Genomic DNA, 57,064 nt, shown 5'->3' with positions numbered 1-57,064 from the left:
GTTTCTGTTTATCTTCTTCCCGCTGATCCTCGCCGCGCTGAACCTGCTGCTGCTGTGGTTCTACCGGCTGGATGAGATCTACCCGCAGGTGGCGGCGGACCTCTCCGCAGGGCGCTACCAGCAGGGCGTCAGCGGCACAGCGGTATCGACCGGAGAGCAGTTGCCCGGTCAACCGTGAGCGATAGCACAAAAGTAACCTGCGGCCTCCGGTGAGACGGGGGCCGCGGCTATACTAGCCGCACTTACTTCCGCCGGATGCCGCCGATGACCGCGTCAGACAACGCCGAGCTGTTAAACTTCTCCCCGCTGATGAAGCGCTTTACCTTTAACGCCTTTATGGTTTCCGGCTTTACGCCTATCACGCCCGGCAGCAAGCTTGACTGGTTTATTCACCGGCCCAGCGGCATGAAGGGTTATATGCTTAATCTGACCCTGAAAGGCCGTGGCGTTATCCATCACGCCGACGGGCAGTTTTACTGCAGTGAGGATGAGATGCTGCTCTTTCCACCCGGCGTGATCCACCATTACGGCCGCGCCAAGGAGAGCCCGGCGTGGGATCATCTGTGGATCTATTTTATCCCGCGCCCCGGCTGGAGCGACTGGCTGCGCTGGGATCGATACCAGGGCCAGATTGGACGCACGGCGCTTGATGCGACCGCCAGCCGGCAGATGGCGCTGCTGTTTAAAGAGGTGATCCGCTGGAACGCGGCGGCGGAGCCGCTGGCCGAGGCGCTGGCGATGAACACGCTGGAGCGGCTGATACTGCAGACTTTTCAGCTGCAGCCCGCCAGCAACCGGCAAAACCGCGACCCGCGCATCCAGACGGTGTGCCACTACATCAATGAACACCTGGCCGAGGAGACCCGGGTAGAGCAACTGGCGCGCATGGCCTTTATCTCCACCTCGCGGCTGGCGCATCTGTTCCGCAAAGAGATGGGCACCACCCTTTCCGCCTGGCGCGAGCAGCAGCGCGTCTCCCGCGCCTGCGATCTGCTGCAGCAGACGCAGCTGTCAATTGCCCAGGTGGCGCGCGCGGTCGGCTATGAAGACCCGCTCTACTTCTCGCGCATCTTCAGCCAGCACCGCACGCTAAGTCCACGCGAATACCGTAAAAAGTTCGATCAGGCACCGCTGTTTTGACCGGTGAGGGTGATCCGGAAGCGTGGCATTACAGAAAAGGAGGCGCCAGGCTTAAAGATCACTGGACAGCGAAGTATAAAGACGCTGAGACAGAAAAGCGGAGAGCGGAGAGAATGGCTAATGGCTAATGGCTAATGGCTAATGGCTGCCGGGTGGCGGGTGGCAGGATAAACCTGACGGAAAAAGGGCCCTGAGTTCCCTCAGAGCCCTTTGTAAAAGCGCTTGCGCTGCCCGCCACATCAGTGACCGAAAGGCGGGGTTACCCCCGCCAGTGGTTCGCTACTTACCCGGTTCGCAGGTCATCATCGCCGCCACCTCCCTGAACGGATCCCGGTAGCGGATCTCACACAGCGATTTCCGCATCAGAAACGTGAATATTAACAGCGTTAAACACAGCGTTAATACGCACCAGAACAGGGTGCTTTGCGGCAGTTTCATGACCGTCTTCTCCTTGCCTTGCGGCAGGTAAGAGGATACTCTGATGTTGCTATGCATACAGAGGCCTCGGGGTTAATGAGAATTAACTTCGGGGCTTTTCTGCATCTGCATCACGCACATCAGCAATGCTGCCGACAACCTGAAGCAGAAGCCTCAAGCGCCGGGGTCATTATACTGCCGTCTTTCCGTTCCCGCCTGACGATTACGCCAGGAATACATCCAAAATCAGTGTGTTACGCTAACCCGTTAGTGGCAGTTTCATGACCTTCTTCTCCTTGCCTTGCGGCAGGTAAGAGGATACCCTGATGTTTCTGGGCATACAGGGGCCTCGGGGTTAATGGAAATTAACTTCGGGGCTTTTCTGCATCTGCCTCACGCACATCAGCACTGCTGCCGACGACCTGAAGCAGAAGCCTCAAGCGCCGGGGTCATTATACTGCCATCTGCCTGTTCATACCTGACGATAAAGCCAGGAATCTGTCCAAAAACATAGTGTTACGGCAACCCGTTAATCGCCCCGCCCACGGATTATCGGCCCTCTCCGCCCTGGCGGAACTGCCGTTTCGTCAGAGATATCAGTGGTGCAGCATCTCGTCAACCACCTGCGCATCGTTCAGCTGATAAGGATAGTAAGTCGGCCAGTTGTCCATCTCTTTCAGCAGCGCTTCCTGAGAGGTATTTCCGGTGAAGATATGGAAATGGGCAGACTTGCGCGGACCGATGGTGTGGTCACTGAACTGCACATACTTTGGCGCGCTGCTGTTGGCCTCTTTGCACTCGAACAGGTAGCGCACGCCTTTTTTACCGGAGGCGTAGGTCAGAATTTTGTAGCCGGCGTAGTCGTAGCGGCAGGCGCTGCTTTTGTCGCCGCGATGGAACTCCATCACGCCGTTTTCGATACCCAGCATATCCACATCGGTGGCGTAGCCTTTGCGATAGTACTCTTTGAATTCTGCCGCCGTTTTACTGCCGTCCTGCTTAGCCTTTTTCTCAAACACCGGATCCAGCGCCCCCTTCTGCAGCAGCGGATAAACCGACTGCCAGACGCCTTCCCAGTCGGTCAGCGCACGGTCTTTCACGTCTTTATCCGCAAATACGCCTGCCGCCGCCTGGGTTTCAGCCGCGGTCAGCGGCTTGCCGTGATCGTGATGGCCATGGGCCAGCGCCTGATAGCTGAAGCATAATGTTCCCAGAACCACTGCCAGTTTTGTTACCTGTACCAAGGGGGGATCCTCTCTCTCTGTTATTTTGTGTTACGTTATAACATATTGTGACGCATTTCAATGAAAGTTCCTCGATCGTCTCTAAAGTTCAGTACCGCAACGTCCTGCTGTGAAGCCGTGCGGAATGCCAGCATTGCCTGCGTGCATTAAGCCCAACCGATACCCCTGTGGTTATGCCTGACTTCCTGTTTGCACTTAAAATAAAAAATGCACATATGTGCAAACGCATCGCAAAACTGTCATACGGCGTCGCTATAGTCCGCTTACTCTTTCACTGACCGAGGTCAGAGCGTGTCTTATCAAGCTGAACGCCCGACAACGATTTCCCCGTGGCAGCGGTTACGTCACGGTTTCGCCATCGCCAGCCATGAGCCGGCCAACCTGCTGGGCATGCTGCTGGTGCTGCTCTTCAGCGGATTAATTCTGGCACCGGTACTCTCGGTACTGGTGAACGCCGTGCTGGTGCAGAGCGGCGACGAGAACCGCACCGCCGCCGCAGAAGGCAGCCTCACCGCTTACTACCTGCTGCGCACCCTCACCTCACGGATGTCCGAGCTGCTGCTGTGGACGCCGCTGCTCAACACGCTGACGGTGGCACTGTTTACCGTGGCCGGTGCGCTGCTGATCGGCGTGGAGCTGGCCTGGCTGGTTAACCGCACCGATCTCGCCGGGCGCAAAAGCTTCGCCACGCTGCTAATCGTGCCCTTTATGCTGCCCTCCTGGACCTTCGCGCTGGCGTGGAGCACCCTGTTTAAAAACCAGGCGATCGGCGGCCAGCCCGGCTGGCTGGAAGCAATGGGCATTCAGACGCCAGACTGGCTGGCCTACGGCGCGTTTCCGATGGTGGTAATTATGGTGCTGCACTATGCGCCGCTGGTGATCCTGATGGTCGGTAACGCGCTGCGCAGGATGGACAGCCAGATGGAGGAGTCCGCACGCGTGCTGGGCGCATCGCGCCGCACTATTGCCCTGCGCATTGTCCTGCCGCTGCTGCGCCCGGCGCTGCTCTCAGGCGCGCTGCTGATCTTCGCCGACTGCATCGGCGAGTTCGCCCTGCCCTATATTCTCGGCCTGCCGGTCCACTTCGATACGCTGTCTACCGGCCTGTATCGCGCCATCGGCACCCGTCAGTCTGGCGTGGCGGCGGTGCTGGCCTCGGTGATTATGCTGATGGGGATGGTCACCCTGCTGCTGGATATGAAGATGCTGCGTGAGGCGAAACGCTTTGTCACCGTCGGCGGCAAAGGGGTAATGGAGCGCCGCCGCGGGCTGGGCAGCTGGCGCATCCTCGCCGCCGCCGCGCCGCTGGCGTTTGTGCTGCTGGGGGTGGCGATCCCGCTGCTGACCCTGTTCCTCTCTACCATCATGATCCTGCCCGGGCGCTTTAACAGCGAGAACTTCACCTTTGCTTACTGGATCGGCCACAACCTCGATACCGTGGCGCTGCACAGCGGCATTCTGTTGACCGGCGAGTTCTGGCGCGCTGCGGGCAATACGCTGGTGATTGTCGGTTCGGCCTCGCTGACCTGCGGCGTACTGGGGCTGCTGGTGGGCTATGCGGTGATGCGCTGCCACCTGCGCTGGGTCGGCACCTTCCTGCGTCAGGTGACCTTTGTGCCTTACCTGGTACCCGGCATCGCCTTCGCCGCCGCGTTTTTATCGTTGTTTGCGGTCAGCCACGGTCCACTGCCCGCGCTGTACGGCACGCCGCTGATTCTGGTGCTGGCGCTGATCGCCGAAAAGATGCCCTACGCCAGCCGCTCCGGCATCGCGGCGATGACCCAGCTGGGCAAGGAGGCGGAAGAGGCCGCACGCGTGGCCGGTGCAGGCTGGTTGTCGCGTATCTGCCGCATCGTTATCCCGATTCAGGCCGGGCCGCTGGCCACAGCGATCCTGCTGCCGTTTATCTCCGGCATTAAGGGCGTCAGCCTGTTTATTATCCTGGCCATCCCCGCGACCGACGTGTTGACCACGTACTCACTGCGCCTGATTGATTACAACTACCAGCAGGCGGCCAATGCCGTGGTGCTGATGATCGCCCTGATTTCATGGGCCGGTACCCTGCTGATCCAGAGGATCACCGGCAGCGGGCTGGCCAGCGGACTGGAGAACTGACATGCCCTCAATTCAGCTAAGCAATCTGAGCAAACGCTATCCCGGCAGCGAGACGCCGGCGGTGAACAACGTCAGCCTGACGGTAAAAGACGGCGAGTTTTTGTGCCTGCTGGGCCCGTCCGGCTGCGGCAAAACCACCATCCTGCGGATGATTGCCGGTATAGAGCACGCCAGCGGCGGTGAAATCACCATTGGCGACCGGCTGGTCGATTCCGTGGCGCGCGGCACATATCTGCCGCCGGAAAAACGCGGTATCGGGCTGGTATTTCAGAGCTACGCGCTGTGGCCGCATATGACCGTCGAACAGAACGTCGATTTCGGCCTGCGCCTGCAGAAGCTGCCTGCACGCGAGCGCAGCGCCCGCTGTCAGGACGTAATGGAGAAGCTGCGCATCGCCGACTATGCACGCCGCTATCCGGCGCAGCTCTCCGGTGGCCAGCAGCAGCGGGTGGCGCTGGCGCGGATGCTGGCGGTTAATCCCGGCGTGCTGCTGCTCGATGAGCCACTATCCAACCTCGACGCCACGCTGCGGCTGGAGATGCGCGCCGAGCTGAAGCGCCTGCATGCCACCTTTGGCACCACCATCGTGTTTGTCAGCCACGACCAGTGGGAAGCGATGACGCTGGCCACCACCATTGCGGTGATGAGCGCCGGTGAGATGCAGCAGGTCGGCACGCCGGATGCGATCTACGCACGCCCCGCCAACCGCTTTGTGGCGGAGTTTATCGGCACGCCGAAGCTGAATATGATCCCGCTGCATCAGCCTGTAAGCCTGCTCTCGGAACATCTGCAGCAGCGCTACCCGAGCGTTAACGGGGAGGCCTGCGTGTGCGGCATCCGTCCGGAAGAGATCGTGCTGCATGAGCGACCATACCCGCACAGCGTCGCGATGACCCTCGACAATATTATGCCCACCGGCGGCAGCTGGGTGATTGAGCTGGTCAACGGCCACGACCGGCTGTTCCACTCCACCCAGCTGCGCCCGCGCTGGCAGGCCGGCCAGCAGGTTTACTGCCAGCTGCCGGCCGATGCGCTGCACTTCTTTACCCCCGCAGGCCAGCGCCACGAGCCGGCCGCCGCCGCCGATTTTTCACTTTTCACTCAGGAAGCAGGATGAAACAGACTCTGACCGCCCTCGCCGTTTTTGCCGCACTGACCGCCAGCCCGCTGACCCACGCACAGGACAGCCAGCTACAGGCGCTGATCGACGCCGCCCGTCAGGAGCAGCCGATTACCGTCTACGCCTCCACCGGCAAAATTGTTCAGCAGGCCAAATCCTTCAGCGCGCAGTACGGCCTGCAGGCGGTGGGCGTGAAGGCAGATGCGCCGCAGATCATTGAAATTATGAGCCGCGAAGCGCAGGCCAAAAACGTGCGCACCGACGTGGCGATCGTGGAAGACGCGCCGGCGGGGATCACCCAGCTGCTGGATAAAGGCTACGTACAGAGCTGGGTGCCCGACGACCTGAAGGGCAGCATCGGCGACCGCTATCAGCAGCCGCTTACCCTGGTACTGGCCCCTAACGTGTTTGCCTATAACATCGCTCATCACGCCACCTGCCCGGTGAACAACATCTGGCAGCTGACCCAGCCGGCGTGGCGCGGCCGGGTGGCGATGCAGGATCCGGGCAGCAAGCCGGCCTACACCGACTGGTTCAGCCAGCTGGAGACCCATTATGACGCACAGATCCGCGCGGCCTATCAGCAGGCGTTTGGCAAACCGCTGCAGACGACTGAAGCTTCGGCCACCGCCGCCTGGGTCAAGGCGCTGGCGGCCAACGGAGTGCTGCTGACCCATTCCGATAACGATGCTGCCGCCGCCATCGGCGCGCCGGACGCCAAATCCGATTTTGTCGGGCTGGTCTCTACCGCCAAGTTTCGCGATAACAAACAGGGCATGACGCTGGGGCTGTGCAGTGGCATGCAGCCGTTTATCGGCTGGAACTACCCGAGTCTCGGGGTGATCGCCACCGGCAGCCGCAGCCCGAACAGCGCGAAGCTGTTTATCCGCTATCTGCTGAGCGCCGAAGGCATCGCGCCGCAGGGGGTGGATGGCAAGATGTCGACCAACCCGGCGGTCAGCCTGCCGGCGGATGAGGCCTCCGGCATTGGTGCGCACCGCGGCGAGCTGATGGAGTACCTGACCGCCACGGCGAAAGAGGACTGGCGCAGCCGTCAGGACTGGCAGGACCTCTGGAGCCTGAGCGTTAAAAAATAACCGACCGCCGCGCCGGGCGCGGCGGTTTGCTTCTTTGCAACAGGGAGTACATTTTGACTCATTTTGAGACAGAGCCGCGTGAAGCGGCGTTAAAACAGCTGATCCTGCAGGCCGGCACGACCGCACTTGCCGGTTTTAACGCGCGCCAGCCGGGCGAATACCAGCTGAAGGGCCATCAGGATATCCTTACCGAAACCGATACGCTGGTGGAGGCGCAGCTGATGCAGGCCCTGCGCGAGCGGTTCCCACAGGATCTGATCCTCGGGGAAGAGTCCGCGCAGCCGCCCGCCGACGCGCACAGCCTGTGGGTGATTGATCCGATTGACGGCACCGCCAACTTTGCCCGCGGCATCGCCCATTTCTGTATCTGTATCGCCTGGGTGCGCCACGGCGTCACCGAGCTGGGGGCGATTTATAACCCGGTCAGCGAGGAATTGTATCTGGCACGGCGCGGCCACTACGCGCTGAAAAACGATCGCCCGCTGCGCTGCGCCGGCACCGACGACAGCCGCCGTGCCGCCTTTGAGCTGGGCTGGTCATCACGCCACAGCCAGCGCCGTTACCTCGACGTGATGGCAGCACTGCTGAACGGCGGCGCCACCGTGCGGCGTGGCGGTTCCGGCGCGCTGGCGCTGGCCTGGGTGGCCGAAGGGCGCAGCGATGGTTACGTTGAGGCCCATATGAACGCCTGGGACTGCCTTGCCGGGCTGCTGCTGGTGGCGGAAGCCGGCGGCCGCATCGGAGTCGTGCCCGAGGATGCCGCCGGGATTTACGCCGGGCTACCGGTGCTGGCTGCGGCACCCGGCGTGGCTGCGGCGCTGGCGCAGGCCAGTGCGATCCCGCTGGCAGAGCATTCAACAAAGGATCTGAAGGCTGAACGGCATAACGTCAACGCGGCGGGCAGCGAAACAGCCCTCTTCACCGATACGCTGCCGACTGACTCTGCCAACACCGGCGGATCACCCGCCAGCCAGCGGACGGCTGCTGGCCACGCTTCCGCAGAGGGGGAGGATGCGCTGAATAACGCCGCCCGGCATTATCCTCGACCGCCGGTCAGCCTGATTGCCGCCGACCTTCCCTGCTGGGGAATGGATATTTATATCGGCGGCTCCGACGGCGTCACCGATCTGGCCCTGCTGGACCAGCACCATATCCGCACGGTGATCAACTGCGCGGTCAATCTCGATATTGACTGGGTCAACCTTGCGGAGCCGGGCAGCGCGCCGCACCTGTTGCGCCACGGTAGCGGCAGCGTGCGCTACTACAAGCTGGGGCTGATCGACGGCGAGGGTAACGCGCCGGAGATGCTGCACGCCGGCTATCTGCTGATGCGCGCCGCGCTGCTGCAGCAGATCCCGGACAAAGCCTCCTACCGCAACCGCGAACGCGGCAATATTCTGGTCAACTGCCGCGGCGGGCGCAGCCGCTCGGTGGCGCTGGTGGCGCTGTTTCTGCATCTTGAATGCCCGCAGCAGTTTCCGACGCTGGACGCGGCGATTGCGCTGATCCGCGATAAACGTGAGCTGCACCCCGACGAGTGGTTTGAAACGCCGAAGCCATCGCTGACCCGGCTGGCCGAGTGGGCGATCGTCCGTGAACGGGCGCTGCGGGCCACGGAGCACCGCGATGACCGGGCGTGACGACGGTGGAAAGGGCCAGCCCCAGGCTGGTGGATTAGCCAGTCTGGCCAATGTTGACCACGGCGACACCGGCCTGGCTCGCGCCGGTGAAACGACAGAGCAGGCCGCCCATGACGCTGGCAATAAAGGCCTGCACCACGCCGGCGCAGCGGCAGCCTGGGCCGAGGGTGTCAACGCCACAAAAGGCTTTGCCAGCGCCAGCGAGGTCGCGCGGCTGGCGGGCGTGTCGCGTTCGGCGGTGTCGCGCACCTTTACCACCGGCGGCAGCGTCTCGGCGGAAACCCGCCGCAGGGTGCTGGCCGCCGCCGAAACGCTGAACTACCACGTTAATCACCTGGCGCGCGGCCTGTCGAAGGAGGCAAGTCGCCCGGTGTGTATCCTCGGCGGCAACCTCAGTTCGCCGTACCAGGCCAGCCTGCTGGAGCACCTGACCCGCCGTCTGCACCAGGCGCAGCGGGCGGTGATGGTGATCAACACCGATGAGGGCGCGGAGAGCGCACGCGACGCGCTGGCGCAGACGCTGAACTACCGCTCTACCGCCACCATCGTACTTTCCGGCAAGCCGGACCGCTCGCTGATTGAGACCTGCCTGCAGAGCGGGCAGCAGGTGATCCTGATTAACCGCATGGGGGAGTTCAGCGGCGCTGACCATATTGAAATTGACTACCGGTCCACCATGAGCGAGGCCTTTGCCCTGCTGCGCGAGGCCGGGCGGCGCCGGCTGGCGCTGGTCTCCTCTACCGCGCGCTCACCCAGTATGGTGACGCGGGAAGCGGGTTTTCTCACCGCCGCACGGCAGGCAGCCATTGACTGCCGGGTCGTACGGGCCGGGCCGGCCAGCTATCAGAGCGGGGTGGCCGCCGCGCGTGAACTGTTCGGCGGCGGCCAGCCGCCGGACGGCATCTTCTGCGTGACCGACCTGCTGGCCTGCGGCGTGCTGGACGTGGCACGGCACGAATATGGCCTGCGCGTGCCGGAGGATCTCAGCGTGCTGGGGTTTGATGATATTGAACAGGCGGGCTGGATTGGCTATCAGCTGACCACCTTCGCCCAGCCGCTGGCGGAGATGGCCCAGGCCGCCTGCGAGATGCTGCTGTCACCGGCAGCGTGGCCGCCGGGCAAACGGCTGTTTCAGGCGGCAGCCGTGCGTCGCAGGACGCTGTAAGCGCGCTGGATGAGAAACGCCATCCCTGGGGATGGCGTGGACGGCAGAGCAAAGGCAACCCCGGCCGGGTGTGAACCCGCCCGGCAACTACACCGCTTCGCGCGGGCGTGATTTCATCCATGAGAGCGGCCCCGGGCCGCTGAGGGTGAAGACGGAAATCAGCGTAAAGGCCAGCGCCACCAGACCCATCACCAGGTACGCGCCCTGGAAACCGATGCTGTCATACATGTTACCGGCAAACACCGACATAAAGATCATCGCCAGCTGCTTGAAGAAGCAGAAGCACACCAGGTAGATGGTGGCCGAGAAACGCACCTCAAACTGGCTGGTGATGTATTTGAAGCAGCCGACGATCAGGAACGGAATTTCAAACATGTGCAGCGTCTTCAGCACCACCACCTCCACCGCGGTGGTGGCAAACGAGGAGCCGATAATGCGCACCGACATGATCATCCCGGCCAGCAGCAGCGCGTTCTTACCGCCGATGCGGTTAACGATCAGCGGGGCGAAGAACATCACGCTGGCGTTAAGCAGCTCGCCCAGGGTGGTGACGTAACCGAACACCCGCGTGCCCTGATCGGTGGTGGCGAAGAAGCCGGTAAAGAAGTTGGCGAACTGCTGGTCAAACACGTCATAGGTGCAGGAGACGCCGACCACGTACAGCGACAGGAACCACAGCTTTGGCTGTTTAAACAGCTCCAGCGCCAGCCTGACGTTAAACGTCGGCTGATTGGCCCCGACCGCATCCGCCACGCCGGCGGTGGAGTTTTTATCCGTACGCGAGAAGTACAGCAGGATAGCGAGGATCACTGCACAGCCGGATCCGAGCCAGAAGACAAACTGGTTGTTGATGGTGAACATAATGCCGACGATCGAGGCGCACAGCGCCCAGCCCACACAGCCGAACATGCGCGCGCGGCCAAATTCAAACTGGCTGCGGCGGCTGGCTTTCTCGATATAGGCTTCGATCGCCGGCGCGCCGGCGTTGTAGATAAAGCCCAGGTAGATGCCGCCGACGATCGAGCCCAGCAGAATGTTGGTCTGCAGCAGCGGGCCAAACACGTAAATAAAGAACGGCGCAAACATCACCAGCATGCCGGTGATCACCCACAGCAGGTGCTTACGCAGCCCTAACTTGTCGGAGAGCAGGCCAAAAATCGGCTGAAACAGCAGAGCAAACAGCGAAATACAGGAGAAGATAATGCCGGTGTCGCTTTTGCTGATGTGGTTAATGTCGTGCAGCCAGATCGGGAAGAACGGGAAATAGGCTCCCATAATGAAGAAGTAGAAAAAGAAGAAGAAACCAAACATCCAGAAATTGGTGTTCTTTAAATAGTTCATGCTGAAGATCCTTACGCCAGTGACGGGCAGGGTTAACTTCCCTGCCCGCTGAGGATGCCGTTAATTATTCTGTGACCAGCACAGCTGATAGTGATAACGCTGCGCGCTGAGCAGATACTCCGGCGACACCGACGGGCTCCAGGAGTCATCGCCGCCGACCCCCATATGGAAGCCGTCAATATTCAGCCAGGTGCCCTCTTCCGGCAGCAGCAGGTGGCGATGGCTGGTGGCCATCAGCTGCTGCTGGCCGTAGCGGCCGATGCTGAACTGGAAGTCGCCGCGCCACTGGTGTGCGCCGTACCGCAGTTCGCGGGTGCCGCAGCGCAGGCCGTTCTCACACGGATGCACGTAAGGGGTGTGCATCTCCTCCAGCGTCAGCTCCCAGCGGTCGAAGCAGGCGGAGGCCAGACGATCCGGGTAGTTTTCATGCGGGCCAAGGCCCAGCCAGCTGACCCGCGGCTGCACGGTCGCCAGCTGGCAGCTGAGGCCGATGCGCGCCGGGTGCGGCGTATTGCGCGACACCTCCACGCCCACGTCAATCTGCACGCTGCTGCCGCTGAAGCGGTAAGTTTTGCGGCTGATAAACTGCGTCTGGCCCTGGTGCTGCCAGGCGTGCACGGTGGTCACCAGCACGGCGGCGGCAAGCGCTTCTGCCTCGCACTGCAGCAGCTGCGCTTCGCCCTGATAGTGGCCGGCGGCCTTCCAGCGCTCAACCCAGGCATTGGGATCGATGCGGCTGGCTTCGCTGACGCCGATATCGTTATCCAGCGGCGCGCGGGTAAACTGGTCGGTGAGCGGGCTGAGCAGCTGCGCCTGTCCGTTGACCCACTGCTGCACCAGCAGCCCCTGCTGGCGGCAGATCTCCCAGCGGGTGCTGCCGCTGTCAATCGTAAAGCTCTGCTCACTGACGCTCAGCTCTGGCGCCTGACCGGCAGGCTGCTCCGGCGTGGCGCTCAGCACCTCCGCCAGCGGCCACTGCTGCCAGGCGCTGATATGCCCGGCATCGGACCAGGCGGTGGCCTGCGGCTGTTGCACACGTACGGTGAGCCACAGATCGCCTGCGCTGGCGGGCAGGGTAAAGGCCGGCAGCGTAACAACCTGCGTCCCTTCCGGGCCGATATCCAGCGGCCACTCGCCGCTGGCGAGCTGATGGCCGTTCTGCGCCAGCGTCCAGTGCAGGACCTCGTTATCGCTGTGGCGGAACAGGTATTCGCTGGTGACTTCAATTTTCGGCGTTTCACCGTTCAGCAGGCGGAACTGGAAGAACTGCTGGGCGTGTTTCGCCTCGTACAGCGACGGGTGCGGCGTGCGGTCGGCAAACACCAGCCCGTTCATGCAGAACTGACGGTCGTTCGGCGTGTCGCCAAAGTCGCCGCCGTAGGCCGACCACGGCTGACCCTGGTCGTCGTATCTGATCAGCGACTGGTCGACCCAGTCCCAGACAAAGCCGCCCTGCAGGCGCGGGTAAGCGCGGAACGCCTGCCAGTATTTGTCATAGCCGCCGAGGCTGTTGCCCATCGCGTGGGCGTATTCGCAGAGGATCAGCGGACGCTGCTCGCCCGGCATCGACAGCCATTTTTTGATCGACCATTTCGGCACCGCGGGGAACGGCTGGTCCTGGTCGACGCGCGCGTACATCGGGCAAATAATATCGGTGGCCGCGCTGTTGGCCCCACCGCCTTCATACTGCACCGGGCGCGACGGATCTTCCGACTTCAGCCAGCGGTAGAGCGCGTCGTGGTTTGCGCCGTGGCCGGATTCATTGCCCAGCGACCAGATGATGATGCTCGGGTGGTTACGGTCGCGCTGCACCATGCGGGTAACGCGCTCGCTCATCGCCGGCAGCCACGTTGGATCGTCGCTCAGGCGGTTCATCGGCACCATGCCGTGGGTTTCGATATTGGCTTCATCCACCACGTACAGGCCATACTGGTCGCACAGGCTGTACCACAGCGGATGATTCGGGTAGTGCGAACAGCGCACGGCGTTAAAGTTATTCTGCTTCATCAGCAGGATATCTTTAATCATCGTCTCGCGATCCATCACCTGACCGTGTTCCGGGTGGTGTTCGTGGCGGTTGGTGCCGCGGATCAGCAGCGGTTTGCCGTTCAGCCGCAGCAGCCCGTCCTCAATGCTTACCTGACGGAAACCGACGTCGCTGGCTTCCGCTTCAATCAGCTCGCCGTCAGCACGCTGTAGCAGCACCACCGCGCGGTAGAGGTTCGGCGTTTCAGCGTTCCACAGCGCCGGATTTTCAACCTTAAGCGACAGCGTGGTGCGGTCCGCGTACGCGCCGCGTTCGTCAATAATGTCGCTGCCCAGCGCGGAGGTGGCGCTGCCGACCTGGGTTTCCCCCTGCCACAGCTGCAGGCAGATGCGCAGATCGTCCGATAAGGTCCCCTGCACTCTCACCTGCGCGTTCAGCACCGAACGGCTGAAATCATCGTTAAAGCGGGTGGTGATACGCAGGTCGCGCAGCCGCGTGGCCGGCTTGTGCAGCAGCGACACGTCGCGGAAGATGCCGCTCATGCGCCACATATCCTGGTCTTCCAGGTAGCTGCCGTCGCTCCAGCGCAGCACCAGCACAGCCAGCCGGTTTTCGCCCGGCTGTAAAAACGCGCTGAGATCAAACTCAGACGGCAGGCGGCTGTCCTGGCCGTAGCCGACCCAGCGACCGTTGCACCACAGGTGAAACGCCGAGTTGACGCCGTCAAACACGATGCGGGTCTGTCCGTCGCGCAGCGCGTCGTCATCCAGAGTAAAGGTGTGCGAGTAACAGCCGGTCGGGTTATCGGCGGGAACAAACGGCGGATTGACCGGGATCGGATAGGTGACGTTGGTGTAGATCGGCGCGTCATAGCCGTCCATCTGCCAGTTTGAGGGCACCCGCACTGAATCGGCATCGGCCAGATCGCCGTTTACCCAGCTTTCCGGCACCGCTTCCGGCTGTGAAAAATACGAGAACTTCCAGCTGCCGTTCAGGCTGCGGCGCTGGTCCGAATGGCGGTTGTCACGCGCATCCGCGGCGTTACGCCAGCTAAAGAACGGCGGGTGCGCCTCAAGGCGGTTAATCTGCGTTACGCCGGGGTTTTCCCAGTCGCGGCGGGCCAGTACGGCGTTCAGTGAATCAGTGTTCAGGGTCATCGCGCGATCCTCAGTAAAATTGTTACTCGCTCACAATTTTTTCAACATAGGTTGCGGAAATGATGCTGTAAAGCAAACGATGCCCAATGAGTGAGGTGCCTCACAGATATCGTTATCTGAACGGATGATATGCGTGGAAAACTGCGCCCTGCGGCGGGAAATTAACCTTCCGGTTTCATCTGCGCCAGCTGGCGGGAGATCTGCAGCAGCGTATCCGCCAGCGCCTGCGGTGAGGCGGCATGGGTACCGGGAGCGCTCACGGTCTGTCGCTCCACCAGCGTCACTGATAACAGCTGGTTGCCGGTGATCGTTTCACCCTGGGTCATGCGCAGCAACCGGTCAACGCTGCTCTGCCCCAGTAGCGGGAAATCCTGCTTGACGGTGGTCAGCGGCGGAATATAGCAGGAGCTGTCTTCGGTATCGTCATAGCCAATCACCGAAATATCCGCCGGCACCCGCAGGCCATACTCGCTGATTGCCCGCATCGCCCCCAGCGCCATCTGGTCATTGGCCACCAGCAGCGCCTGCGGCACCGTGCCGCCGTTGAGCAGGCGGCTGGTTTGCTCAAAACCGGAGATGGCGCTCCAGTCTCCTTCCAGCTGCGCCAGCGGCTGCAGCTGATGCTGCGCCAGCCAGCGATGCCAGCCGGCCAGGCGCTGGCGTGCGGCCACCGAACTCTGCGGGCCAGCCAGCAGCGCGATACGCCGGTGTCCGCACGCGACCAGGCGCTCCACCCCCAGCCGCGCCCCGGCCTCATGGGAGAAACTGACGCTGTTGATCGGCGAACTGTCGGAGACGTCCAGAAACAGCACCGGCACGCCGCCGCAGGCGGCGGCTACCGTGGCGGCATCGTCATCTTCCAGCGGGAAATTGACGATCAGGCCGCTGACCCGCTGCCCGAGCAGGTTGTTGACCGCCGCCACGCAGGCCTGCACGCCGCTGCGCTCGACCATCGCGATCACCACGCTGGCACCGGCGCGGTCGGCGCGGGATTTGATCGCCGCCACGATCTGTGACGGGGCGTGCAGCGCCAGGTTGACGGTGGCCACGCCGATCAGCGCCGTCTGCTTGCCCGCCAGCTGCTGCGCCACCCGGTTAGGAATGTAGTTCAGCTCCGCCATCGCCGCTTCCACCCGTTCACGGGTGCGATCCGAGACGTGCTTTGCCTGGTTCACCACCCGGGAAACGGTCTGATAAGAGACCCCGGCGTGGTCGGCGACGTCGTACAGCGTAACGGGTTTCATAAGAGGTTCCTGATGGCGGTGGGGGTTGGCGGGTATCATGCCACAGCGAGGCGGGGGTGGCACAGCAAAAGGGACGCTGTGCGTTCCTTCAGACAGTCGAATGGGTTGCCCGCTCAACCGCTTCCACCAACCCGACGGCCCTCGGCGACGGTGCTTTGAACAAAACAGCGCAAGCCATCGCCAGGATATCCCCTAATATCATTATTTCTGATGTCTGACATAAAAGATCACGATTGGCCTTATGTCTTAACCTCCGCCACTATCCTGCCCATGCCAGCCGCTAAGCGCCGGATCATTTCCGCCGCCGGTGCGCGCAGCATCATCCTGTACTGGCTTGAGACACACAGAGGAGCTTTACCATGAAAATGAACGCGATTATCTGGCCGGAAAACTACCTTCCCGGCTTTACGGAGAATTTTGCTTCAAACGAAGTGATTGTCGCTGGCCTGAGCGCTGCCGATATCTGGCCACTGCTGAGCGTCCCGGCTGAATGGCCGGGCTACTATGCCAATTCGGCCAGTATCCGCTTTTACGACCACGCTGGTCCGACTCTGGCCGACGGCAGCCGCTTTTACTTTGAAACTTTCGGTTTTCCGGTGGAGGCGCGCTGCAGTGAGTATGTACCACCGGCGGCGGGCCAGCCCGGGCGCGTGGCCTGGCACGGCTGGGTGGGAGAAGAAGGCACTGACCAGCGGCTGGACGTGCATCACGCCTGGCTGGTGGAAGATCTCGAGGGCGGCCGGGTGCGTATTCTGACGCAGGAAACCCAGAAGGGGAAACCGGCGGAAGCGCTGCACGCCGCTAAACCTAATGCGATGATCAACGGCCACCAGGAATGGCTGGACGGGCTGGTGGCGGCGGCACGGGCACGCGTGCCCCGCGAATAAACACCGCCTGTCACATCTACCCCCACCTGCCGCCAGACACGGCGGCGACCCGTGGCCCCGGCTGACTGTTGCCCCCCCGTCGGGCATGTATACCGATCGCTGACCTGTTGCGACAGCAGGGATTCGACGTCGCCTGGCAGGGTTTAACGCCTTTGCGTCCAACGGCCAGGCACGGCGGTCAACCCTCGCCAACGCCACCTGTTACACAACTGCTGAACAGCAGCTGCCGTAGCCAGCGCTGCGCCACGTCGTGATGGCTGCGCGGGTGCCAGGCGGCGACTTTGACAAAGCCGGGGATCGCCAGCGGCGGTTCACACACGGCCAGCCCCACCATCCCGGCCACCAGTCGGGCGGGCAGCACGGCCACCATATCACTGGCACGCAGCACCTCCGGCAGGATCAGGAAGCTGTTCACCGACAGCGTCACCCGGCGCTGCCTGCCCTGCTGCGCCAGCGCGGCGTCGGTCACGCCGTGGAATCCGCCGCCGGTATAAGAGACCAGCGCCTGATCGAGCTGGCAGAAACGGTCGAGGCTCAGCGCACCGCCCCCCGCCACCAGCGCCGGATTCCCCTCCCGCAGCACACAGACATAGTGCTCGGTAAACAGATCGCGCGCGTGCAGATCCGCTAGCGTACTGTCCCGCGTGACCAGCGCTACGTCAATCTCCCCGCGCTCCAGCTGCCCCTGAATCTGCCGGTCGTCCAGCGCCACCTGAATCTGCGGTGCCAGCGTCTTCAGCGCGGCAAGAAACGGCAGCGCCACCGCCCGCAGCGCATAGTCGGTTGCCGCCAGAGTAAAGGTCAGCCGGGCGGAAGACGGGTCAAATCCGGGAGGCTGCAGCAGGCCATCGATCTCCCCCAGCAGCTGTTTCAGCGGCAGCTTCAGCGCCTGCGCGCGCGGCGTCGGCACCATGCCGTGCCGGGCACGCACAAACAGCGGATCGCCAAAATTATCCCGTAGCCGGGTCAGCATGCCGCTCATCGCCGGCTGGGTGACACCGATACGTGCAGCAGCGCGGGTGACGTTGCACTCCTCCAGCAGCACGTCCAGCGCCTTTAGCAGGTTGAGATCGAGGGTTCTGATAGTGGTCATGGTGATGAGCACGGTTTATGGTAATCCTACAGATTATATCATGTAGTGATAAAGGGTTAACCTTTATTTACCCTGAATCTTTCTCTGCCCGTCGGTAAATACGCACTGAACATAAACGACCTTAATTTTTTAATAAAGAATTAATTACCTCAAGGATTTTCGGCAATTCCATGATTGCCCTTACCCGGCACATTGATAAAGTGGCTTTTAAACTCAAGGAGGAATGTATGGATTACTACAAAAACCCCGGTGAGGACGACGTAACAAAACCAGGCGGCCTGCGGTTGTTAAAACCCGGTGAAATTGTGCTGGCTGTTACGCTTTTCGGTTACAGCATTCACTATAATAAAGTGTGGGTACACAGAGGAAGCTATTTACCGTTCAATCTTCAGGGTAATTTCACGGCGATGACGCCTAATGGCGAAATGTGGTTTCAGGAAGGCGTATATGAGGAGGATTTTTCTAAAACTTCAATAAAGATGCAACATATGTTTCTCCATGAAATGATGCATGTATGGCAGCATCAGCGAGGTATGTGGGTCAGAACACGAGGTGCTTTTTCGTGGGCTGCTGATTACAGCTACAGCCTGGACAAAGAAAATCTACTTGATTACAGTCTGGAACAACAGGCCAGCTTAGTAAGTGATTATTGGGTATTACTACACGGTGGTTTTTATCATACTAAAGCAAACATTAACTACAGGCACTACCCCTCATCTGAATCAGTAGAAAATCTGATAGAAAAATACAGGGATATTTTAGGGAGCTTTCCACAATGAAACTATCGCTGTTCACTGTCACCCCGCTGATCTTTTTATTGACAGGTTGCCCAGGCGAGGGCGACAGACTAATTTACAATCACTGGAGATCGATTTATCTTTCGCCAGAAAAAGTTTGTTTTAGTGTTGACAAAAAAGACGTTCTTAAAAAATATTCACTTGAGTACATCAAAAAAATATCGAGTGAATCAGTTCTTGAATCCGGTTATGGAAACCCAGGATTATCATATCCTGAAACCTGCTTTGATATAAAATTAAAGACGGGATACAAATACTACGCCTACTACATTTTGAATGACACTAAGTATCGTTATGTTTTTTTCATAGATAACAACTGGAATGTATTCAGCATGCAAAGGAGTCTCTAATGTCTTTACCCGCTTATCTGTTCTTATACAATGAAAATGGTGTACTTATCAAAGGAGACTGTCTGTTAGCAGGCAGGGAAGGCGCAATCGAGATCATGAGCAGCAGTTATGCTGTATCTCTTGGCGTGGACGCTCACAGCGGAAGTATCACCGGAACACGTATGCATAAGCCTTTTATCATTCACAAGTATATCGATAAGATTTCGCCTTATCTGGCAATAGCCGTGTGTGAAAGCCGCAGGTTGCAGAAAGCAGAGATGCGATATTACGACACTAACGACTCCGGGCTGGAATATGAAATCTATCGCGTAGTGCTGGATGATGTCGTGGTGATGTCGGTTGAAGCTTCACACAGCTATATTGCAGGATCGCGGCACCCCAATATGTTAGAAACCGTAGCCCTGAGGTTCAGGGGCATCACCTGGCACTATAAAGAAGGAAACATTCAGTACAGTGACTCATGGATGAAAAAAACAGAGTGATACCCGCTTAAGAGTTCCGCTGACACGTTTATTCCACAGGTAAGCCCCGATACGCTGTTCAGTCACGCCGTTGTTGGTCAACGCACCGTAGCTCCGCAGACGAGCGACGGAAATTGACGTCTCAATGGCGGCATAGTCCTGTGGTTGCAAAGTCAGGCTCCCCGGTGGTAAGGTTTTATGCAATGAACGCGTATGTTATTCCCTGTTCCGACATAATACATGCGCAGAAAGTGGTCAGGTACCTGAATTAAATAGGGTGTTTGTCCAAACAACAAAAGCGCCTCTGGCGCTTTTGTTGTTTACAGGGATTGTTTACGCCGCTCAGGCCACAGTTCCTTGTGGCCCCCTACTTCGTCATATTCAAAATCGTGCGGATATTCTGCGCAGTCGTCGCGATGATATCGATAGCACCGGTGCGCAGCGCACCGAGGATCGCCATCGCTTTGGTGTTTTCGGAAGCGATAGCAATCACGCAGGGGATTTTGCGCAGCTCGTCGATGCTGACGCCGATCACCCGGTCGTTCATCACCGTATCCACGTGCTGACCCTGCGAGTTAAAGAAGTCATAGCCCGCCACGTCGCCGGTAACGCCCTGATTGAGGCTGGCGTCGATAATCTCGTGCGGGGTGAACCAGCCCAGCTTCACCATATAGCTGTTCTCGTTCATATCGCCGATGCCGACCAGCGCGATATCGGCCTTACGGGCGCGATCCAGCGTCTCTTTAATGGTGCCGTTCTGCATAAACGCCTCTTTCAGCGCGCGGTTTTCCACGTAGGCCGGCGCGTAGAGGGTTTCGCTGATGCCGCCGAACTTCTTCGCCAGCCGGCGGCTGATGTGGTCGGCGTTAATGGCATCGCCGGGGCGGTGGGTGCCGCCGATGCCGCTGATAAAGTGGCAGTTGCGCGTCGGTACCTGGCCGGGGTGATCGGCCACCGCCGCCACGTTCCGCCCCTGGCCGACAGCTACCACCGAATTTTCCTTCAGGGTCTGCTCAAGATAGCCGGAAACCAGCGCGGCCACCTGGCGCCGCTGCTCGTCGCCGTCCTGCAGGTCAAGGGCGATCAGCGCCCGCTGCATCTGCGGAAAGCGGTCGATCAGCTGCTGCTCCAGTCCGGTGCTGAACACCGGATGATAACGCACGGTGATCTCCACGATGCCTTCTTCCTTAGCGCGTTTCAGCAGCCGCCCGACCTTGATCCGCGAAATACCAAACTTGCGCGCGATCTCTTCCTGAGTGATTTCATCCTGGTAATAGGCAACGGCGATTTCGGTCAGCAGTTCCAGGTCCTGAGAGGGCGTCTTTTTTTCCATGCGCGAGGTCCCGCAACGTGTGGCCTGACTGAGCTCAGGCGGTTCTGGAAGGATTTATATCATTGATACGGTTCATATCGCCAGGCATTGGCGATATGAACCGCAGGGCGGTCACAGATTAACGACGGATGGCGTCAATCTTCAGCATGCGGGCGATAACGATGTCGAGCTCTTTCTGATCGAAGATCTGCTTCCAGTCCGGCTTAACGATCTTCTCACGGCCGTACTCCATGGCGATCATGCAGGCGTCAGAGAACGGGTTGGTGGCGCGGAAGGCCACCGCCAGCGCGATCTGGATATGGCCGTAGAGCATCGCTTTGGCCGCTTCTTCCGGCACGCCGCTGTGCTTAACGGTCTCATCCAGCGCCTCTTTCATAAAGGCGCCGACCATACAGGCCACGGTTTCCACCAGCGTCGGCTCCAGGTAGGCCAGCTGGGTGACGGTCACCCAGTGCACCTCTTCCACCGGGCCGTACATCACGCTGATTACCTTACTCAGCTCCGCGCGCTGTGCGTCGCTGCCGGCTTCATAGGAGGCCGCCACGTGCTGGATGGCCGCGATACCGCCAAAGGCGTCGGCGTGCTCTTCTTTAGTGTAGCGCTCCAGAAACACCGACGGGTGGCACGGGTGCGCCACCGCGTATTCGATCCCGTTGCGCTGGGCAATCAGGTTGGCGTAGGCGGCGGCCGGATCCAGCGTCAGCAGGATCGCGCCCGCTTTCATCTGCGGCACCACGCCTTCAGAAACCTTACCCAGTACGATATCCGGCACCGCCAGGATCACCACGTCACTGACCGGCACCACCGAAGCAGCGTCAGACAGCTCACGCCCCTGGGCGATCACCTGCTCCTGCGCCTTCGGCGAGTTCTCGCAGTAGAACACCTGATAGTCGCTTTTCTGGAAATTGGCAGAGATACGCATGCCCATTTTGCCGCCGGCACCGATCACGGTGATGGTTTTCAGTACGCTCATTTCATTACTCCTGATCTTGTTTACTACGTAAGAATTCAACGGTGCGCAGCGTCCACTCGGCTTCCCGCTGGCAGGTCAGTTCAGCATCGTCCTGCCACGGCAGCCAGTGCTCTACGATTTGGTTAATGCCTTTTTCCGCCGGGCGCACCGCGGCGATCATCCGGTCATAGTCCAGCAGCCCTTCGCCCATCGGGCAGCCGGCGTAGGTGAAACCGACCCAGCCGTCGCGGCGGGAAAAGGCGAAATCTTTAATGTGCAGGTTGCCGACCCGCGCGGCGGTGCTGGCGATGGTTTGCTCGGGCAGCTCAAGCCCGGCCACGCAGTTGGCGGGGTCAAGGCAGACGCCCAGCCACGGCGATGGGAAGCGGTCGATCACCGACATCATGTCGGCGGTTTTAACCTGCTCGTAGGTCTCCAGGCACAGGCGCACCTGCTGGCGTTCAAAGGCCGGCAGGATCTCCGCTATCAGCCGCGCGGCCTCCTCCAGCGACGGGCGGTGGCTGGCGGTGTGGAACATCGAGCGCACCACGCGGGCACCGAGGATCTGCGCCATATGCAGGTAGCGCTGCAGGTGGGCGGTGCCCAGCCCGCGGGTGCCCAGTTCGAGGGTGATATTCAGCGCGTCGGCCTGCTGACGCAGCTCCTCCAGCTGCGCGTCTGACCAGCTTTCGATCGCCGGGTAGTCGCAGATCTGAAACACCGGTACGTCAAGCGCGGCGGTCTGCTGCAGCATCTGCAGCAGGCTCAGCGGCTGCGGCACCTGCGGCGACATGCGCCAGAAAAAGGCGTAGGTACTGAGTCCGATCCGGCTCATATACGGCTCTCCGCTAACAGGGCGCTGGCTTCATCAACAATCTGCGCCAGCGCCTGAGGATCGTGGGCAAAACGCCCGAGGAACAGGCCGTCAACGTCGCGCCCCAGCCGCTGGATCAGGCCGGGACCGGCGCTGCCGCCATAGATAATCTGCAGGTCAATGCCCTCCGGCGTCGGCAGGTCGTGCAGGCCGGCGCACACCGCGCGGATAAAGTCGTCCGGGGCCGGCTGCGGCGCACCGATCGCCCACTGCGGTTCATAGGCAAAGAACAGCGTGCCCTTCGCGCCTTCCCGCGCGGCATCGGCCAGCGCTTCACCCAGCTGCTGCTGGCATAACGCAACGGCCTCTGCCACTTCGCCCTGCTGCTCTTCACCGATGCACAGCACCGGGCTTAACCCGTGACGCAGCGACACCGCCACCTTGGCGGCGATCTGTGCGGCATCCTCGTGGAAATGGCGGCGGCGTTCGGCGTGGCCGATCTCCGCCAGGCTGCAGCCCAGCTCGGCCAGCATGCTGGCGCTGACTTCACCGGTCCAGGCACCGTTCTCCGCCTGGCAGACGTCCTGCCCGCCAACGCGCACCGGCGTAGCGGCAAAGATCGCCGCAACCGCCGGGATGGCCGGATAGGCGGGCAGCACAAACAGGCCGACCTCGCCGGACCGGATAGCCGGATGGCGCTGGGCCAGCGCGGCCACTTCACGGCTCCAGTCGAGGGTCTGCTGATAACCGAAATACATTTTCAGGCTGACGCCCAGCCAGATTTTTGCCTGTGACATGCTCAGACTCCGTGCGTCATGGTGGCCTGCGCCAGCAGCAGCCGGCCAACGGTGTTGACGATCATCGCCAGCGACACCGCACCGGCGTCCGGCGTGCCCAGGCTGCGTTCCGCCAGCGGACGGGCGCGGCCCATCTTCGGCAGCAGCTGCGCGGTGGCCTGTGCGGCCTGCTCCGCCACCTGTGCCGCCTGCAGCCAGGCGTCGGTCAGCGAATCCCCGGCCTCCACGCGCTGGTTCAGCGTATCGCTGAACGGCACCAGCACGTCGACCATGGTTTTATCCCCGACGCGGGCTTTACCAAAGTGCTGAATGCCCTGCTGGGCGGCGCGCACGCCGCTCGCCACGCGTTCGGCGCTGGGGGCCTGCCGGTCGCCGATGGCCGTACCCAGCGCGGTCAGCGCCACGCCCCACAGCGCGCCGGAGGTGCCGCCAGCCTTATCGGCCCAGGCATCCGCCGCGCGGCACAGCAGGGTGCCGGCACCGGCCCCTTTCGCCGCCACCTCACGGGCTTTCTCCACCGCGCCCAGCACGCCGCGCTCCATGCCGATGCCGTGATCGCCGTCGCCGGCCACCGCGTCGATATCACCGAGTTTTTCCGCGTTCTCCTGCAGCAGCGTCGCCACCGCTTCCAGCAGACCGAGCACGCGCTGCGCGCTCTGCTGCGATTCGGCGCTGGCGGCGGGCAGCGCCTCTTCCGCCTGGACTTCACATTCGGTGGCGCTCAGCGGTTCAGCAACGATCGCGCTACCTTTACGGTAGGCCGGGGCGTTGGCGGGGGCGCACCAGAAGGTCTCCAGCTCGTCGTCCAGCCACATCAGCGTCAGCGAGGCACCGGCCATATTAAAGCTGGTGACAAACTCGCCGACGTCCGGCTCCACCACCTGCAGTTCCGCCGCCGCCAGCAGCTGCGCCACCCGGCGATAAACGACGAACAGCTCCTCATACTTCACCGAGCCGAGGCCATTGAGGATCGGCGCCACGCGCTGACCGGCCACCGATGCGACGCCCGGCGGCAGTTCGCCGAGCAGGCGTTCAACGAAAATTTCCGCCAGTTCATCTGCGGTCGGCACGTCGGTCTCTTTAATGCCCGGCTCGCCATGTATCCCGAGGCCCAGCGCCATGCGGCCGCTGGCCACTTCAAACAGCGGGTGGCTGGCCCCCGGCAGCGTGCAGCCGGAGAAGGCCACGCCGAAAGAGCGGGTGCGGGCGTTAGCCCGCTGCGCCACCTGCAGCACGCGGGCCAGATCGTAACCGGCTTCGGCCGCCGCGCTGGCCACCTTAAACACCGTCAGATCCCCCGCCACGCCGCGGCGCTTTTCACGTTCGTCGACGCTGGCGCTGGAGATATCGTCGGTCACCGCCAGCAGTTCGCAGGGGATGCCTTCGCTGCGCAGACGTTCACAGGCCTGGCCAAAGTGCAGCACGTCACCGGCGTAGTTGCCAAAGGTCAGCAGCACGCCGCCGCCGTTGTCCGCGGCGCGCGCCACGTTGTAAATCTGCTGGGCAGACGGTGAAGCGAACAGGTTACCCATCGCCGCACCGTGTGCCAGACCTTGTCCAACCAACCCGGCGAACGCCGGGTAGTGACCGGAACCGCCTCCGACAATCACCGCCACGCTGCCGGGCTGGCTGCGCGTGCTGCGCACCACGCCGCCGGGCACCTGGCGTACTTTGTCGGCATTCGCCGCGACAAACCCTTCGATCAGTTCGGAGGCGAAAGCTGAGGGCTGGTTAAACAGGTACGTCATTATTATTGCTCCTGTGCGATAGAGGCCGGCTGAGGCTGGCGGCTGCGGTTCAGTAACACCATCAGCACCGCTGACAGCAACATGAATCCGCCGACCACAAACATCGGCACGGTATAACTGTGGGTGGCGTCGTGCAGCGCGCCGGTGATATAGCCCGCCGAGAAGCCGGCCACGTTGCCCAGGGTGTTGATCAGGGCAATGGCGGCGGCGGCGGAAGCACCGGTCAGGAACTGCGTCGGCAGCGTCCAGAAGTTCGGCAGCGCGGCAAAGATTGAGCTGGCGGTGATCGCAATCACCAGAATGGTGGTAAACGGTGAGTCCATGTACAGCGCCAGCGGCACGCTGATCGCGCCGGTCAGCGCCGGCAGCGCGATATGCCAGGTTTTGCAACCGCGACGCGAGGCATCACGTGACCAGAAGAACATCACAATCGCGGCAATCAGGTACGGCACGCCGGTCACCAGCCCTTTTTCCATCACGTTAAAGGTGGTGCCGAACTGCTGCTGGAAGCCGCCGATGATGGTCGGCAGGAAGAAGGCCAGCGCGTACAGGCCGTAGATAAAGCCGAAGTAGATCAGGCACAGCACCCAGACGCGGCCCTGGCCGATCACCGAACGCACGCCCTGATGACCTTTGTGCTGTTTGGCGTTGTGCTCCGCCTCCAGTTCGCGGCTCAGCCACTCTTTCTCATCGCTGGTCAGCCACTTCGCCTGGCGCGGTGAGTCCACCAGCCAGAACAGCGCCACGATACCGATGATAATCGCCGGCAGGGAAACGCCCATAAACATCACGCGCCAGCCTTCCAGACCGAACAGGCCGTGCTGCTCAATAAAGGCGGCGGCCAGCGGCGCGCCAAATACCACGGTCAGCGGCTGGGCAAGGTAGAACAGCGACAGGATTTTGCTGCGGTGACGCGCCGGTACCCACATGCTCAGGTAGAGGATCGCCCCCGGGAAGAAGCCGGCTTCGGCGATACCCAGCAACACGCGCAGCGTGTAGAGCCCCTCCACGCTGCTTACCCAGGTGAACAGCAGCGACACGATGCCCCAGCTGATCATAATGCGCGCCAGCCAGCGGCGGGCGCCGAAGCGGTGCAGCGCCATGTTGCTCGGCACTTCCAGCAGGATATAGCCGATAAAGAAGATGCCGGAGGCCAGCCCGAACTGCACGGCGGTCAGGCCCAGATCCTGGGTCATGCCGTTCGGCCCGGCGAAGGAGATGGCGGTACGGTCAAGGAAGTTAATAAAGAACATCAGGGCGACAAACGGCACCAGGCGCCAGGAGATCTTACGGATGGCGGATTTTTCCACCGCGGTCATAGCTTGCTGAGTCATAACGCACCTCCATTCAGGGCGCGACGAGAGGGTATTGATGGTGTTGGCAACGCTTGCGCATTGTCGGTGCAGGTAGTCAGAGCCGGAATCAGGTAACGCATGTTCGAGTCCTCAACGGGTCTTTTTATCATGGGTATTGTTATGCGAACAAATGAACACTACACGGATAAATGCTCGTTACTCAAGCGCAGCATTCAAAACTGTGAGCAGGCTCAAATGAATGAAATTTTGCGTTCATACGCCGATAAATGGCGCGCACCGCGGCACAGCGGGGCCGGAACGGCGAACGGCGACGGGCTGACGCCCGGCAACACAAAAAAACAAATGATTATCCATTGAACATATGAACGATTTTATGGCAGGCTTACCGATAACAGCTTTAGCCTGCATGCGATGCAGGTACAACGCCTAACCTGCAGGAGAGTTCACCCGATGAAAACCATTGCGATTGGTGCCGACGATGCGGCAATTGAGTTCAAAAACCTGATCAAACGTCATCTGGAAGAGAAACAGTACGAGGTGCTGGATTACAGCAACGATGCGCAGAACGACCGCCCGATGTACCCGGACGTGGCCTGGGCGCTGGCCAGTGCGATTAAGGACGGCACCCACGATCGCGGTATCCTGCTGTGCGGCACCGGCATCGGCGTGGCGATCGTGGCGAACAAAGTGCCGGGCGTGCGCGCGGCGCAGTGCCACGACACCTTTTCCGCCGAGCGGGCGCGTAAAAGTAACAATGCGCAGGTGATGACCATGGGCGCGCGGGTGATTGGCCCGGAGCTGGCGAAAAATATCGTCAACGCCTGGCTGGCATCTGAATTTGAGGGCGGCGGCTCTACCGCCAAGGTCGAGAAAATCGCCTTCTACGAGCAGCACGCGCCGGACGCATAAACAAGGCTGCCGGCCGGGCACGGCGCTCTGTTTCCCACGGCACGCCCGGCAGTCACACCGCGAATTTACCGTTCGTTACGGCATACGCCCTGACGGCTCTCCCGTCGGAGAGTTGAATTAACGTGGCCTGTCGCAATGACCTGTCACTACCCATCCCGTCATTGCCCGTCGTGGTAATCTCTTCTTCACGCGCGATCAGGTCAGATCAGTTCATCTGGCGTAAAATGTATAATCACCTTAAGAACTCCCCCGGTATCAACCGCCAGCATGGCTGATGACAGGTCGCTGGTGCGCGGTTGGTGAGACATTCTCCTCAGGATACCCAGCCCCCTATGAAACCCAGGAAAGTGTTCTTCGAGCAACGAGGATTAACCCTGTACGATAAGCTCTGTTATTTTTTCAGCGGGGGGAGTTATGAGAAGAAACTTCGCCTGACGCTGTTACTGGCCGGAATATTTACCTTCTTAATTGGCATGTATCTGCTCCATCTGAGCGCCATTTCAGGCAGCCGCCGTCTGATCGCCCTCTACCTTTTTTCTTCCGGTTTCGGGTTTTATGTCCTGTGTACGGCATTTTTGAATCCCCTGCGTATTAACCTGCTGATCGTCACCCACGGTTTACTGCTGATCCTGTTCTTAATGTATTTTGTCGATAACGAGCATGAAACTGACGCAAACTATAACTACCTGATTGCCCTGACCGTCGGCGCGTCGCTGGCGCTGCGCCACGAAGACCGCTACCTGAGCCTGGCGTTCCCGCTGCTGTGCTTCAGCTGTTATCTGTTTTTTGTCACCACCGGGGCAGAACTCGGCCAGCAGGGCCTGCAGATCGCCTTTCTCACCTCGCCGGCCTTTTACTACGTTAACAGTATTCTGCCGATGCTGGCGCTGCTGCTGACCATCTTCGTCTACCGCGGCGACTATTCGGAGGCCAAGCTGATCAAACGGGACCTGACCAGCGCCATCGAACGAAATCAGTTTGAGCTGTTCTATCAACCGCAGGTGGACACCGCCAGACGGGTGACCGGCGTTGAAGTGTTGCTGCGCTGGCATCACCCGCGTAAAGGCTTTATCCCGCCGGATATCTTTATTCCCATCGCGGAAAAAAGCGGTTTAATCATCGTCATTGGCCGCTGGGTAATAGAGCACACGCTGGCGCAGATGGTGCTGTGGCAGCAACATCCGCCGATGCGCGATCTCTGCGTGTCGATCAATATCAGCCCGATGCAGATGATTGAAGAGAGTTTTATCAGTGAAACCGAAGCGCTGCTGAAACGTTATCCGGTTAATCCTGAAAGGGTGAAATTCGAAATCACCGAAAGCACCTTTATTTATAATGAAAAGCGCATCAACCAGATCATCAACCATTTCACGGCGCTGGGCGTGAAGTGGGCGATCGATGATTTCGGCTCCGGCTTCTCCTCGTTAAAGTCGCTGACCACCTTTCCGGTGCATGACGTTAAGATGGATAAATCTCTGGTGATGGACCTCTCTTCTAACCCGTCAGCGGCGGTGGTCGTGGACAAAATTATCGAGCTGTCCAGTACCATCAACATCAATACCCTGGCCGAGGGGATTGAGACCGAGGAGCAGTTTGAGCGGTTGAAAAAAATGGGCTGCCGCTACTTCCAGGGCTATCTGTTTTCAAAACCGGTTAATGCCGCAGACGTTGTGCACTACATCACCCTGCAGGCACCACCGGTGCCTTGTGTCGGGGCAGCCGGCCCGGTTTAGCCCGCCAGCACATCATCTGTCTGCCGGCGGTAGAGAGCCCTCCGGCTATTGCCGCCCTCTGCAAACCGGCTGCTGCCTTGTTGCCAGCCGGTAATACACCAGTGAGGTCAGCCCCAGGCTGACGATCCACGAGATATCCGCCCCGCCCAGCCAGGTGGCCAGCGGGCCGGTGTAAAGCGCCTGGCTGAGAAACGGCACCTGCACCACGATGCCAGACAGGTAGCAGCCGATCGCCACGCCGTTCCAGCTGCCGTAGCGCCCGTTAACGTCGTACAGCGCCGGAATATCGACCCGTTCGTGCGAAATCAGGTAGTAGTCGACCAGGTTGATCGCGCTCCACGGCACAAACACCGCCAGCAGCAGCAGTACGAAGTTCTTAAAAAACTTCAGAAAGTCGGCGCTGGCGTACAGCGCGATCAGCAGCGACAGCAGGATGAAACCAAGGATATACGCGGCGCGCGCCAGCCCGGAGATCGCCTGCCCGCGGCGAAACGCGCTGACCACCGTCAGCGCCGACATAAAGCCGCCGTAGGCGTTCAGGCAGTTCACCGTCAGCTTGCCGGTGACGATCGCCAGGTAGATCACTACGGCCAGCCCCGGTGCGGCCAGCCCGCCGAGGAAGCCAACCTGATCGCTGAGGAAGTGCCCGCCGCAGGCGGCCACCAGCACGCCAAAGGTCATCGCCAGCTGCGCGCCGGTGACGCTGCCGAGCAGGGTCGGCCAGAATACCGCCGCGCGCGGCGTGTCGGCGGGCAGATAGCGGGAATAGTCGGCCACATACGGGGCAAAGGTCATCTGCCAGCCTGCCGCCAGCGCCACGGCCAGCAGCAGCGTCGGCAGCGTAAAGGGTTTTTGCCCGAACGCCGCCGCCACGTCGTACTGCGCAAACAGCTGCCAGGCCAGGTAGCCAAAGCCAATAATGGCGACGACGCTGGCGATGCGCCCCACCACGTGGATCAGCCGGTAGCCGACGATGGCGATAACGGCGGTCAGCACGCCAAAGACGATCATGCCGGTCTGCGGCGCAGTGAAGCCGAACAGCCGGTTGATCGCCTGGCCGGAGAGCACCGTGCCGGTGGCGGCAAAGCCGAGGTACATAATAATTACCAGCAGCAGCGGCAGCGCCGCACCGCGCACGCCAAACTGGGCGCGGCTGGTGATCATCTGCGGCAGGCCGGTACCGGGGCCCTGCGCCGCGTGCAGCGCCATCACGATGCCGCCGAGCAGGTTGCCGATCAGCAGGCCGATAATTGCGGTCAGCGCCTCTGCGCCAAACACGATCGCCAGCGCGCCGTCGACCACCGCGGTGATCTGCAGGTTGGCGCCGAACCACAGGGTAAACTGGCTGGCGGGCGCGCCGTGCCGCTGGGTCAGCGGGATTGGATCGATGGTATGGGTTTCAATCAGTGGAGACGATGCACGGGATTCGGTTGATGACATCATTTACAGCCTCTCAGTTTTGATAATGGTGGCGGCACGGGCGATCTCCGGAGCCAGCCAGCGGTCTTCCTGCCAGGTGGCCACCTGCGCCCGCAGTAACCGCCACGCCTGCTGCGTACCGCTGCCGGCGCGGTGCGCACCGTGAAAATCCAGCGCCTGACCGGCCAGCAGATACTCAATCGCGAGGATCTGGTACAGGTTCTCCGCCAGCTTCAGCAGCTTCAGCGCCGCGCTGGTGCCGAGGCTCAGATGATCCTCCTGCAGCCCGGAGGTGACAAAGTTATCCAGCACCGCCGGCTGCGCCAGCCGGCGATTTTCGCCGCACAGCGACGCCGCCACATACTGGGCGATCATCATCCCCGAGTTGACCCCCGGCTCCGCCACCAGAAACGCCGGCAGGCCGCTCACCAGCGGGTTGACCAGCCGGTCAAGACGTCGTTCCGCCACGCTGCCCAGCTCCGCCAGCGCCATCGCCAGCAGATCGGCGGCCATCGCTACCGACTCACCGTGCGGATTGGCCTGCGAGACCACCCGCCACGCGTCCGGGCTGCCGAGCACCAGCGGGTTATCGGTGGCCGCGTTCAGTTCGGTGACGATCTGCCGGGCGGCATGGGCAAACTGGTCGCGGCAGGCGCCGTGGATCTGCGGCATCGAGCGCAGACTGAGCGCGTCCTGAGTGCGCACGCCGCGGCTTTCCGCCACGATGGCGCTGTCGGCGGTCAGGTTGCGCAGGCGTTCACCGACGTGGCGAATGCCGTCGCTGGCCTTCAGCGCGAGGATCTCTGCATCGAAGGCGTCACTCTGCCCGCGCAGTGCTTCAAAACTCATCGCGCCGGTGACGTCCGCCCAGTCCAGCAGCCGCTCAGCGTCCGCCAGCGCCAGGCAGGCCAGGCCGGTCATGCAGGGCGTGCCGTTGACCAGGCTCAGGCCGTCTTTGGCCGCCAGCGGGCAGGGTTGCAGCCCCGCCTCGCGCAGCGCCTGCTCCGCGCTCACCGTCTGTCCGCGCCAGCTGACCTGGCCCACGCCGATCAGCGCCAGCCCGACGTGCGCCATATGGGTCAGGTAGCCCACCGATCCCTGCGACGGGATCTGCGGGGTGATCCGCTGGTTGAGCAGCGCCAGCAGGCCCTGCACCACCCGCGGTGAAATACCGGAATAGCCGTGGCTGTAGTTGGCGATCGCCGCGCAGACGATCGCCCGCGCCTCGGCCTCACCGAGCAGCGGCCCGACGCCGCAGGCGTGGCTGAGCAGGGTATTACGCGACAGCTGGCTGAGCTGCGGCGGGTCGAGGGTGATATTGCACAGCGCCCCCAACCCGGTATTGATGCCGTAGGCCACCCGCCCCTCATCGACGATGTGCTGCACGATCTGCCTGGCGTTCTCAATTCGCCGCCAGGCCGCGTCGCTCAGTTCCAGCCGGGCACCGCCCGCGGCCACCGCCACCAGCTCCTGCCAGCGCAGCGGCGCGTCGCCCCAGATAATGGTCTCGCTCATGACTGTTTCCTTGCCCAAAGACAGACGGCGCGTGGCGGTCTGCCCGGCGTAATCAACGGCCACGCGCCCGGCCGGGCGATCGGACCGCCGTGCCGGTACGCTACGACCGCCTGGGTTAATGGTGGCGGGAGATAAACTGCTGAAAACGCGGCGAGCCGCCGCTGCCGAACATCTCATCCGGCGTGCCCTGGCAGTCAATGCTGCCCTGATGCATAAACACCACCCGGTTAGAGACGTTGCGGGCGAAGCCCATTTCGTGGGTCACCACCAGCATGGTGCGTCCCTCTTCCGCCAGGCTGCGCATCACCTTCAGCACCTCGCCGACCAGCTCCGGATCCAGCGCCGAGGTCGGCTCATCAAACAGCATCACCTCCGGCTCCATCGCCAGCGCGCGGGCAATCGCCACCCGCTGCTGCTGGCCGCCCGACAGCTGCAACGGATAAAAATCTTTGCGGTTCAGCAGGCCAACGCGGTCGAGGATCTGCTCGGCCTGGGCGATGCACGCTTTGCGGTCGCGCTTCAGCACATAGTGCGGGCCTTCAATCACATTCTGCAGCACGGTCATATGCGACCACAGGTTGAAGCTCTGAAATACCATGCCGAGCCGGGCACGGAGGCGCTCCACCTGACGCGGGCTGACCGCCAGCGCGTGGCCGTGGCGGTGGCGTTTCATCTCAATGGTTTCACCGCTGACGCTGACCACCCCGGCGTCGGGGGTTTCCAGCAGGTTGATGCAGCGCAGAAAGGTACTTTTTCCCGATCCGCTGGCGCCGAGGATCGAAATAACGTCGCCTCTACGCGCCTCAAGCGAGATGCCTTTCAACACCTCCAGCGCGCCGAAGGACTTATGAATATCCTGCATCGACAGGGTGACGGGGGGCCGTTCAGTCATGGTTTTCTCCGCTAACGGTCAGGGCCGCAGGCTGGGGCAGCGTCTGCAGGCGCGGCGACAGGCGTCGCTCGATCCAGGCATAGATCTGCACGATAATAAAATTGAGGATCAGGTAGATAAGTGCCGCGCAGATAAACACCTCCATGGTGCGGTAGGTGCGCTGGATAATCTGCTGCGCCACGCCGGTGACGTCCCACACCGTGACCAGACTGGCCAGCGCGGTGGATTTCACCAGCAGGATCGCTTCGGTGGAGTAGGCGGGTAGCGCGTGGCGCAGCATCACCGGGGCGATAATGCGCCGCAGCAGCAGCCAGCGCGACATGCCGCAGGCCAGGCCGGCTTCGATCTGCCCGGCCGGGATCGCCAGCAGGCCACCGCGAAAGATCTCCGCGGTATACGAGGCGGTACACAGCGCCAGCGCCACCACCGCGCAGGCAAAGGGTTCGCGCAGCACAGGCCAGAATAGGCTGTGGCGAACCACCTCAAACTGGCCCAGCCCGTAGTAGATCAGGAACAGCTGGATCAGCAGCGGTGAACCGCGAAACACCAGGATATAGAACCGGGCGAAACCGCTCAGCAGGCGGTGCCTGCTCATGCGCAGCGCGAGGATCAGCAGCGCCAGCACGCCGCCGAGCAGAAACGACGCAAAAAACAGGCCGAGGGTCACCGGCAGTGCCGATGACAGCTTCAGCAAGGTGTCGGCGAGAAACGGAAAATCAATCATGCCGGGCTCCTCGCTCAGTTCTGCGCCGCGGTGCGGCTCTGGTGGGCGCGCCCTAGGCGCTGTTCAGCCCGACGGAACGCGCTGTTGGAGAGCACCGTCAGCAGCAGATAGCAGCCGGCCCCGAGGGTGTAGAACAGAAAATACTGGCGGGTGGAGCCGGCGGCGACCTGGCTGGCGCGCATCAGCTCCACGATGCCGGTGACGGAGATCAGCGCCGAGTCTTTCAGACTCATCTGCCAGACGTTCGACAGCCCCGGCAGCGCATAGCGCGCCACCTGCGGCACGATAATCCGCTGCAGGATGCGCCATTTCGGCATGCCGATGGCGACCGCCGCTTCCACTTCGCCCGGCGCCAGCGCCAGCCGTGCGGCGCGGTAAACTTCACCCTGATAGGAGGCGGAGATGAGCCCGATCGCCAGCGCGCCAATCATGAACGGCGGCACCTCAATAAAGCCGTCTGCACCAAACAGCTGGCCTATCTGGCTGACCAGCCCGGAGCCGCCAAAGTAGAACAGATAGATAATCAGCAGCTCCGGGATGCCACGAAAAACGATCGAATAGCCGTCGCCAGCCCAGCGCACCGCCCGCCGCGGGGATAACCGCGTGGCCGCCACCCCCGCGCCAACCACCGCCCCAACCATAAGGGCGGTCAGCGAGAGCAGAAAGGTGGTGAGGGCCGCGCTGAGGATTAACGCTCCCCAGCCGTTGTCTCCAAAACCTAACATTGCCAGCATCAGCGCACCCCGTTTATGGCGTTACGTCGGTCTTAAACCACTTCTGGCTTAATTTTTTAACCGTGCCGTCGGCCAGCGCGGCCTTGATCGCCACGTCCAGTCTGGCCTTCAGTTCGCCATCGCTCTTACGGATTCCCAGCGCTTCCCCCTCACCCCAGATCGGCCCGCTCAGCTTTGGTCCGCTAAAGGTCAGGCTGGCGTTCTCCGGTTTGCCCAGCAGTGACTCGGCAAAGGTGACATCGTCAAAGACCGCATCAATACGCTCTGCCTGAAGATCGAGGATCGCATCGGCGGAGGCGCTGTATTCCCGCACGGTGGCAACGTCTTTAAAGTAGGTATCGATAAACGGCGTATAGACGGTACCAGAGGCGATACCGATGGTTTTGCCCTTCAGCGCCTGCTTCAGCGCGGCAATCGCCGGGACGATCTCTTTCGCGTCATCATGCAGTTTGATGGTGGCGTCCGGCCCGGTGGCCTCCGGCAGCAGTTGACCCTTGCGGGTGATAAAGCTGGCCGGGGTGGAGGCGTAAGGCACGGTAAAGTCGATCACTTTCTTACGGTCCGGGGTGATCACAATCGCGTCCATAATCACGTCATATTTTCCCGCCTGCATCCCGGCGATCATGCCGTCCCAGTTCTGCACCACCAGCTTACAGCTGATCTGCATACGCTGGCAGAGGTCAGCCATCAGCTCCGGTTCAAAGCCGCTCAGCTTGCCGCCCGGCAGGGTCAGGTTCCAGGGTTCATAGCTGCCCTCGGTGGCGATGGTGATGGATTTCCACTCTTTGGCCTGAGCCGGTAACGCCGCCAGCAGGGCAGAGGCGATCAGGGCCGGGGCCAGCAACCGGCGTGAGAAGAGGATCTGTTTCATTAAACGCTCCTGGTAAGTGTGGGAACAGCAAACCGCCAGTGTTGATGAGAGGCACATATGTCATGTCATGTATATACAACCAGCGTGATAACAAAACACCTGGCAGGGTGCAAAGTTGTGACTCAGTTAATGTTGTTGATTTGTTACATCACTTGTCATGACATGTACAAACAAGCTAAGCAAGCTTTGTGCCATAGCGCCCGCAAGCCGCAGATCCTTGATGAGCAATGGTTTCGCTGATGCCAGCGAAGGGGTGAGGTGCAGATAATGCGCACCGTTTTGACGCGGTGCGCACTAACGTAGTGCGCCATCCGGTAAGCGTTTGGTTAGCTGACTTCTATTTTTACGGAAAATTACCGCACCGCTGCCCTGCGTGGTTCCGTTTTCTTCTTTATCTGGCAATTTCCGGAAGCATGCCGCGGCAGCAGCGCGGGTAAAGGTCTCCGCCGCCCATCGTCCATCCCCTGACGCTCACTACATACATATAGTACATCTGCCATCTGTGATGTGGGGGTGAGCAGAAAAAAGCGCCGTGCCGGGGTAAAGATCCGCTTCTTCCCTTTCCCGGATCATCTGGTTAAACTAATCCCGACATGCTTTATATAGTGAATGACGCCTAAAAAATTGGTGTATCACGTTGAGGTACTTACATGATGGATTTTTGATTTAAGGAAAAATAGCAGCATGCATGATCCTTTTCCTTTATGATGCAATGCTTGACTTGTTTAAAGGGTGATATGCAATTAATGTTTTAACAGAGATGCTTACTGCAGGAGAACATTTATCTTGCAGGTAAACCCGCGAATTTACCGCCAGATGATCAAAACCTACATTATGTGCGTTGTCGGAACCACATTATGAATCAGGAAATATGCAGGCAGGCATCAACAAAGTTAAGCCCTTATTGGCCCGACGTTGATAATAAAGTCGGGGATAGCCTGACGTATTTCGTCTTCCGTATGAGTTAGCCCCCCGCCACCTTCTAGAAGATCAGATTTTATGCCTGAATTTCTAGCCCCCTCAATATCTGTCTCAAGAGAATCACCAATCATGCAGGCGTCAGCCGGAGAGCAGCCCGCAGCCTCAAGTCCTTTCCTGAAAATTTCAGCGTTAGGCTTTCCGTATTCAATTATTTTTACTCCTGCTTGACGGGGCCTCGTATAGAAATATCCGGCTGTTTTCTGAAGGTTGCCATTAATGTTCACAAAACGGTCAGAATTGGTCGAATAAACAGGAGTTTCGTTCTTTAATAAACATCCTATGATTTCGTCATGCTCAGTGTCACTTTCAAATATATGATTGGCAGCAATCACTATCTGACATTTGTCAGGGCTGGATGATGACTTGGCCATAATATCTTCAAGCAATACGCTTGCACCGACGGTTCCGATTAGATAATAATGCATGCCGGCAGTGCCGAGGCTAATGGTAATATCATCTTTAATAAGTCTGCCTGAGATTATTATCCTGTCAACCAAATCAGTATTGATTCCTTTTCCTTAAGCAGGCTGAGCACTTCGTGCTCAGATCGGGACGAATTGCTGATAAGCATAATTCTTCCTTTGGAGCTGAGTACCTCCAGAAGCTTGTCTGCAACAAGCGTCTTTTTTTCCGTCATACAGAACGCCCCAGATATCTACAGACTAAAGACTGGTAATCCCTGCAGTGATTTCAATTTTATCATTCAAACCTTCCTTATCTATACGTAAGCCTGACCGGTCAGTTTCACTGCTGAGCCGGTAGTTTCATGCAGGCTGAAAGTCATAAACCATGAAGGTATCATAAACTTTAACAATCCTTACTTATAGATGAATAAAAAAAGATGGTGACAATTTAACCAGGAGAAAATATCAAACAATTTTTAACTAAATATTTCAGTGTAAATAATTGACATTTTTCATATAATTGTTTTCCATGAATTAATTATCTTTTTAATAAAGCTAGAGAACTATAGGGATATTTCACATAAATATCCAGAAAGTATTGTTTTATATCGCAAGTAAAGTGTTGTGAAGTAGATCACTAAAATATCTAATGTATCTTAAGAGTTTTTGGTGCTTAATGTCGGAAGTAAAATGTGCACAAAACAGGAGTAATTAATGCAAGAGATAACCTCATTAAATATGATTTTTTTCAGTGCATCAGAAGAATCTGAAATCCATGGGCGTTTCAGAGAGGTATGTACTGCAATAAACTCACAAAACGAGGATGACGGTTCCTCAAAGGTTTCTTTTCTTCCTCTTTCACGACTAAACAATTCTTCAGAGCGCAAGGGATGTCTGGAAATTATTGGTGAAGTTATCAGCAGTGGATGTTTTACAAGCGGACCATACATTGGCCATGTTGAAAGTAAATTAAAAGAACTGTATGAGGCCCATACCTGTATTGCCACAGCAAGCGGGACTGACGCAATAAAAATTGCGCTGAAGTCCGTAGGGGTTGGCCCGGGTGACGAAGTTATACTTCCGATTAATTCCTTTGCCGCGACAGAAAATGCTGTCTTGGCCATCGGAGCTACGCCGACATTTGCCAATATAGATCGATCCTATAATATCAATCCATCTGAAATTGACCGACTGCGGAACAAAAAAACCAAAGCCGTTCTGCCAGTATGTCTATACGGGTCTACCAGAAACATGCATGAGGTATATTTAAAATCTAAAGAATCAGATATACCTGTAGTGATTGATGCAGCACAGTGTTTCGGTATCAAATCTGTGATGGATAACTGCGACGTTATGGCTCTAAGCTTTAACCCTTTCAAGAATATTGGCTCATTTGGAAAATCAGGCGCAATTATCACACGTTCACCTGCATTGGCTCAGCTAGCAAGGCAATATTCTTATCACGGATTTTCAGAAGGGAAAAAGAACATCAAAGCGCAGGACTGGGGCCTGAACAGCCGGATGGATAATTTACAGGCCGCGACACTTAGCGTAAAACTCGGGCATTTCGAAATGAACTCAGCCAAACGGTGTTTACTGGCTGCCCGCTATCATCTGTTGTTGAAAGACCTCTCAGCACATGTTGATCTTCCCTCAGAACTGGTAGAGAACACTTGGCACCTCTATCCGATTTACCTGCAAAATGTAAATCGCGATGACCTCATCTCCTTTGCTCGCCAGAAGGGCGTGGAATTTGATGTTTACTATCCCGTTCTTTCACATTCGGGCGTTCACGATTTTGCCCGCAAATACCCGGATAAAGCGCAGTTCCGTCCGTCAGAGCAAGTCCATGCTGCGCTGATTCATATTCCTTTGCATAACCACATGTCCTTCAGAGAACAGGACCGTGTATCAGAGGTGCTTCATGCATTCTTCAGATAAAATCCTTCCGCCTGAGTTTTCTCTGCCTGCCGTTATTGACACAGTCGTATGCTGCGATCTGGACGAAACTTATATCCCCTACGCGGACGATAATAAAATTCATGGTGGAGTATCTGAACTTGAGGCTTTCATGATCTTATTCGGGGAGGAAAAAGGCCTTCTGCTTGGATGGGTCACGGGCACAAATCTGCGATCTGCGCTCCGTAAGACCCGTGGCTATATTTCCCGGAGCCCGCATTTTGTGTGCTGCAGTCTGGGTACGGAATTTTACTGGGTTGAAGACGGCAAACTCCGCCCTTCGGCATCGTGGGCAAAGCGCATTGAGCGCTCAGGCTATCGCGCTGAAAATGTCAGCCGCATAGTAGAAATCCTGTTAGGTAAAGGCGTCCCACTGGAAAAGCAACCTGATGATTATCAGGGGACGTACAAGATGAGTTTTTACTATCCCGTTCGTGATCAGATGAAGCGCGATTTTCAGTCTATAAGCGACCTGGCCGAGCGATATAGCGTTCGTGCAGTTTTCACCAAGTGCAATCCGGCAGCCGGTGACCCGGCAAACTGTTACGACGTGGAATTTATTCCTCTTTGCTGCGGCAAAGATCAGGCAGTGCTTTTCCTTATGGAAGAAAAGTCGTTACCCAAGGAATCAGTTATTGCTTTTGGCGACAGCGCAAATGACTTTGCCATGTTTGCCCAAGCTGGCAAAGGCTATCTGGTAGCTAACGCTGACAGGTTCGCGGTAGAGCAATACGGAAGCTGTCTTAACAAGGCTTATTGCCACGGCATTCTCAGCGTCCTTCAGGGAGAATTATCATGATTATCGGTATTGTTGGCTGTGGAGGTATAGCGCATGCGCACGTCAGAGCGCTGTCGCTAAACAGATACGTAACTGGCCTGGCTTTTTACGATATTAACGAAGAAAACATACGCGAGCTCAGCGAGTCGTCCTCACTGCCGGTTACATGCTGCCAGCATCTCAGTCAGCTCGCGGAGATCAGTGAGGGGTTCATCATCTGTACACCGAATCATCTTCACGTCAGTCTTGCTGAACAGGTACTCAGCTACAGAAAAATCCCCTTTTTGTGTGAGAAGCCTCTTTCCACAGATCTTGCTTCAGCGGAGAGGTTAATATCCGCAGCTCCTCCGGCAAGTGTTATTTCATTCAATTACCGTTATAACCATGTTATTGAAAAAATAATTCAAAGGCGGGCCGCTAACAGACTCGGAGAAATGCATTACTTTGGTGCAGAATTTAACAAAAACTCCGCACTGACACGTAATCATATTACCTGGCGAGATTCAGCGCAGCAAAGCAAGAGCAGCGGAGCTCTGGGAGATCTTTCATGCCATCTTCTCGATATGTTCTGTCTGCTTGGGCAAGGACAAATCGACATTGATGCCCTCAGAACCGTTAAAGGTACCCGAGTAAGGTTTAAACAGGAAAAACCTGTTGAGGTGGATGATAACGGCTATGTGTTTGGCCGGTCAGAGCAGGGAGCCTATTTCAAGATTCATGCCAGCAAGTCAGAAGAGCCGGATGAACTCGGATTGCATCTTCATGTAATTTTTGACAAAGGCGAAATACGGTACTCTACACGCAATGAAAACACACTTTTCCTCACGCGTTTTGATAGCCCCGGGACAGAAGAAGTCAACATCGGTGCTGAAAAACAGCTCAGTGATCCCGCCCGCGAACTTCCGTACTGGGCTGATTCATTCATCTATATGCACAGAGACTGGTGTGAACACCTGAAAAATGGCACAAAGAGCTCCCTGCTCGCAGGGTTATCGGCAGGTTTGCATATTCAACAAGTTATAGAGGCTTTTTAACTCATTATGGACACGACTCTTATTATTGGCCTATTTGCTGCATTCTTTACAACGTTCGCGTTTGCCCCCCAAAGTATCAAGACGCTAAAGACACGGAATACAGAGGGAATATCCGTGGTGATGTACATCATGTTTCTCATAGGCGTTATTTTATGGATTATATATGGTTTACAGAAATCCGATTTAGCAGTGCTTTTCGCAAATATCATCACCCTATTCCTGGCTGCACCGGTTCTTATTATGACCCTACTATCCCGAAAGAAGGAACGTTCATGAATATCGCAATTATCGGTGCAGGTCCGTCAGGACTGATATCAGCCCGAAATGCTATCCGGCGGGGTATTACAGTAACGCTTTTTGAGAAACTATCCCGTGTCGGAGGCATATGGAATCCGGATAGTGGTGGAGCCTACCGTAATGCCCGCATGCAGAACTCCCGCGAAACGTTTCATTATTCCTGTGTGCCGGGGCAAAGCTCTGACGTTTTTCTGGGCGTAGAACAGGTAGGAAGTTATCTGTCAGAGATGGCAGTTTCTGAAGGTGTGATGCAGTCAACCCGACTGAACACACTAATTACTAAGGTGAAGAGGACAGATGAAGGCTGGTCAGTCACCAGCACTACCGAGGGACGCCACCACAAAACAGAAATTTTCGACAAAGTAATTATTACTACGGGTGAGCTCTGGCAGGCACGTATACCCAAAATATCCGGACTAGAGCATTTCAAGGGGCAGGTAATTACCTCAAGGAATTACAGAGATCCTGAACCTTTCCAGGGGAAACACGTTCTTGTGGTTGGCGGCGGGGTGAGCGGAGCTGATATTGCGTCAGATCTAGTGCCGTATGCTCAGTCTGTAACGTTATCAGTGAAAAAGATTGGTCTTTATCTGCCTCGCCAATTTGTCAATGGCCCAAATGACATGATGCACTCCTATGTTGGCAGATATTTGTTAAGTCAGATGAGCTATGCCAGCTTTCTGGAGTATCTGGATGATGCCTTACCAGAATATATGAAGCTATACCGCTCGTCAGGAATGTTGCCCGCCCGGGCCAATAACAATGCTGTTCATGTAAACGAAAAAATCATTCCCAACATTGCATCGGGTCTGATTAAGATTAAACCTCAGGCAGAACGCATTCTGTCAGATGGGCGCACCGAATTTGTCGATGCAACTCTCGGTGAATATGATGCTGTAATTTCCTGTGCTGGCTATGAGATGCCCGATTATTCTTTCATAGAAGGATTCGACCGTACCCAGCTTTATGAACATTTTTTCTGGACTCAGGACCCAAGCCTTACCATCATTAACCCGCCGGTCGACACTGCTGGCTTTGGTGCCGCATTCCCCTATTTTGATATCATCAGCCAGTGGGTGATTGGCTTTTATGAAGGGAAAATTGCTCTTCCAGCTAAGGAAGCGATGGAAACGTGGTGTGCAGAAAATATGAAAGATCTACAAGTTAGAAGATTCTATGACAGCTGGCTGGAAACCATTCGTATCGGGCTTGAGGCTGGTATATTACCGGACCCGTCCAAGGAATTTTTCAGATACTGGAATCTGGTTTCAAGCGTCGTAAGACCTGGATATCTTTCAGCTTCACCGGATGAGCCTGAACGCGGCAGAATGGACGATCGTTTCGACTTTGAGACAACCCGATTACGAGTCCTTGCCAGCCTGAAAAAGAAATCGCTCCTTAATCTTATGAATAAAGGTGAAATAAGCCCAACTGATTATCAGGCCGCTATAGACATTGAGGAAGAAGATAAAATCGCTGTAACATTGCCTTATTCTCAGATTTATCTTTGATACGTTTATGGGCCTCCGGGCCCATTTTCAATCAAAGCAATCGTATCAATCTGGCCGGATTTCCCGCATAAACCCCTTTTTTTTCAATATCTTTAATGACAACACTCCCGGCTCCAATGACAGATCCGCTGGCAATATAAGTAGTGAGAATGGTGGCTCCGCTGCCTATAGTAACGTTATCTCCCAGTGTGATGGTTATCCAGCTTGAAGATGAAGGATCAGGAGCCCCGCTCCTGAAAAGATCGTTTGCAAAGGTAACGTTATGGCCAATAAAGCAGTTTGAACCAATACTGACATCTTCACACAGGAAAGTGTGCGACTGAATTCGGGTACCCTCACTGATAACGCAACCTTTTTGAATTTCAACGAATGGACCGATAAAAACGTTGTCTTCAAGTTCGCATTCATAAATATTAACTGGACTGATAACCGTAACGTTCTCTCCATACTTCACGTCACGTATACCGCATTGAATCACTTTCATAAAACCCGCACCTTTATATTAACTTTTAATAGCTTTATTTTATCACATTATTTACTGTATATGATTATTAATGCCATATTTATCAACTGTACTTAAGCAGCACCCTTTATAAAGACATTTACATCGGACATAGGTCAGGAGGGACGTTCCTCCTGCAGGCGGATATGGGAAGTTTGTGGTATGAATAGTAAAGGTTTTTTTCGTACGAAAGCGACGTAATGACGTCTGACACCTTACCGTTACGGGCAGCCGAGATCCTGCGACACGTCCCCCTGACGTGCTTAACCGTCGCGGCGATCGCTGTGGGCGGCGCCGGCCACATCGTCAGTGCCGGACGGGTCTGTGCCTCTATCGCGCTGACCGTGACCTGATAGTCGCAGTAGCTGGCGCTGCGCGCTGCGTTCTGTTCAATAAGGATATCCATCGTGTTTCACCGCGCCAGCATTTGCCGCCCAACTTACCCGGCGATCAACAAACGCGCGGTCGGATAGTCGGTGATCAGCACGTTAAGGTAGCCGCCCTGCAGCGCACCCTGGATAGCGGCGGCCTTCTGGCGGCCACCGGCCAGCGCCACCACGTGCGGGCAGTGCTTCAGCTGTTCCAGCTTGATGCCCACCGCCGGATCCTCCGAGGTTTGCAGCACCGGCTGGCCTGCGGCATCGTAGTAGTGCAGGCAGATATCCCCTACCGCGCCCCGCGCCGCCAGCCGATCGAGCATACTCTTATCGTAGTAGTTGCCGGAGTAACGCAGCAGCTGTGACGGTTCCATATCGCCGATACCCACCAGCGCCAGGGTGACGTCGTTGAACTTCTCCAGCACCTGGCGCACGTCGCTGTCGGCCTCCAGCAGATCGCGGCTGTCCACCGATCCTTCCAGCGACTGCGCGGGCAGCAGCCACGCTTTACAGCTGAGCATATCCGCCAGCCCCTGAGTGAGCATCGTCGCCTGCGCATTACCGTTAACGCCCACGCCGCCCAGCAGCTGGATCACCCCGGCCGCCTGCACGGTGAGCGGATGCAGTTCACTGACCATCGCTTTGATGGTGCTGCTCCAGGAGGAGACGCCGACCAGCTCATGCGGGCGCAGGCGCGTTTCCAGATAGTGCGCGGCGGCGGCACCGATCGCCTGACGCACCGCGCCGCCCTCTTCATCTTCCGGCACGTCGACAATAATCGCCTGCTGCAGGCCATAACGCTGCTCGATGCCGCGCTCCAGCTCGGAGAAGACGTTGGGCGGCTGCACCACGCTGATTTTAACGATGCCTTCCTTGACGCTGCGGTTAAGCGCGCGCGAAACAAACGACTGCGACAGGTTCAGCGTGCTGGCTATCTCGGTCTGCTTCATGCCTTCGTTATGGTACAGCGTGGCGATTTTCACCATCAGCCGGAGTTCATTTTGCCTGGTCATACGTCCCTTCACGTGGTTAAGCGGGCCGGGGCCCGTTTAGCGGATTATTAACATACTAACCTGAATATATATGCAACTAACGATATAAATGTGATTGAGATCGGACTTTTCGATCGCTGCTCTGGCTCAGTGTGCCAAAAATGAACACAATAGTGAATATTAAGTCTTGATGGAATATATATTCAATCAGGAATGAATCGAAGGGCACGGCGGCAGGTAACAGAGTGGTGTTGCTGACCGACGTACCAGTTAACTCAGTAGTGCCAGAGCAGGATGCAGCAGCTTAAGTACGCTCCGTTGCCATGGCTATACTGTACAACCATTGAATAAATATTCAATAACGAATTTGTATTCAGGAGGGCACCATGAATTCCTACGCACTCGACGTGCAGGACCTTGAGAAAAGAGCCCGGTCGATCCGTCGCCGGATTATTGAACTGAACGCCAACAGCCCGGCGGGCGGGCATACCGGTGCGGACCTCTCTCAGGTGGAGATCCTGACCGCACTCTACTTCCGCCTGCTGAACTGCGCGCCGGATCGTATTAACGATCCCGAGCGTGATATCTACATTCAGTCGAAGGGCCATGCGGCCGGCGGTTATTACTGCGTACTGGCGGAAGCCGGCTATATCCCGGTTGAGTGGCTGCCGACCTATCAGCACGCCGACTCACACCTGCCCGGCCATCCGGTGCGTCATAAGACGCCGGGCGTCGAGCTGAACACCGGCGCGCTGGGCCACGGCCTGCCCGTTGCGGTCGGCCTGGCGCTGGCGGCGAAGAAAGATAACAGCCCGCGCAAAATTTTCGTGGTCACCGGCGACGGTGAGCTGGCAGAAGGCAGTAACTGGGAAGCCGCGCTGGTCGCCGCCCACTACGGCCTGGATAACCTGATTATCATCAACGACAAGAACAAGCTGCAGCTGGCCGGTCACACCCGCGACATTATGAATACCGACCCGCTGGCGGAAAAATGGCAGGCGTTTGGCTTCAACGTCACCGAGTGCCAGGGCAACGTCATGCAGAGCGTGGTGGACACGCTGGAGAACCTGCCGGCCAACGGCAAACCTAACGTGGTGATCGCCAATACCGAAAAAGGTTTTGGCATCTCCTTTATTCAGGGCAAGCCGGAGTGGCATCACCGGGTGCCGAAAGGCGAAGAAGTGCAGCTGGCGCTGGAGGAGCTGAAAGATGAGTGAGAAAAAACACCTGGCGACCGTGATGGTCGAAGCGTTAATCGACGCGGTTAACGACGGCGTGGACGTGGTGCCGGTGGTGGCTGACTCCACCTCTACTGCCAAAATCGGCCCGTTCCTGAAGGCGTTTCCCGGCCGTACCGTTAACGTCGGTATTGCCGAGCAGGTGCTGGTGGGCACCGCCGCCGGCCTGGCGCTGGGCGGTAAAGTCGCCGTTACCTGTAACGCCGCGCCGTTCCTGATTTCCCGCGCTAACGAGCAGATCAAAGTTGACGTCTGCTATAACAACACCAACGTCAAGCTGTTCGGCCTGAACGCCGGGGCCAGCTACGGCCCGCTGGCCAGCACCCACCACAGCACCGACGATATCGCGGTGATGCGCGGCTTCGGCAACATTGAAATTTATGCGCCATCCTGCCCGGCCGAGTGCCGCCAGATTATTGACTATGCGCTGCGCCACACCGGGCCGGTCTATATCCGCCTTGACGGTAAAGACCTGCCGGTGCTGCACGATGAGCAGTATCAGTTCACGCCGGGAAAAATTGACGTGCTGCGCACGGGTAGTGACGTGGCGCTGGTGGCGCTGGGTTCGGCGGTACATGAAGCGGTGGATGCCGCCGCTCAGCTCAGCGAGCTGGGTATTCAGGCCACGGTGGTCTCCGTGTCGTCGGTTCGCCCGTGCGATACCGCCGAACTGGCCCGCGTCATCGGCGACATTCCGCAGGTGATCAGCGTGGAGGAGCACAATATTAACGGCGGCGTCGGCAGCCTGGTGGCCGAAGTTATCGCCGAAAACGGCCTGCGCGCTCGTCTGAAACGACTGGGCGTCACCGACGGCGGTTACGCCATTGCCGGCGACCGTCAGTCTACCCGCGTCGGGCTGGGAATTGATGCCGCCAGCGTGCGTGATACCGCCGCCGCGCTGGTAAAGGGTGAGAACCGCGCCTGAAAATGACCGTTGAGTAGCTTAATATTTCAGCACTGCGACGTCTGAGCATGAAACCCCGCCATCAAGGTTGCGGGGTTTTTTATTGTCCGGATCGGAAGAACGGAAGCCGGGGCATGTTGCAGCGGACTGCGTGAGCTGAATCTTTGCAGGCCGGATAGCGGATACTGATGATGTACTTTTACAGCAGGCCCGCCGCCAGCGTCCGGTTACGGCTTCCTGAAGCTCTGCGTACTGAGGAAATTCCCTGCGCTGATTTTTCTGTATACGATAGCGATCACAGCCGCTTAAAATGATTACTGTAAAGTAACTTTACGCGCAATTTTCCCTGCAAAAAGGCGTGACGTCGCGCGGTTGATCCTGCCTGTGGCCGTGTTCAGGCCGCGACGAAAGATAGTCTGCGCACTGATAACTGGCTGAATGTAGAAATAATGATGAAAAAAAACCGCCGCGAAACCAAAGGCGAACGCACCCGTGAACGGCTGCTTACCGTAGCGGCAGAGCTGTTTGCCGAACACAGCTTCCACGGCACCCGCATCAGCGACATCGTGAAGGCCGCTGGCGTAACACAGCCCAGTTTTTACAGTTATTTCAGCACCAAAGAGGTGATTTATCAGGAACTGGTTTCGCGCTTTGACGCTGAACTGGAGGAGCTGGTGGTCTCCATGCTGATTGACGCGTCGCTGCCAAAGGAGGACGTGCAAAAAAACATCATCAACAGCTTTCATCGCTATCTGGAGTTCTTCACCACCCACCGCCACCTGACCCGCATCAGCCTGTTCCAGCAGCCGCAGGGGGAGGCTACCCGCAATAACCTGCTGAAGTGGATTTCACGCAATATGCGGCTGGAGCAGGAGCGTGGATTTTTCAGCACGGACATCTCTACCGCGGTGCTGGCCGCCTGCTATCTTGGCGTGCTGATCCAGACGCTGCTGGAAGATCCGGCAGAAGCGGCGCTGGCGGCGATTGCACAGGAACGCGGAAAATTTCTTTATGGCGGGCTGACCTTCTGAGGCGACTCCCGTTCGGGGTGGGAAAAGTTGCCGGATTCCCGACCACCTTCCCATTTGATATCACCGGGTATTTCTGTGATCCTGTCTGAACGAAGATTTTTTTATTATTCCTTCCCGGTTAACCGCAGCCATTTTTATTAACGCTTTCACGCAAAGCGTTAAACTTCCATTTAGTAATGACATCTGCTTTCAGTACATTAACGTCTAATTTATCAAATTTCTTAAGATCGTCATCCCGGAGAAGTACCCCTTTATGGCGTAAGCCACAGAGTGCGTACATCTTACTCTCCGGGGTAGCTGCACGATCGGAGAGGATAGTTTCAAAGATGCCGACTGCGTTTTCGCTGGAAAGTGCTTCTTCGTATAGTTTTTGCTGTGGCATAATTTTCGGATAAAATCCGTTATGGCCCATTGAGAAAACACTGACTTTGCTCAGGTCACTTTCCATGTTCGCCGCAAAACATTTCACGTACAGAAAGATCGCTATCAGGAGAAAAAGTGCTGGATTGCTCATAGCCCCTCCGGAGAATCATAAATCATTCAGGACTGCAAAAAACGTATCAACAGCAGCACGCTTTTTCAATACAATATGTGTCTTTGCGCATCACCGGAGAAAAAAATTATTTCACATGAATTCCCATATCGCTGCCGTGCTGATAGCGCGATATGGAAATTCCCTCAGAAAAACCTGTACTGCAGGTTCAGAATATTTTGGATGAAGAGAGTCAGATGTCGAATCAACCCTCTGCCACCTTGATAAATTAAAAGTACTTTTCCACTAAAGCCCAGAGAATCGCGGTGGTTTCCCCATCCATACAGCCGCAGTAGTTCGATGGCCGGAAATGCAGCTGAAACGCCCGGATCAGGTTCTGATAACCCGCCGGTGTGGTTGCGCCGGAGGTGTCATATCCATATTTCTGCAGCTTTGCGATAATATCTGCCTGCTGAGGCAGCGTATTGCAGAACTGCGTCTGATACTTCTGTTTCGTGGCATCATCGTACCATGCCCCGACCCCGGCATCATAAAGCGCTTTCCACGGAAACAGCGCCCCCGGATCGCTCTTTCTGCCGGGTGCGATATCGCTGTGGCCGACCACGTTTACCGGCGACAGATCCGGATAACGCTGGATAATATTGAGCGCCAGCTGTTTCACCGCCTCAATCTGCTGCGGATTGTAAGGCGGGAAAGTGAACACGCCGTTATTTTCCGTTGCCAGATTGACAATCTCAATACCAATTGAGGTGTCGTTAAGGTTGCTGCGCCCCGCCCAGCTGCTGACCCCGGCGTGCCATGCCCGTTCGTTCTCATCGACCAGATTGAAAATCTTCAGCGTTTTATAACCGGCAGCGATCCAGGTCGCTTCCGAGGGATCGGGGATCAGATAGTGCACGCTGGTTGCCTTACCCGTCAGGCTGGTGACGGAATCGCGAAAGTTTTCCGCCGTATAGTGCAGCACCAGAAAACGCACCCGACGGTTAAAGCCGGCTATTGAGCGATAACTATTGTAGTCAATGGTATACATAACTTACTCCTTGTTGAGTTAATGCTTTTTTATCCTGCTCGTTAAGTTTATGCGTTACAACACACAATGTTTTAATTTATGTATCATGACGTAACGTAAAATACTGGCGATCGGACCGCTGCCATACTTTATAGCCCTTTTGATTTCAGACGCGCCATATGGTCAACAAACAGTTTAACCGGGTCAGTGCTGCAGGTAACAACGCCGGCAATTTGATTAACGGCATCCATATGATCCATGGAATAGTCTGAGTGGTTAGCTGGAAAACATTAAAATGAAAGACTATCGTTTTAAAACAACACAAAAAACTCATCGGTTAAATATCAGGCCATCAACAGGTTAAACGCTCTCTTTTTTAAATTTTTACTTTATTCCAGACGCAGGATTCAGAATTTTCAGACCTGCGCCTAATTTCTTTCAGGAACCTCACTGCTGTTCTCTTTCCGCCCGCCGCCCCCGCTGATACGCCGGGTCAGGCCGTGGAATGCTGGCGATCAGGCTGCGGGTGTAGTCGTGCTGCGGCTGGCTGAAGATCGTCCCGGTACTGCCCTGCTCCACTATCCGCCCCTGCTTCAGCACCATCACGGAATGACACAGGCTGTGAATCACGCCGAGATCGTGGCTGATAAACAGGCAGGCAAAGTGGTACTCGTCGCGCAGATCGCGCAACAGCTGCAGGATGCTTTGCTGGATGGAGACGTCCAGCGCCGAGGTCGGTTCATCGGCAATCAGCAGTTGTGGCTTCAGCGCCAGCGCACGGGCGATGGCCACCCGCTGGCACTGACCGCCGGAGATCTCGTGCGGATAGCGCTGCTGCCATCCGGCAGGAAGCCCGACCTGATCCAGCAGCGTGGCCACCCGCTGCGCGACCTCCCGCGCGCTCAGCGAACGGTGGGTGGTAAGCGGCTCGGCAATTGACTGGGCGAGCGTCAGGCGCGGGTTAAGCGAACTCAGCGGGTTCTGGAATACCGCGCCAATCCTGTCGCGGGGGTCGCTGCGTCTCCCGGTAAGCGGCTCACCGTTAAAGCGGATACTGCCACTCTCTGCCGTGGCGGTGCCCAGCAGCGTGCGGCCAATCGTTGTTTTTCCGGAACCGGACTCGCCCAGCAGCCCGAGGAATTCGCCTTTATGCAGTGAAAAGGAGACACCGTGCACCACCTCCCGGCGGCGGCCGAAACCTTCACGCCAGGCGATCGTCAGATCCCTCACCTCAAGCAGCGGGACCGCATCAGTCAGCGCCGCGCGTGCGTCCGGCCCGTCACTGCCCGGCTGCGCCGCCAGCAGCTGGCGCGTATAAGGCTGTTCGGGGGCGGCAAACAGCGCGTCCACCGGCCGCGTTTCCACCACCCTTCCCGCACGCATTACCACCACCCGCTGCGCAATATCGGCGACCACGCCAAGGTCGTGCGTGATCAGCAGAATCGCCATGCGGTACTGCCGGTTCAGACGGTGCAGCAGATCGAGGATTTCGCGCTGGGTGGTGACGTCCAGCGCGGTGGTCGGTTCATCGGCGATCAGCACCGCTGGCCTGCCGGCAAGCGCGATGGCGATCATAATGCGCTGTAACTGGCCGCCGGAAAACTGATGGGGGTAGTGCTGCAGCCGCTGCTGCGCATCAGGAATATTCACCTGTTCCAGCAGCACAAGCGCCTGCTGACGGCGCTGAGCGCGGCTGAGCGCGGGCTGCGCCGCCGCCAGCACCTCATCCAGCTGGCTGCCGATGGTGAAAACCGGATCGAGCGCCGCCGCCGGGTCCTGAAACACCATCGCCACCTCACGGCCGCGCAGCGCGGTGCGCCCGGCGCGGCCAAGGCTTAACAGCTGGCGGCCGTTCAGCCGCAGGCTGCCGCTGACGCGTGCGCTGGCCGGCAGCAGGCCGGGGATCGCCTGGGCCACCGCCGATTTACCGGCACCGGATTCGCCGATCAGCGCCAGAATTTCCCCGGCCGCAAGATCAAAGCTGACGTCATCCACCGCCCTGACCCGCCCCCGATCGCCCTGATAGATAATGCTCAGACGTTCAACGCTGAGCAGGGGCTGCGGATCAGACATCACCGGCCAGCCCGTCCTGCAGCCAGCGATCCAGCCGCGGCAGCGTGATGCCGTAGACGCCGAAGCCGCGTTTCAGGTTATCGAGCACCACAAATTCGTCCGGGCCGTGCGGGGAGCCATGCCCGGCGCGGATAAAGTCCGGGCGCAGGTCGGTAGCCTGTCCTTTAAACGTGCCGCCAGCGTGGCGGCTGAAGCCCGGCCCAAAGGTGATCGAGTTGGGCAGCACGCGGGCGTGGGTGGCGCCGCCCATTGAGAAGGGTTCAGAGCGGGTTTGCGCTACCGCGTCGTAGGTGTGCAGCAGCTGCTGTACCAGCGGGCTGTTTTTGTCGATATGCATCGGCGCATCGTCACGCAGCACGCGCAGCGAACCGCCAGTGGCTTCCACTGCCGTGCGCAGGCTGGCCTGCAGCGCGGCGGAGTCGGCCGCCAGCGGGTAGCGGATATCCAGCCAGAGCTCAAACCCGCCCTCCGCCGGGATCGCCAGCCCGCCATTAAGGGTCAGTTTACCGGTGGCAGCGTCTTCGGCGGCGATCCCCGCGCCCTCTCCCCACGGGTCGGCCAGCAGCTTGCTGACCAGCTGCGCCGCGCGCAGGTCGGCAGGGTCATCCAGCAGCCCGGCGGCAAGCAGCGCGTCCAGCAGCAGCGGAATCGCATTCTGCGTGCCCTCCGGGAAGGCGGCATGACCGGATTTGCCCTGCGCCACCAGCCGCAGCCCGCCTTCAGCCTCCTCCAGCGTCAGCACCGCACGCTGCGCCTCGCCAAGCGTCGCCAGCGCGGCGCTCACCTGCGCGCGCTGTGCAACCGGGAAGCGCAGCGCAGCGCTGGAAGGGACGGCATTTTCTGCCACCCCTGCGCGCAACCCCGTCAGTAACGGCCCGGCCGGAATTTGCAGCGCCAGGTTCAGCCCGCCTTTCTGCGCATAGTTAACCGGGAAGCCGCCATCGGTAATCAGCGAGAAGCGCGGCAACGTGCCGTGCTGCGCCAGGTAACGGATATCATTCATGCCGATCTCTTCCGCTCCGCCGTAGATAATGCGCAGTTTGTGACTGAGGGTAATCCCGAGGTCGCGGAACGCGCGCAACAGGTAGAGATCAACCAGCGCCGGGCCTTTGTTATCTGACGCGCCACGGCCAATCACAAAACCCTCCTTCTCAAAGGGTTCGAATGGCGCGTACTGCCAGTTATCCCCCGGCGGCACCACGTCGAGATGGGAGACCAGACCGATCTCCGGGACACCTTCGCGATCGTCGGCGTAGATCGATATCGCATAGCCGTCATGGTTTTCAGTGCTGAAACCCAGCGCCTGCGCCCGTGCCAGCACATGGTGAAACACCTCATCCACTGCGGCACCAAAGGGTTTGCCTGGCTGCGCCAGTTTCTCATCAGCAATGCTCGGGTGGGCGACCCACTGCAGCAGGTCCTGCACAAACTCTTCGCGGTGGGCGTCAAACCAGCTGTCCAGTTGTGCCGCCAGGCGGATTTCGTCTTCGCTCAGGTCAGGATCGGTAATATGGCTCATAGCAGACTCCGGTTTTTGAGGTTTATCGCAATGCGATATCGCGGACGGGGGCGGCCGGACGCGGGTTAAGCACCCGGCCAACACCCTCGCCAATCAGATTAATACTGAGGACCATCAGCACGATGGCCAGCCCCGGCGGCACCCACAGCCACCATTCGCCGTCGATCACCCGCAGGCTCTGCGCGGCAGAGAGCATATTGCCCCATGACGGCTGCGGCTGTCTGACGCCAAGGCCAATAAAGCTCAGCGCCGCTTCGGCGAGAATGGCGTTGGCCACCGCCAGCGTCAGGTTGATCAGTACCGGCGCACAGGCATTTCTCAGCAGATGGCGGAGGATAATGGTCAGCCCCCCCACGCCGATCGCTTTCGCTGCCAGCACATAACCGCTTTCGCGCAGCGCCAGCAGTTCGGCACGCACCAGCCGCGCCAGCCCGGTCCAGTGCAGGATGCCGATAATAAAAATCACGTTCCACAGGCTGGCGCCCAGAATCGCCGCCAGGGTGATGGCCATGGCGTAAAACGGGAAACACATCACGATATCGATCAGCCGCATAATCACGCCGTCCACCCGACCGCCGCAGTACCCGGCCAGGCTGCCCAGCGTGATGCCAATCGCCCCCTGAAACAGCACCGCCGCCAGCGCCACAAAGATCGACACCTGGCCGCCGTACAGCAACCGGGCCAGCACATCGCGGCCAATCTCGTCAGTGCCCAGCCAGTAGACCGCATCAGGCGGTGATTCAATGGCAAACAGGTCGGCTTCATCCGGGCTGTGCCCCGTCATCCATGGCGCCAGCAACGACAGAGCAACCAGCAGCAGCAGGATCGCCGCCCCGCTGAGAAAAAAGCCGTCGCGCAGCAACGCGGGGCGTGATGCCCGCCCCACCGGCGCAGCGTAGTCAGTTTCAGCGCTCATCGGATCCTTATGCGCGGGTCAACCGCGGCGTAGAGAATATCGGCCAGCAGATTAATCAGCAGCGTGACCACGGCCAGAAACAGCACGATGCCCATCAGCAGCGGATAATCCCGCGCCTGGATGGCATCAAAACTGAGCCGCCCGACGCCCGGCCAGTTAAAGATGATTTCGGTCAGCAGCGTTGAGGAGAGCAGCGCGGGCAGCTCCAGGCAGAACAGGGTGATCAGCGGCCGGGCGGTGTTTTTAATCAGATGCGGAAAAATCACCCGCCGCAGCGGCAGCCCGCGGGCAAACAGCGCGCGGACAAAAGGCTGGCGGATCATGTCGTCAATCGCCGCACGCAGATAGCGGCTGAAGATGGCGATGTTCGCCACCGCCAGCGCGGCGGCCGGCAGCAGCAGGTGACGCAGCACGTCCAGCAGATGGTCAGTGCCGGTCAGGGTGACGCCCAGCGTGGTGGCACCGGAAACCGGCAGCCAGCGCAGGTTCATGGCGAACAGCTTGACCAGCAGAATGGCGGTGAAGAACACCGGGATCGAGACGGTAATAAAGTAGTACAGCGCCACCAGCCGGTCGGTTTTACCGCCGCGCGCAAGGCCGATCCACACCCCGAGCGGCCAGGCATTCAGCAGGGCGATCATCAGCGAGCCGCCGGCCAGCAGAAAGGTGTTGCTCAGCCGTTCCGCGATCAGCGTCAGTACCGCCACGCCGTTCTGCGTCGAGTGGCCGAGGTCGCCCTGCAGCACCTGCAGCGCCCAGCGGCCGTACTGCTGCCACAGCGGATCGCGGTAGCCCGCCGCGCGCATCATCTCCTCTTTCTGCTGCGGCGTGGTTTCCGGCGAAATCATGCCGGCCAGCGGGTCACCGGGCTGCAGTTTGATCAGGAAAAAGACGATCAGGGAAATACCGACCAGCACCGGCACCGAGATCAGCAACCGGTGGAAGAGATAACGCAGCATCGCAGGTTCCGTATTCCGAAAATAAATAACCGCTTCCCGCCCGTCAGCGCGGGAAGTGCACAGGCTTAAGGTTGAACCGTCCAGCTGCTGACGTCAGCAAAAGGTTCATAAGCCCAGGAGTGATAATGCGTCACCCGTTTACTCAGCACGTAGCCCTCGTTGGGAATATAAAGCCAGACGTGCGGCACTTCGGTATTAATGTCCCGCAGCCAGCCGCCAACGCTGGTTTTTAACGCAGCCGGGTCGATGGTCGAATTAAATTCATCCGCGAACTTATCCAGCTGCGGTGATTTAAACCGTTCCCACCAGAAATTATTATCGTAAACGCCAGGACGGAACGTCCCCCCCATCAGCAGGCCGTCGTATTTCCGCTGGCCGTCCTGCAGGATCGACAGGGTGGCGTTAAAGTCTGCGGCGTTCAGCACCACGTTAATGCCTGCCGCCTTCAGGTTCTGCTGAATAATCGGTGCCGTGAGTTCGCGGGTGCGGTTGCCGGTCGGGTAATCGATAGTCAGGGTAAACGGCTTACCGTCTTTTTCGACGATGCCATCCCCGTTGCTGTCCACCCAGCCCGCCTCTTTCAGCAGCGCTTTTGCTTTTTGCGGGTCGTAGGCATACGGGTTCAAGACTGACGGATAGAACGGGCTCTGCGGACTCTCTTTGGTGTTAAACACCTGACCGTGACCGGCCAGCAGCTTGTCGACGATCGCCTGGCGGTTAATGCCATACGCCAGCGCCTGGCGCACACGGCGGTCCTGCAGCTTGCCGTTAGTGGTGTCCAGCGACAGATACTGGGCGGTGGTGCCGCGCTGCTCCTCGACGCGGATGCCGGCCTTCTGGTAAGCGGCCAGATCGCGCGGATTCCAGCTGGAGAGCTCGGCGATATCGATATCGCCGTTGATGATTTCATTCTGCACCGTCTGCGCGCTGGATACTTTGAAAATCAGCGTCTTCACTCTGGCTTTGTCGCCAAAGTAGTCGTCATTACGCTCCAGCTTAACGTACCGATCGGAGATAAATTCAACGAATTTATAAGGCCCGCTGCCGACCGGATGGCGCAGCAGCTGGCTGGCTTTGTTCCACTCTTTAACCGGCACCTTCTGCCAGATATGTTTTGCCAGCACCGGCTTATCGGCAAAGTGTGCCAGCGCACCGGAGTAAGGGGCGGTAAAGGTGAAGCTGACGGTTAGCGGATCGATCACCTTAATCCCGGACGGCGCCTGCGCTTTACCGCTATCAACGTCGTCAAACCCTGCCAGGCGCTTAACAAAATCCGGGCGATCGCGCGGAAAGTCCGGCGAGGCTTCGCTGGCGTAGGTAAAGGCGACGTCTTCGGCGGTCAGCGGCTGGCCGTCGTGCCATTTGACGCCAGGGCGCAGATGCAGGGTCAGCGTTTTACCGTCGGCAGAATAATCATATTTTTCCACCAGCGACGGCACCGGCTTCTGCTGCGGATCCAGGATAAACAGGCGGCTGTATACGGTGAAAATGACGGCGCGGTCATAATTAGAAAAATAGAGCGTGGGATGAAACGTACCGTTGGGATTACTCCAGATGGCGTAACGTAATACGCTGTTATCCTCCGCCGCCGCAACGGTGATGGCACTTATGCCAAATACCGCCAGCGCGGCAGCCTTAATTAACGCTTTCATCCCTACTCCCGATTATCTTTAGTATACAGTTGCGCATGAGCCAGCAGGCGCAAATTTCTCTGGCTGCCCGAGGAATTAACTCAGAAAAAAGAGGTAAGGCCGCACAATAATTGAAGCGGGAGGGAGTGACAAATGCTTAAAGCGCAAAACAATTGCCGGTAATTTCACGTGAATGATGTAACCGGCAGTGGCCACCAAACCTGAATAACCCGCACCGCAGCTCTGGCGGGTAACTGCCGCGTATCGGTTCAGGGGGCGTCACCGGTCAGGAGGCGGTTGTCATTTTTTGCATATCGACTGCCGGATTGCTTATTTCCCCTGCGATGACGGTCAGGACACACTCCATCGCAGGTCGCTCCCGGCCCGGTGGAGCACAGGCGAATACAAGGACTGCGTGGGTACTTTTATGGCAAAACTGGCAATTTCACATATCGCATTTCTCACCCCCGGCAATTACCCGGATGAAACGCCGCTGCAGGGGCTGGAGGAGACGCTGCAGCTGTTCGAACTGGGCGAGGCGCTCGGGTTTAACGGGGCCTGGGTGCGCCAGCGCCACCTTGAGCACGGCGTGTCGTCGGCCAGCACCTTCCTCGCCGCCGCCAGCCAGCGCACCCGGCGCATAGAACTGGGTACCGCGGTGATCCAGATGGGCTATGAGAATCCGTTCCGGCTGGCGGAAGATCTGCTGACCGTTGACGTCCTCTCCGGCGGGCGGCTGAACGCCGGCCTGAGCGCCGGTAAGCCTAACCATCTGGAGCTGATCGGGCCGTCGGTGTTCTTTGATGACTGGCAGCAGCAGGACTATTCGTATGGTCGCGTTAAGCAGCTGCAGGACAATCTGCGCGGCCACTATCTCGGCCCGGAGGGGGAAACTATCGTTTCACCGGGCAACCAGCAGCGTCCGCGCCTGCACCCGCAGTCGCCGGGGCTGGCGGACAGGCTGTGGTACGGCGGCGGCTCGCTGCGTTCGGTCAGCTGGGCGGCGGCCAACGGCTTTAACCTGCTGATCGGCAACCTCACCTCCGGTGAAAATACCGATGACTACCACACCGCGCAGCTGGCGCAGCTCAAGGCCTACCGCGAGAACCTGCCCGCCGGCGCACGCCCGCCGCGCATCGCGGCAGGACGGGTGATCGTCCCTACCGACGGTGCCAGCGAGGCCAGCCGCCGCCGTTACGCCGGGTTTGCCGCCAGCCGCCACGCGCGGACGCTCGCCCCGCAGGGCGAACGCCGCACGCTGTTCTCAAAGGATATCGTCGGTAGCGCAGAGGAGATTATCGAACGGCTGGTGAACGATCCGGTGCTGCATCAGGTGGACGAGCTGCGGCTGGAGCTGCCGTATGAGTTCAGCGCGGCGGAGTACCGGCAGATCCTCACCGACTTTGCGACGCTGATCGCGCCAGAACTGGGCTGGTCGCAGGGG

The 57,064-nt window shown here is 58.6% G+C and carries 52 protein-coding genes and 1 pseudogene (2 of these 53 running past the window's edge); 23 read left to right on the top strand and 30 right to left on the bottom strand.

The window, feature by feature from the left end; genetic code table 11:
- A protein-coding gene (locus GKQ23_RS01260; RefSeq protein ID WP_056237404.1) for an MFS transporter crosses the window boundary here: on the top strand, positions 1-178 show its 3' end. The gene continues 1,244 nt to the left of window position 1, outside the view; 178 of the gene's 1,422 nt are visible here — the last part of the coding sequence; the start codon falls outside the window, past its left edge; its stop codon occupies positions 176-178.
- Positions 179-264: 86 nt separating this feature from the next.
- On the top strand, positions 265-1,140 hold the full coding sequence (araC, locus tag GKQ23_RS01255; protein ID WP_212408231.1) for an arabinose operon transcriptional regulator AraC: 876 nt from the start codon (positions 265-267) through the stop codon (positions 1,138-1,140).
- A gap of 279 nt (positions 1,141-1,419) precedes the next feature.
- On the opposite strand, the gene GKQ23_RS01250 is transcribed toward araC, so the two are convergent.
- The 4 genes and pseudogenes from GKQ23_RS01250 to zinT form a co-directional block, all read right to left on the bottom strand.
- On the bottom strand, positions 1,420-1,578 hold the full coding sequence (locus tag GKQ23_RS01250) for a type I toxin-antitoxin system Hok family toxin (protein ID WP_056237410.1): 159 nt from the start codon (positions 1,576-1,578) through the stop codon (positions 1,420-1,422).
- Positions 1,547-1,615: pseudogene (locus GKQ23_RS24115) on the bottom strand (DUF5431 family protein); the annotation flags it as partial. The pseudogene GKQ23_RS24115 and the gene GKQ23_RS01250, both read right to left, overlap by 32 nt.
- Before the next feature lie 196 nt (positions 1,616-1,811).
- Positions 1,812-1,877: a hypothetical protein gene (locus tag GKQ23_RS24130; RefSeq protein WP_371819992.1), complete on the bottom strand. Its 66-nt coding sequence runs from the start codon at positions 1,875-1,877 to the stop codon at positions 1,812-1,814.
- 276 nt (positions 1,878-2,153) lie between these two features.
- Positions 2,154-2,801: a metal-binding protein ZinT gene (gene zinT / locus GKQ23_RS01240; protein WP_212408230.1), complete on the bottom strand. Its 648-nt coding sequence runs from the start codon at positions 2,799-2,801 to the stop codon at positions 2,154-2,156.
- A 291-nt stretch (positions 2,802-3,092) separates the two neighbouring features.
- Here zinT and GKQ23_RS01235 point away from each other — a divergent pair, with 291 nt between their 5' ends.
- Genes GKQ23_RS01235 through GKQ23_RS01210 form a run of 5 tightly spaced genes read left to right on the top strand, consistent with a single transcriptional unit; the run spans position 3,093 to position 9,938 of the window.
- Positions 3,093-4,916 carry an iron ABC transporter permease gene (locus GKQ23_RS01235; protein WP_212408229.1) on the top strand — a complete coding sequence of 608 codons (1,824 nt, stop codon included), beginning with the start codon at positions 3,093-3,095 and terminating at the stop codon, positions 4,914-4,916.
- Between the two features lies 1 nt (position 4,917).
- On the top strand, positions 4,918-6,033 hold the full coding sequence (locus tag GKQ23_RS01230) for an ABC transporter ATP-binding protein (RefSeq protein ID WP_212408228.1): 1,116 nt from the start codon (positions 4,918-4,920) through the stop codon (positions 6,031-6,033).
- The gene (locus GKQ23_RS01225) at positions 6,030-7,133 is read left to right on the top strand and encodes an ABC transporter substrate-binding protein (protein ID WP_212408227.1); all 1,104 of its coding nucleotides are present in this window, start codon (positions 6,030-6,032) and stop codon (positions 7,131-7,133) included. Before GKQ23_RS01230 ends, GKQ23_RS01225 begins: the two co-directional genes overlap by 4 nt.
- A 53-nt stretch (positions 7,134-7,186) precedes the next feature.
- Positions 7,187-8,773: an inositol monophosphatase family protein gene (locus tag GKQ23_RS23790; RefSeq protein WP_249168388.1), complete on the top strand. Its 1,587-nt coding sequence runs from the start codon at positions 7,187-7,189 to the stop codon at positions 8,771-8,773.
- The gene (locus GKQ23_RS01210; protein WP_212408226.1) at positions 8,760-9,938 is read left to right on the top strand and encodes a substrate-binding domain-containing protein; all 1,179 of its coding nucleotides are present in this window, start codon (positions 8,760-8,762) and stop codon (positions 9,936-9,938) included. Before GKQ23_RS23790 ends, GKQ23_RS01210 begins: the two co-directional genes overlap by 14 nt.
- Positions 9,939-10,025: 87 nt before the next feature.
- Here GKQ23_RS01210 and GKQ23_RS01205 read toward each other — a convergent pair whose 3' ends face one another.
- From GKQ23_RS01205 to GKQ23_RS01195, 3 genes are all read right to left on the bottom strand, one after another.
- Positions 10,026-11,279: an MFS transporter gene (locus GKQ23_RS01205; protein WP_056237429.1), complete on the bottom strand. Its 1,254-nt coding sequence runs from the start codon at positions 11,277-11,279 to the stop codon at positions 10,026-10,028.
- A gap of 60 nt (positions 11,280-11,339) precedes the next feature.
- Positions 11,340-14,423, bottom strand: a complete 3,084-nt coding sequence (locus GKQ23_RS01200) for a beta-galactosidase (protein ID WP_212408225.1) — start codon at positions 14,421-14,423, stop codon at positions 11,340-11,342.
- Positions 14,424-14,584: 161 nt separating this feature from the next.
- On the bottom strand, positions 14,585-15,667 hold the full coding sequence (locus GKQ23_RS01195; protein WP_212408224.1) for a LacI family DNA-binding transcriptional regulator: 1,083 nt from the start codon (positions 15,665-15,667) through the stop codon (positions 14,585-14,587).
- A 365-nt stretch (positions 15,668-16,032) separates the two neighbouring features.
- On the opposite strand from GKQ23_RS01195, the gene GKQ23_RS01190 reads away from it, so the two are divergent.
- The gene (locus GKQ23_RS01190; protein ID WP_212408367.1) at positions 16,033-16,554 is read left to right on the top strand and encodes an SRPBCC domain-containing protein; all 522 of its coding nucleotides are present in this window, start codon (positions 16,033-16,035) and stop codon (positions 16,552-16,554) included.
- Between the two features lie 178 nt (positions 16,555-16,732).
- On the opposite strand, the gene GKQ23_RS01185 is transcribed toward GKQ23_RS01190, so the two are convergent.
- On the bottom strand, positions 16,733-17,647 hold the full coding sequence (locus GKQ23_RS01185; RefSeq protein ID WP_212408223.1) for a LysR family transcriptional regulator: 915 nt from the start codon (positions 17,645-17,647) through the stop codon (positions 16,733-16,735).
- Positions 17,648-17,874: 227 nt separating this feature from the next.
- On the opposite strand from GKQ23_RS01185, the gene GKQ23_RS01180 reads away from it, so the two are divergent.
- The 3 genes from GKQ23_RS01180 to GKQ23_RS01170 are packed head-to-tail and all read left to right on the top strand — an operon-like array spanning position 17,875 to position 19,276.
- Positions 17,875-18,426 (top strand): type IV secretion protein Rhs, encoded by a 552-nt coding sequence (locus GKQ23_RS01180; protein WP_212408222.1) that lies wholly within the window; start codon positions 17,875-17,877, stop codon positions 18,424-18,426.
- Positions 18,423-18,794, top strand: a complete 372-nt coding sequence (locus GKQ23_RS01175; RefSeq protein WP_212408221.1) for a putative T6SS immunity periplasmic lipoprotein — start codon at positions 18,423-18,425, stop codon at positions 18,792-18,794. Before GKQ23_RS01180 ends, GKQ23_RS01175 begins: the two co-directional genes overlap by 4 nt.
- Positions 18,794-19,276, top strand: coding sequence for a type VI secretion system tube protein TssD (locus GKQ23_RS01170; RefSeq protein ID WP_212408220.1), 483 nt, complete (start codon positions 18,794-18,796; stop codon positions 19,274-19,276). Before GKQ23_RS01175 ends, GKQ23_RS01170 begins: the two co-directional genes overlap by 1 nt.
- A gap of 346 nt (positions 19,277-19,622) precedes the next feature.
- Here GKQ23_RS01170 and GKQ23_RS01165 read toward each other — a convergent pair whose 3' ends face one another.
- The 6 genes from GKQ23_RS01165 to GKQ23_RS01140 all read right to left on the bottom strand — a co-directional run bounded on the left by GKQ23_RS01165 (position 19,623) and on the right by GKQ23_RS01140 (position 26,233).
- The gene (locus GKQ23_RS01165; RefSeq protein ID WP_101505070.1) at positions 19,623-20,588 is read right to left on the bottom strand and encodes a sugar-binding transcriptional regulator; all 966 of its coding nucleotides are present in this window, start codon (positions 20,586-20,588) and stop codon (positions 19,623-19,625) included.
- A gap of 118 nt (positions 20,589-20,706) precedes the next feature.
- The gene (locus GKQ23_RS01160) at positions 20,707-21,561 is read right to left on the bottom strand and encodes a phosphogluconate dehydrogenase C-terminal domain-containing protein (RefSeq protein WP_212408219.1); all 855 of its coding nucleotides are present in this window, start codon (positions 21,559-21,561) and stop codon (positions 20,707-20,709) included.
- Positions 21,562-21,565: 4 nt separating this feature from the next.
- Positions 21,566-22,375 (bottom strand): sugar phosphate isomerase/epimerase, encoded by an 810-nt coding sequence (locus tag GKQ23_RS01155; protein WP_212408218.1) that lies wholly within the window; start codon positions 22,373-22,375, stop codon positions 21,566-21,568.
- Positions 22,372-23,151, bottom strand: a complete 780-nt coding sequence (locus GKQ23_RS01150) for a triose-phosphate isomerase family protein (protein ID WP_212408217.1) — start codon at positions 23,149-23,151, stop codon at positions 22,372-22,374. The genes GKQ23_RS01155 and GKQ23_RS01150 overlap by 4 nt, the downstream gene beginning before the upstream one ends.
- A gap of 2 nt (positions 23,152-23,153) precedes the next feature.
- Complete coding sequence (locus GKQ23_RS01145; RefSeq protein WP_212408216.1) at positions 23,154-24,899, bottom strand: dihydroxyacetone kinase family protein; 1,746 nt, start codon at positions 24,897-24,899, stop codon at positions 23,154-23,156.
- A 2-nt stretch (positions 24,900-24,901) separates the two neighbouring features.
- Entirely contained in the window at positions 24,902-26,233 is a 1,332-nt protein-coding gene (locus tag GKQ23_RS01140) for an MFS transporter (RefSeq protein ID WP_101505074.1), read from the bottom strand.
- A gap of 99 nt (positions 26,234-26,332) precedes the next feature.
- Here GKQ23_RS01140 and GKQ23_RS01135 point away from each other — a divergent pair, with 99 nt between their 5' ends.
- The 3 genes from GKQ23_RS01135 (at position 26,333) to GKQ23_RS01125 (ending at position 28,857) form a co-directional block, all read left to right on the top strand.
- Positions 26,333-26,572, top strand: a complete 240-nt coding sequence (locus GKQ23_RS01135) for a hypothetical protein (protein ID WP_212408215.1) — start codon at positions 26,333-26,335, stop codon at positions 26,570-26,572.
- 93 nt (positions 26,573-26,665) lie between these two features.
- Positions 26,666-27,124, top strand: a complete 459-nt coding sequence (rpiB, locus tag GKQ23_RS01130) for a ribose 5-phosphate isomerase B (protein ID WP_056237465.1) — start codon at positions 26,666-26,668, stop codon at positions 27,122-27,124.
- A 332-nt stretch (positions 27,125-27,456) separates the two neighbouring features.
- Positions 27,457-28,857: a bifunctional diguanylate cyclase/phosphodiesterase gene (locus tag GKQ23_RS01125; RefSeq protein WP_212408214.1), complete on the top strand. Its 1,401-nt coding sequence runs from the start codon at positions 27,457-27,459 to the stop codon at positions 28,855-28,857.
- Between the two features lie 45 nt (positions 28,858-28,902).
- Here GKQ23_RS01125 and GKQ23_RS01120 read toward each other — a convergent pair whose 3' ends face one another.
- The 7 genes from GKQ23_RS01120 to GKQ23_RS01090 all read right to left on the bottom strand — a co-directional run bounded on the left by GKQ23_RS01120 (position 28,903) and on the right by GKQ23_RS01090 (position 36,490).
- Positions 28,903-30,300: a cytosine permease gene (locus GKQ23_RS01120; RefSeq protein ID WP_212408213.1), complete on the bottom strand. Its 1,398-nt coding sequence runs from the start codon at positions 30,298-30,300 to the stop codon at positions 28,903-28,905.
- On the bottom strand, positions 30,301-31,791 hold the full coding sequence (gene hutH, locus GKQ23_RS01115; RefSeq protein WP_212408212.1) for a histidine ammonia-lyase: 1,491 nt from the start codon (positions 31,789-31,791) through the stop codon (positions 30,301-30,303).
- A 115-nt stretch (positions 31,792-31,906) separates the two neighbouring features.
- Positions 31,907-32,683: an ABC transporter ATP-binding protein gene (locus GKQ23_RS01110; RefSeq protein ID WP_212408211.1), complete on the bottom strand. Its 777-nt coding sequence runs from the start codon at positions 32,681-32,683 to the stop codon at positions 31,907-31,909.
- Positions 32,676-33,407 (bottom strand): ABC transporter permease, encoded by a 732-nt coding sequence (locus tag GKQ23_RS01105; RefSeq protein WP_212408210.1) that lies wholly within the window; start codon positions 33,405-33,407, stop codon positions 32,676-32,678. Before GKQ23_RS01105 ends, GKQ23_RS01110 begins: the two co-directional genes overlap by 8 nt.
- A gap of 14 nt (positions 33,408-33,421) precedes the next feature.
- Complete coding sequence (locus GKQ23_RS01100; RefSeq protein WP_212408209.1) at positions 33,422-34,141, bottom strand: ABC transporter permease; 720 nt, start codon at positions 34,139-34,141, stop codon at positions 33,422-33,424.
- 13 nt (positions 34,142-34,154) lie between these two features.
- The gene (locus GKQ23_RS01095; protein WP_212408208.1) at positions 34,155-35,012 is read right to left on the bottom strand and encodes a transporter substrate-binding domain-containing protein; all 858 of its coding nucleotides are present in this window, start codon (positions 35,010-35,012) and stop codon (positions 34,155-34,157) included.
- An 893-nt stretch (positions 35,013-35,905) separates the two neighbouring features.
- A complete protein-coding gene (locus tag GKQ23_RS01090) occupies positions 35,906-36,490 on the bottom strand; it encodes an HAD-IA family hydrolase (RefSeq protein ID WP_212408207.1) in 585 nt (194 codons plus the stop codon).
- Between the two features lie 621 nt (positions 36,491-37,111).
- Between GKQ23_RS01090 and GKQ23_RS01085 the strand changes: the two genes are divergently transcribed.
- Genes GKQ23_RS01085 through GKQ23_RS01065 form a run of 5 tightly spaced genes read left to right on the top strand, consistent with a single transcriptional unit; the run spans position 37,112 to position 41,976 of the window.
- Positions 37,112-38,338: an aminotransferase class V-fold PLP-dependent enzyme gene (locus GKQ23_RS01085; RefSeq protein ID WP_212408206.1), complete on the top strand. Its 1,227-nt coding sequence runs from the start codon at positions 37,112-37,114 to the stop codon at positions 38,336-38,338.
- The gene (locus tag GKQ23_RS01080) at positions 38,322-39,155 is read left to right on the top strand and encodes an HAD-IIB family hydrolase (protein ID WP_212408205.1); all 834 of its coding nucleotides are present in this window, start codon (positions 38,322-38,324) and stop codon (positions 39,153-39,155) included. The genes GKQ23_RS01085 and GKQ23_RS01080 overlap by 17 nt, the downstream gene beginning before the upstream one ends.
- On the top strand, positions 39,152-40,168 hold the full coding sequence (locus GKQ23_RS01075; protein WP_212408204.1) for a Gfo/Idh/MocA family protein: 1,017 nt from the start codon (positions 39,152-39,154) through the stop codon (positions 40,166-40,168). Before GKQ23_RS01080 ends, GKQ23_RS01075 begins: the two co-directional genes overlap by 4 nt.
- A 6-nt stretch (positions 40,169-40,174) precedes the next feature.
- Positions 40,175-40,444, top strand: coding sequence for a SemiSWEET family sugar transporter (locus GKQ23_RS01070; RefSeq protein ID WP_212408203.1), 270 nt, complete (start codon positions 40,175-40,177; stop codon positions 40,442-40,444).
- A complete protein-coding gene (locus GKQ23_RS01065; RefSeq protein WP_212408202.1) occupies positions 40,441-41,976 on the top strand; it encodes an NAD(P)-binding domain-containing protein in 1,536 nt (511 codons plus the stop codon). Before GKQ23_RS01070 ends, GKQ23_RS01065 begins: the two co-directional genes overlap by 4 nt.
- 31 nt (positions 41,977-42,007) lie before the next feature.
- On the opposite strand, the gene GKQ23_RS01060 is transcribed toward GKQ23_RS01065, so the two are convergent.
- Together GKQ23_RS01060 and GKQ23_RS01055 are read right to left on the bottom strand one after the other, a co-directional pair.
- Positions 42,008-42,460, bottom strand: a complete 453-nt coding sequence (locus tag GKQ23_RS01060) for an acyltransferase (RefSeq protein WP_212408201.1) — start codon at positions 42,458-42,460, stop codon at positions 42,008-42,010.
- 457 nt (positions 42,461-42,917) lie between these two features.
- Positions 42,918-43,868 (bottom strand): sugar-binding transcriptional regulator, encoded by a 951-nt coding sequence (locus GKQ23_RS01055; protein WP_212408200.1) that lies wholly within the window; start codon positions 43,866-43,868, stop codon positions 42,918-42,920.
- Positions 43,869-44,233: 365 nt separating this feature from the next.
- On the opposite strand from GKQ23_RS01055, the gene GKQ23_RS01050 reads away from it, so the two are divergent.
- From GKQ23_RS01050 to GKQ23_RS01040, 3 genes are all read left to right on the top strand, one after another.
- Complete coding sequence (locus tag GKQ23_RS01050; protein ID WP_056237476.1) at positions 44,234-45,064, top strand: transketolase; 831 nt, start codon at positions 44,234-44,236, stop codon at positions 45,062-45,064.
- Positions 45,057-46,010, top strand: coding sequence for a transketolase family protein (locus tag GKQ23_RS01045; RefSeq protein WP_101505078.1), 954 nt, complete (start codon positions 45,057-45,059; stop codon positions 46,008-46,010). The genes GKQ23_RS01050 and GKQ23_RS01045 overlap by 8 nt, the downstream gene beginning before the upstream one ends.
- Before the next feature lie 428 nt (positions 46,011-46,438).
- The gene (locus GKQ23_RS01040) at positions 46,439-47,020 is read left to right on the top strand and encodes a TetR/AcrR family transcriptional regulator (RefSeq protein ID WP_101505079.1); all 582 of its coding nucleotides are present in this window, start codon (positions 46,439-46,441) and stop codon (positions 47,018-47,020) included.
- Between the two features lie 118 nt (positions 47,021-47,138).
- Here GKQ23_RS01040 and GKQ23_RS01035 read toward each other — a convergent pair whose 3' ends face one another.
- The 7 genes from GKQ23_RS01035 to GKQ23_RS01005 all read right to left on the bottom strand — a co-directional run bounded on the left by GKQ23_RS01035 (position 47,139) and on the right by GKQ23_RS01005 (position 55,641).
- The gene (locus tag GKQ23_RS01035; protein ID WP_212408199.1) at positions 47,139-47,534 is read right to left on the bottom strand and encodes a hypothetical protein; all 396 of its coding nucleotides are present in this window, start codon (positions 47,532-47,534) and stop codon (positions 47,139-47,141) included.
- Between the two features lie 247 nt (positions 47,535-47,781).
- Positions 47,782-48,543, bottom strand: coding sequence for an N-acetylmuramoyl-L-alanine amidase (locus GKQ23_RS01030; protein ID WP_212408198.1), 762 nt, complete (start codon positions 48,541-48,543; stop codon positions 47,782-47,784).
- A 426-nt stretch (positions 48,544-48,969) separates the two neighbouring features.
- Complete coding sequence (locus GKQ23_RS01025; RefSeq protein ID WP_212408197.1) at positions 48,970-50,595, bottom strand: ABC transporter ATP-binding protein; 1,626 nt, start codon at positions 50,593-50,595, stop codon at positions 48,970-48,972.
- On the bottom strand, positions 50,588-52,114 hold the full coding sequence (locus GKQ23_RS01020) for a Sapep family Mn(2+)-dependent dipeptidase (protein ID WP_212408196.1): 1,527 nt from the start codon (positions 52,112-52,114) through the stop codon (positions 50,588-50,590). Before GKQ23_RS01020 ends, GKQ23_RS01025 begins: the two co-directional genes overlap by 8 nt.
- A 22-nt stretch (positions 52,115-52,136) precedes the next feature.
- The gene (locus GKQ23_RS01015) at positions 52,137-53,030 is read right to left on the bottom strand and encodes an ABC transporter permease (RefSeq protein ID WP_212408195.1); all 894 of its coding nucleotides are present in this window, start codon (positions 53,028-53,030) and stop codon (positions 52,137-52,139) included.
- Positions 53,027-53,989, bottom strand: coding sequence for an ABC transporter permease (locus GKQ23_RS01010; RefSeq protein ID WP_212408194.1), 963 nt, complete (start codon positions 53,987-53,989; stop codon positions 53,027-53,029). The genes GKQ23_RS01015 and GKQ23_RS01010 overlap by 4 nt, the downstream gene beginning before the upstream one ends.
- 65 nt (positions 53,990-54,054) lie before the next feature.
- A complete protein-coding gene (locus GKQ23_RS01005) occupies positions 54,055-55,641 on the bottom strand; it encodes an ABC transporter substrate-binding protein (RefSeq protein WP_212408193.1) in 1,587 nt (528 codons plus the stop codon).
- A gap of 406 nt (positions 55,642-56,047) precedes the next feature.
- Here GKQ23_RS01005 and GKQ23_RS01000 point away from each other — a divergent pair, with 406 nt between their 5' ends.
- A protein-coding gene (locus GKQ23_RS01000; RefSeq protein ID WP_212408192.1) for an LLM class flavin-dependent oxidoreductase crosses the window boundary here: on the top strand, positions 56,048-57,064 show its 5' portion. Its footprint extends 24 nt past the window's final position; only the first 1,017 of its 1,041 coding nucleotides appear in the window; its start codon is at positions 56,048-56,050; the stop codon falls past the right edge of the window.

It is taken from the genome of Erwinia sp. E602 (assembly GCF_018141005.1).
Lineage (GTDB): Bacteria > Pseudomonadota > Gammaproteobacteria > Enterobacterales > Enterobacteriaceae > Erwinia.
This window is presented reverse-complemented; position numbering and strand designations above follow the sequence as displayed.

Bases quoted from the DNA above. Each gene is read 5' to 3' on its own strand.
- GKQ23_RS01160 (WP_212408219.1), bottom strand. From the start codon at position 21,561: ATGAGCGTACTGAAAACCATCACCGTGATCGGTGCCGGCGGCAAAATG.
- GKQ23_RS01025 (WP_212408197.1), bottom strand. From the start codon at position 50,595: ATGTCTGATCCGCAGCCCCTGCTCAGCGTTGAACGTCTGAGCATTATC.
- GKQ23_RS01210 (WP_212408226.1), top strand. From the start codon at position 8,760: ATGACCGGGCGTGACGACGGTGGAAAGGGCCAGCCCCAGGCTGGTGGA.
- hutH (WP_212408212.1), bottom strand. From the start codon at position 31,791: ATGAGCGAGACCATTATCTGGGGCGACGCGCCGCTGCGCTGGCAGGAG.
- GKQ23_RS01105 (WP_212408210.1), bottom strand. From the start codon at position 33,407: ATGATTGATTTTCCGTTTCTCGCCGACACCTTGCTGAAGCTGTCATCG.
- GKQ23_RS01035 (WP_212408199.1), bottom strand. From the start codon at position 47,534: ATGAGCAATCCAGCACTTTTTCTCCTGATAGCGATCTTTCTGTACGTG.
- GKQ23_RS01110 (WP_212408211.1), bottom strand. From the start codon at position 32,683: ATGACTGAACGGCCCCCCGTCACCCTGTCGATGCAGGATATTCATAAG.
- GKQ23_RS01050 (WP_056237476.1), top strand. From the start codon at position 44,234: ATGAATTCCTACGCACTCGACGTGCAGGACCTTGAGAAAAGAGCCCGG.
- GKQ23_RS01045 (WP_101505078.1), top strand. From the start codon at position 45,057: ATGAGTGAGAAAAAACACCTGGCGACCGTGATGGTCGAAGCGTTAATC.
- GKQ23_RS01135 (WP_212408215.1), top strand. From the start codon at position 26,333: ATGTTCGAGTCCTCAACGGGTCTTTTTATCATGGGTATTGTTATGCGA.
- GKQ23_RS01230 (WP_212408228.1), top strand. From the start codon at position 4,918: ATGCCCTCAATTCAGCTAAGCAATCTGAGCAAACGCTATCCCGGCAGC.
- GKQ23_RS01145 (WP_212408216.1), bottom strand. From the start codon at position 24,899: ATGACGTACCTGTTTAACCAGCCCTCAGCTTTCGCCTCCGAACTGATC.
- GKQ23_RS01100 (WP_212408209.1), bottom strand. From the start codon at position 34,141: ATGCTGGCAATGTTAGGTTTTGGAGACAACGGCTGGGGAGCGTTAATC.
- GKQ23_RS01180 (WP_212408222.1), top strand. From the start codon at position 17,875: ATGGATTACTACAAAAACCCCGGTGAGGACGACGTAACAAAACCAGGC.
- GKQ23_RS01195 (WP_212408224.1), bottom strand. From the start codon at position 15,667: ATGAAACCCGTTACGCTGTACGACGTCGCCGACCACGCCGGGGTCTCT.
- GKQ23_RS01080 (WP_212408205.1), top strand. From the start codon at position 38,322: ATGCATTCTTCAGATAAAATCCTTCCGCCTGAGTTTTCTCTGCCTGCC.
- GKQ23_RS01205 (WP_056237429.1), bottom strand. From the start codon at position 11,279: ATGAACTATTTAAAGAACACCAATTTCTGGATGTTTGGTTTCTTCTTC.
- GKQ23_RS01155 (WP_212408218.1), bottom strand. From the start codon at position 22,375: ATGAGCCGGATCGGACTCAGTACCTACGCCTTTTTCTGGCGCATGTCG.
- GKQ23_RS01030 (WP_212408198.1), bottom strand. From the start codon at position 48,543: ATGTATACCATTGACTACAATAGTTATCGCTCAATAGCCGGCTTTAAC.
- GKQ23_RS01070 (WP_212408203.1), top strand. From the start codon at position 40,175: ATGGACACGACTCTTATTATTGGCCTATTTGCTGCATTCTTTACAACG.
- GKQ23_RS01120 (WP_212408213.1), bottom strand. From the start codon at position 30,300: ATGATGTCATCAACCGAATCCCGTGCATCGTCTCCACTGATTGAAACC.
- araC (WP_212408231.1), top strand. From the start codon at position 265: ATGACCGCGTCAGACAACGCCGAGCTGTTAAACTTCTCCCCGCTGATG.
- GKQ23_RS01185 (WP_212408223.1), bottom strand. From the start codon at position 17,647: ATGACCACTATCAGAACCCTCGATCTCAACCTGCTAAAGGCGCTGGAC.
- GKQ23_RS01250 (WP_056237410.1), bottom strand. From the start codon at position 1,578: ATGAAACTGCCGCAAAGCACCCTGTTCTGGTGCGTATTAACGCTGTGT.
- GKQ23_RS01190 (WP_212408367.1), top strand. From the start codon at position 16,033: ATGAACGCGATTATCTGGCCGGAAAACTACCTTCCCGGCTTTACGGAG.
- GKQ23_RS01200 (WP_212408225.1), bottom strand. From the start codon at position 14,423: ATGACCCTGAACACTGATTCACTGAACGCCGTACTGGCCCGCCGCGAC.
- GKQ23_RS01095 (WP_212408208.1), bottom strand. From the start codon at position 35,012: ATGAAACAGATCCTCTTCTCACGCCGGTTGCTGGCCCCGGCCCTGATC.
- GKQ23_RS01075 (WP_212408204.1), top strand. From the start codon at position 39,152: ATGATTATCGGTATTGTTGGCTGTGGAGGTATAGCGCATGCGCACGTC.
- GKQ23_RS01055 (WP_212408200.1), bottom strand. From the start codon at position 43,868: ATGACCAGGCAAAATGAACTCCGGCTGATGGTGAAAATCGCCACGCTG.
- GKQ23_RS01085 (WP_212408206.1), top strand. From the start codon at position 37,112: ATGCAAGAGATAACCTCATTAAATATGATTTTTTTCAGTGCATCAGAA.
- GKQ23_RS01225 (WP_212408227.1), top strand. From the start codon at position 6,030: ATGAAACAGACTCTGACCGCCCTCGCCGTTTTTGCCGCACTGACCGCC.
- GKQ23_RS01010 (WP_212408194.1), bottom strand. From the start codon at position 53,989: ATGCTGCGTTATCTCTTCCACCGGTTGCTGATCTCGGTGCCGGTGCTG.
- GKQ23_RS01040 (WP_101505079.1), top strand. From the start codon at position 46,439: ATGATGAAAAAAAACCGCCGCGAAACCAAAGGCGAACGCACCCGTGAA.
- GKQ23_RS01015 (WP_212408195.1), bottom strand. From the start codon at position 53,030: ATGAGCGCTGAAACTGACTACGCTGCGCCGGTGGGGCGGGCATCACGC.
- GKQ23_RS01060 (WP_212408201.1), bottom strand. From the start codon at position 42,460: ATGAAAGTGATTCAATGCGGTATACGTGACGTGAAGTATGGAGAGAAC.
- GKQ23_RS01165 (WP_101505070.1), bottom strand. From the start codon at position 20,588: ATGGAAAAAAAGACGCCCTCTCAGGACCTGGAACTGCTGACCGAAATC.
- GKQ23_RS01020 (WP_212408196.1), bottom strand. From the start codon at position 52,114: ATGAGCCATATTACCGATCCTGACCTGAGCGAAGACGAAATCCGCCTG.
- GKQ23_RS01175 (WP_212408221.1), top strand. From the start codon at position 18,423: ATGAAACTATCGCTGTTCACTGTCACCCCGCTGATCTTTTTATTGACA.
- GKQ23_RS01140 (WP_101505074.1), bottom strand. From the start codon at position 26,233: ATGACTCAGCAAGCTATGACCGCGGTGGAAAAATCCGCCATCCGTAAG.
- GKQ23_RS01005 (WP_212408193.1), bottom strand. From the start codon at position 55,641: ATGAAAGCGTTAATTAAGGCTGCCGCGCTGGCGGTATTTGGCATAAGT.
- rpiB (WP_056237465.1), top strand. From the start codon at position 26,666: ATGAAAACCATTGCGATTGGTGCCGACGATGCGGCAATTGAGTTCAAA.
- GKQ23_RS01065 (WP_212408202.1), top strand. From the start codon at position 40,441: ATGAATATCGCAATTATCGGTGCAGGTCCGTCAGGACTGATATCAGCC.
- GKQ23_RS01150 (WP_212408217.1), bottom strand. From the start codon at position 23,151: ATGTCACAGGCAAAAATCTGGCTGGGCGTCAGCCTGAAAATGTATTTC.
- GKQ23_RS01170 (WP_212408220.1), top strand. From the start codon at position 18,794: ATGTCTTTACCCGCTTATCTGTTCTTATACAATGAAAATGGTGTACTT.
- GKQ23_RS01125 (WP_212408214.1), top strand. From the start codon at position 27,457: ATGAAACCCAGGAAAGTGTTCTTCGAGCAACGAGGATTAACCCTGTAC.